At 68.4% G+C, this 56,409-nt stretch carries 54 protein-coding genes and 4 tRNA genes (2 of these 58 only partly in view); 28 read left to right on the top strand and 30 right to left on the bottom strand.

What is annotated here, in order from left to right; translation table 11 throughout:
- Both AW273_RS19010 and AW273_RS19005 read left to right on the top strand, forming a co-directional pair.
- On the top strand, positions 1 to 3,815 hold the 3' portion of the coding sequence (locus AW273_RS19010; RefSeq protein WP_062349670.1) for a hypothetical protein. The gene continues 1,642 nt to the left of window position 1, outside the view; the window shows 3,815 of its 5,457 coding nt (coding positions 1,643–5,457); its start codon lies beyond the left edge, outside the window; its stop codon occupies positions 3,813 to 3,815.
- Positions 3,808 to 5,652 (top strand): hypothetical protein, encoded by a 1,845-nt coding sequence (locus AW273_RS19005; RefSeq protein WP_062349669.1) that lies wholly within the window; start codon positions 3,808 to 3,810, stop codon positions 5,650 to 5,652. The genes AW273_RS19010 and AW273_RS19005 overlap by 8 nt, the downstream gene beginning before the upstream one ends.
- Here AW273_RS19005 and AW273_RS19000 read toward each other — a convergent pair.
- Positions 5,637 to 6,125, bottom strand: coding sequence for a hypothetical protein (locus tag AW273_RS19000; RefSeq protein WP_062349668.1), 489 nt, complete (start codon positions 6,123 to 6,125; stop codon positions 5,637 to 5,639). The genes AW273_RS19005 and AW273_RS19000 overlap by 16 nt on opposite strands.
- A gap of 172 nt (positions 6,126 to 6,297) precedes the next feature.
- Here AW273_RS19000 and AW273_RS18995 point away from each other — a divergent pair, with 172 nt between their 5' ends.
- Together AW273_RS18995 and AW273_RS18990 are read left to right on the top strand one after the other, a co-directional pair.
- Positions 6,298 to 6,777, top strand: a complete 480-nt coding sequence (locus AW273_RS18995) for a GNAT family N-acetyltransferase (RefSeq protein ID WP_062349667.1) — start codon at positions 6,298 to 6,300, stop codon at positions 6,775 to 6,777.
- Entirely contained in the window at positions 6,774 to 7,781 is a 1,008-nt protein-coding gene (locus AW273_RS18990) for a zinc-dependent alcohol dehydrogenase family protein (RefSeq protein ID WP_062349666.1), read from the top strand. The genes AW273_RS18995 and AW273_RS18990 overlap by 4 nt, the downstream gene beginning before the upstream one ends.
- On the opposite strand, the gene AW273_RS18985 is transcribed toward AW273_RS18990, so the two are convergent.
- From AW273_RS18985 to AW273_RS18970, 4 genes are read right to left on the bottom strand one after another with little or no spacing between them, the layout of a single operon-like run.
- A complete protein-coding gene (locus AW273_RS18985) occupies positions 7,771 to 9,876 on the bottom strand; it encodes a heavy metal translocating P-type ATPase (protein ID WP_062349665.1) in 2,106 nt (701 codons plus the stop codon). The genes AW273_RS18990 and AW273_RS18985 overlap by 11 nt on opposite strands.
- A gap of 1 nt (position 9,877) precedes the next feature.
- A complete protein-coding gene (locus tag AW273_RS18980; RefSeq protein ID WP_063910022.1) occupies positions 9,878 to 10,753 on the bottom strand; it encodes a DUF8832 domain-containing protein in 876 nt (291 codons plus the stop codon).
- A 5-nt stretch (positions 10,754 to 10,758) separates the two neighbouring features.
- Positions 10,759 to 10,971: a heavy-metal-associated domain-containing protein gene (locus AW273_RS18975; protein ID WP_062349663.1), complete on the bottom strand. Its 213-nt coding sequence runs from the start codon at positions 10,969 to 10,971 to the stop codon at positions 10,759 to 10,761.
- 20 nt (positions 10,972 to 10,991) lie between these two features.
- A complete protein-coding gene (locus AW273_RS18970) occupies positions 10,992 to 11,273 on the bottom strand; it encodes a metal-sensitive transcriptional regulator (protein WP_062349662.1) in 282 nt (93 codons plus the stop codon).
- Between the two features lie 102 nt (positions 11,274 to 11,375).
- Between AW273_RS18970 and AW273_RS18965 the strand changes: the two genes are divergently transcribed.
- The gene (locus tag AW273_RS18965; protein WP_062349661.1) at positions 11,376 to 13,277 is read left to right on the top strand and encodes a copper-translocating P-type ATPase; all 1,902 of its coding nucleotides are present in this window, start codon (positions 11,376 to 11,378) and stop codon (positions 13,275 to 13,277) included.
- Here AW273_RS18965 and glgA read toward each other — a convergent pair.
- Positions 13,247 to 14,428: a glycogen synthase gene (gene glgA, locus AW273_RS18960; protein WP_062349660.1), complete on the bottom strand. Its 1,182-nt coding sequence runs from the start codon at positions 14,426 to 14,428 to the stop codon at positions 13,247 to 13,249. The genes AW273_RS18965 and glgA overlap by 31 nt on opposite strands.
- 58 nt (positions 14,429 to 14,486) lie before the next feature.
- Here glgA and glgC point away from each other — a divergent pair, with 58 nt between their 5' ends.
- Entirely contained in the window at positions 14,487 to 15,704 is a 1,218-nt protein-coding gene (gene glgC, locus AW273_RS18955) for a glucose-1-phosphate adenylyltransferase (protein ID WP_232327497.1), read from the top strand.
- A gap of 45 nt (positions 15,705 to 15,749) precedes the next feature.
- Here the strand turns inward: glgC and AW273_RS18950 are convergent, their stop codons facing one another.
- From AW273_RS18950 to AW273_RS18945, 3 genes are all read right to left on the bottom strand, one after another.
- Entirely contained in the window at positions 15,750 to 17,060 is a 1,311-nt protein-coding gene (locus AW273_RS18950; protein WP_062349658.1) for a DNRLRE domain-containing protein, read from the bottom strand.
- 175 nt (positions 17,061 to 17,235) lie between these two features.
- The gene (locus tag AW273_RS37950; protein WP_198168234.1) at positions 17,236 to 17,463 is read right to left on the bottom strand and encodes a hypothetical protein; all 228 of its coding nucleotides are present in this window, start codon (positions 17,461 to 17,463) and stop codon (positions 17,236 to 17,238) included.
- 112 nt (positions 17,464 to 17,575) lie between these two features.
- Positions 17,576 to 18,163, bottom strand: coding sequence for an Rv1733c family protein (locus AW273_RS18945; RefSeq protein WP_157555927.1), 588 nt, complete (start codon positions 18,161 to 18,163; stop codon positions 17,576 to 17,578).
- 100 nt (positions 18,164 to 18,263) lie between these two features.
- On the opposite strand from AW273_RS18945, the gene AW273_RS18940 reads away from it, so the two are divergent.
- Complete coding sequence (locus AW273_RS18940; protein WP_157555925.1) at positions 18,264 to 18,890, top strand: hypothetical protein; 627 nt, start codon at positions 18,264 to 18,266, stop codon at positions 18,888 to 18,890.
- Here AW273_RS18940 and AW273_RS18935 read toward each other — a convergent pair.
- Both AW273_RS18935 and AW273_RS18930 read right to left on the bottom strand, forming a co-directional pair.
- The gene (locus tag AW273_RS18935) at positions 18,877 to 19,905 is read right to left on the bottom strand and encodes a mechanosensitive ion channel family protein (protein WP_083949867.1); all 1,029 of its coding nucleotides are present in this window, start codon (positions 19,903 to 19,905) and stop codon (positions 18,877 to 18,879) included. The two genes, AW273_RS18940 and AW273_RS18935, sit on opposite strands and share 14 nt — an antisense overlap.
- A 36-nt stretch (positions 19,906 to 19,941) precedes the next feature.
- Positions 19,942 to 20,868, bottom strand: coding sequence for a Bug family tripartite tricarboxylate transporter substrate binding protein (locus tag AW273_RS18930; RefSeq protein WP_157555923.1), 927 nt, complete (start codon positions 20,866 to 20,868; stop codon positions 19,942 to 19,944).
- 129 nt (positions 20,869 to 20,997) lie between these two features.
- On the opposite strand from AW273_RS18930, the gene AW273_RS18925 reads away from it, so the two are divergent.
- From AW273_RS18925 to AW273_RS18915, 3 genes are read left to right on the top strand one after another with little or no spacing between them, the layout of a single operon-like run.
- On the top strand, positions 20,998 to 21,384 hold the full coding sequence (locus AW273_RS18925; protein ID WP_232327496.1) for a GntR family transcriptional regulator: 387 nt from the start codon (positions 20,998 to 21,000) through the stop codon (positions 21,382 to 21,384).
- Positions 21,381 to 22,271, top strand: coding sequence for an ABC transporter ATP-binding protein (locus AW273_RS18920; RefSeq protein WP_232327495.1), 891 nt, complete (start codon positions 21,381 to 21,383; stop codon positions 22,269 to 22,271). Before AW273_RS18925 ends, AW273_RS18920 begins: the two co-directional genes overlap by 4 nt.
- Complete coding sequence (locus AW273_RS18915; protein WP_062349653.1) at positions 22,268 to 22,891, top strand: ABC-2 membrane transporter-related protein; 624 nt, start codon at positions 22,268 to 22,270, stop codon at positions 22,889 to 22,891. The genes AW273_RS18920 and AW273_RS18915 overlap by 4 nt, the downstream gene beginning before the upstream one ends.
- Here AW273_RS18915 and AW273_RS18910 read toward each other — a convergent pair.
- From AW273_RS18910 to AW273_RS18900, 3 genes are all read right to left on the bottom strand, one after another.
- The gene (locus AW273_RS18910) at positions 22,888 to 23,793 is read right to left on the bottom strand and encodes an aldo/keto reductase (protein ID WP_062349790.1); all 906 of its coding nucleotides are present in this window, start codon (positions 23,791 to 23,793) and stop codon (positions 22,888 to 22,890) included. The genes AW273_RS18915 and AW273_RS18910 overlap by 4 nt on opposite strands.
- Positions 23,794 to 23,827: 34 nt before the next feature.
- Positions 23,828 to 25,165 carry a GH12 family glycosyl hydrolase domain-containing protein gene (locus AW273_RS18905; protein ID WP_062349652.1) on the bottom strand — a complete coding sequence of 446 codons (1,338 nt, stop codon included), beginning with the start codon at positions 25,163 to 25,165 and terminating at the stop codon, positions 23,828 to 23,830.
- Between the two features lie 82 nt (positions 25,166 to 25,247).
- Complete coding sequence (locus tag AW273_RS18900; RefSeq protein WP_062349651.1) at positions 25,248 to 25,781, bottom strand: TetR/AcrR family transcriptional regulator; 534 nt, start codon at positions 25,779 to 25,781, stop codon at positions 25,248 to 25,250.
- Positions 25,782 to 25,867: 86 nt separating this feature from the next.
- Between AW273_RS18900 and AW273_RS18895 the strand changes: the two genes are divergently transcribed.
- Positions 25,868 to 27,235 carry an MFS transporter gene (locus AW273_RS18895; RefSeq protein ID WP_062349650.1) on the top strand — a complete coding sequence of 456 codons (1,368 nt, stop codon included), beginning with the start codon at positions 25,868 to 25,870 and terminating at the stop codon, positions 27,233 to 27,235.
- Positions 27,236 to 27,282: 47 nt separating this feature from the next.
- On the opposite strand, the gene glmS is transcribed toward AW273_RS18895, so the two are convergent.
- The 3 genes from glmS to AW273_RS18880 are packed head-to-tail and all read right to left on the bottom strand — an operon-like array spanning position 27,283 to position 30,818.
- Positions 27,283 to 29,100, bottom strand: a complete 1,818-nt coding sequence (gene glmS / locus AW273_RS18890; RefSeq protein ID WP_062349649.1) for a glutamine--fructose-6-phosphate transaminase (isomerizing) — start codon at positions 29,098 to 29,100, stop codon at positions 27,283 to 27,285.
- A gap of 5 nt (positions 29,101 to 29,105) precedes the next feature.
- Positions 29,106 to 29,369: a hypothetical protein gene (locus AW273_RS18885; protein ID WP_232327494.1), complete on the bottom strand. Its 264-nt coding sequence runs from the start codon at positions 29,367 to 29,369 to the stop codon at positions 29,106 to 29,108.
- Positions 29,370 to 29,429: 60 nt separating this feature from the next.
- Positions 29,430 to 30,818: an amidohydrolase gene (locus tag AW273_RS18880; protein WP_062349648.1), complete on the bottom strand. Its 1,389-nt coding sequence runs from the start codon at positions 30,816 to 30,818 to the stop codon at positions 29,430 to 29,432.
- 67 nt (positions 30,819 to 30,885) lie between these two features.
- Here AW273_RS18880 and AW273_RS18875 point away from each other — a divergent pair, with 67 nt between their 5' ends.
- The 5 genes from AW273_RS18875 to AW273_RS18855 all read left to right on the top strand — a co-directional run bounded on the left by AW273_RS18875 (position 30,886) and on the right by AW273_RS18855 (position 32,681).
- Entirely contained in the window at positions 30,886 to 32,274 is a 1,389-nt protein-coding gene (locus AW273_RS18875; protein ID WP_062349647.1) for a M14 family zinc carboxypeptidase, read from the top strand.
- A 29-nt stretch (positions 32,275 to 32,303) separates the two neighbouring features.
- A tRNA-Gly gene (locus tag AW273_RS18870) sits at positions 32,304 to 32,375 on the top strand.
- A 1-nt stretch (position 32,376) separates the two neighbouring features.
- Positions 32,377 to 32,447: transfer RNA gene (locus tag AW273_RS18865), tRNA-Cys, on the top strand.
- Positions 32,448 to 32,521: 74 nt separating this feature from the next.
- A tRNA-Gly gene (locus AW273_RS18860) sits at positions 32,522 to 32,593 on the top strand.
- Between the two features lie 13 nt (positions 32,594 to 32,606).
- Positions 32,607 to 32,681, top strand: a tRNA-Val gene (locus AW273_RS18855).
- 87 nt (positions 32,682 to 32,768) lie between these two features.
- Here AW273_RS18855 and AW273_RS18850 read toward each other — a convergent pair.
- From AW273_RS18850 to AW273_RS18825, 8 genes are all read right to left on the bottom strand, one after another.
- Positions 32,769 to 33,950, bottom strand: coding sequence for a site-specific integrase (locus tag AW273_RS18850; protein WP_062349646.1), 1,182 nt, complete (start codon positions 33,948 to 33,950; stop codon positions 32,769 to 32,771).
- Positions 33,928 to 34,104 (bottom strand): ribbon-helix-helix domain-containing protein, encoded by a 177-nt coding sequence (locus AW273_RS37300; RefSeq protein WP_157555921.1) that lies wholly within the window; start codon positions 34,102 to 34,104, stop codon positions 33,928 to 33,930. Before AW273_RS37300 ends, AW273_RS18850 begins: the two co-directional genes overlap by 23 nt.
- A gap of 159 nt (positions 34,105 to 34,263) precedes the next feature.
- Positions 34,264 to 34,428, bottom strand: a complete 165-nt coding sequence (locus AW273_RS36365) for a helix-turn-helix domain-containing protein (protein WP_083949865.1) — start codon at positions 34,426 to 34,428, stop codon at positions 34,264 to 34,266.
- Between the two features lie 169 nt (positions 34,429 to 34,597).
- Entirely contained in the window at positions 34,598 to 36,343 is a 1,746-nt protein-coding gene (locus AW273_RS18845) for a helix-turn-helix domain-containing protein (RefSeq protein WP_232327493.1), read from the bottom strand.
- 35 nt (positions 36,344 to 36,378) lie between these two features.
- Positions 36,379 to 36,726 carry a hypothetical protein gene (locus AW273_RS18840; RefSeq protein ID WP_062349644.1) on the bottom strand — a complete coding sequence of 116 codons (348 nt, stop codon included), beginning with the start codon at positions 36,724 to 36,726 and terminating at the stop codon, positions 36,379 to 36,381.
- A gap of 51 nt (positions 36,727 to 36,777) precedes the next feature.
- Complete coding sequence (locus AW273_RS18835; RefSeq protein ID WP_157555919.1) at positions 36,778 to 36,969, bottom strand: hypothetical protein; 192 nt, start codon at positions 36,967 to 36,969, stop codon at positions 36,778 to 36,780.
- Positions 36,970 to 36,978: 9 nt separating this feature from the next.
- Positions 36,979 to 37,185, bottom strand: a complete 207-nt coding sequence (locus AW273_RS18830) for a hypothetical protein (protein ID WP_062349642.1) — start codon at positions 37,183 to 37,185, stop codon at positions 36,979 to 36,981.
- A gap of 148 nt (positions 37,186 to 37,333) precedes the next feature.
- Entirely contained in the window at positions 37,334 to 37,690 is a 357-nt protein-coding gene (locus AW273_RS18825; RefSeq protein ID WP_062349641.1) for a hypothetical protein, read from the bottom strand.
- A 243-nt stretch (positions 37,691 to 37,933) separates the two neighbouring features.
- On the opposite strand from AW273_RS18825, the gene AW273_RS18820 reads away from it, so the two are divergent.
- On the top strand, positions 37,934 to 38,965 hold the full coding sequence (locus AW273_RS18820) for a P-loop nucleotide/nucleoside kinase family protein (protein ID WP_062349640.1): 1,032 nt from the start codon (positions 37,934 to 37,936) through the stop codon (positions 38,963 to 38,965).
- A complete protein-coding gene (locus AW273_RS18815; protein ID WP_062349639.1) occupies positions 38,962 to 39,525 on the top strand; it encodes an ATP-binding protein in 564 nt (187 codons plus the stop codon). The genes AW273_RS18820 and AW273_RS18815 overlap by 4 nt, the downstream gene beginning before the upstream one ends.
- Before the next feature lie 60 nt (positions 39,526 to 39,585).
- Here the strand turns inward: AW273_RS18815 and AW273_RS18810 are convergent, their stop codons facing one another.
- Positions 39,586 to 40,221: a hypothetical protein gene (locus tag AW273_RS18810; RefSeq protein ID WP_157555917.1), complete on the bottom strand. Its 636-nt coding sequence runs from the start codon at positions 40,219 to 40,221 to the stop codon at positions 39,586 to 39,588.
- A gap of 346 nt (positions 40,222 to 40,567) precedes the next feature.
- On the opposite strand from AW273_RS18810, the gene AW273_RS18805 reads away from it, so the two are divergent.
- The 6 genes from AW273_RS18805 to AW273_RS18785 all read left to right on the top strand — a co-directional run bounded on the left by AW273_RS18805 (position 40,568) and on the right by AW273_RS18785 (position 50,305).
- A complete protein-coding gene (locus AW273_RS18805; protein WP_369409048.1) occupies positions 40,568 to 40,891 on the top strand; it encodes a winged helix-turn-helix domain-containing protein in 324 nt (107 codons plus the stop codon).
- Positions 40,892 to 42,395: 1,504 nt separating this feature from the next.
- Positions 42,396 to 45,335: a DEAD/DEAH box helicase gene (locus tag AW273_RS18800; RefSeq protein ID WP_232327492.1), complete on the top strand. Its 2,940-nt coding sequence runs from the start codon at positions 42,396 to 42,398 to the stop codon at positions 45,333 to 45,335.
- A 174-nt stretch (positions 45,336 to 45,509) separates the two neighbouring features.
- Positions 45,510 to 46,448: an HNH endonuclease gene (locus AW273_RS37295; RefSeq protein WP_198168229.1), complete on the top strand. Its 939-nt coding sequence runs from the start codon at positions 45,510 to 45,512 to the stop codon at positions 46,446 to 46,448.
- Positions 46,449 to 47,547: 1,099 nt separating this feature from the next.
- Positions 47,548 to 48,723, top strand: a complete 1,176-nt coding sequence (locus AW273_RS18795) for a macrolide family glycosyltransferase (protein WP_062349636.1) — start codon at positions 47,548 to 47,550, stop codon at positions 48,721 to 48,723.
- Between the two features lie 535 nt (positions 48,724 to 49,258).
- On the top strand, positions 49,259 to 49,621 hold the full coding sequence (locus AW273_RS18790; RefSeq protein ID WP_062349783.1) for an antibiotic biosynthesis monooxygenase family protein: 363 nt from the start codon (positions 49,259 to 49,261) through the stop codon (positions 49,619 to 49,621).
- 48 nt (positions 49,622 to 49,669) lie between these two features.
- Positions 49,670 to 50,305, top strand: coding sequence for a DsbA family oxidoreductase (locus AW273_RS18785; protein ID WP_062349635.1), 636 nt, complete (start codon positions 49,670 to 49,672; stop codon positions 50,303 to 50,305).
- 34 nt (positions 50,306 to 50,339) lie between these two features.
- Here AW273_RS18785 and AW273_RS18780 read toward each other — a convergent pair whose 3' ends face one another.
- Positions 50,340 to 51,041 (bottom strand): NAD(P)-dependent oxidoreductase, encoded by a 702-nt coding sequence (locus tag AW273_RS18780; protein WP_198168228.1) that lies wholly within the window; start codon positions 51,039 to 51,041, stop codon positions 50,340 to 50,342.
- Positions 51,042 to 51,143: 102 nt separating this feature from the next.
- Between AW273_RS18780 and AW273_RS18775 the strand changes: the two genes are divergently transcribed.
- From AW273_RS18775 to AW273_RS18760, 3 genes are all read left to right on the top strand, one after another.
- A complete protein-coding gene (locus AW273_RS18775) occupies positions 51,144 to 51,737 on the top strand; it encodes a TetR/AcrR family transcriptional regulator (protein WP_062349634.1) in 594 nt (197 codons plus the stop codon).
- Between the two features lie 183 nt (positions 51,738 to 51,920).
- Positions 51,921 to 52,664 (top strand): aminoglycoside 3'-phosphotransferase, encoded by a 744-nt coding sequence (locus tag AW273_RS18770; RefSeq protein ID WP_232327491.1) that lies wholly within the window; start codon positions 51,921 to 51,923, stop codon positions 52,662 to 52,664.
- 770 nt (positions 52,665 to 53,434) lie between these two features.
- Positions 53,435 to 53,656, top strand: a complete 222-nt coding sequence (locus AW273_RS18760) for a hypothetical protein (RefSeq protein ID WP_062349631.1) — start codon at positions 53,435 to 53,437, stop codon at positions 53,654 to 53,656.
- A 76-nt stretch (positions 53,657 to 53,732) separates the two neighbouring features.
- On the opposite strand, the gene AW273_RS18755 is transcribed toward AW273_RS18760, so the two are convergent.
- Positions 53,733 to 54,662 (bottom strand): AraC family transcriptional regulator, encoded by a 930-nt coding sequence (locus AW273_RS18755; RefSeq protein WP_198168227.1) that lies wholly within the window; start codon positions 54,660 to 54,662, stop codon positions 53,733 to 53,735.
- Positions 54,663 to 54,803: 141 nt separating this feature from the next.
- Here AW273_RS18755 and AW273_RS18750 point away from each other — a divergent pair, with 141 nt between their 5' ends.
- Positions 54,804 to 55,556, top strand: coding sequence for an SDR family NAD(P)-dependent oxidoreductase (locus AW273_RS18750; protein ID WP_062349629.1), 753 nt, complete (start codon positions 54,804 to 54,806; stop codon positions 55,554 to 55,556).
- Positions 55,557 to 55,789: 233 nt separating this feature from the next.
- On the opposite strand, the gene AW273_RS18745 is transcribed toward AW273_RS18750, so the two are convergent.
- Both AW273_RS18745 and AW273_RS18740 read right to left on the bottom strand, forming a co-directional pair.
- A complete protein-coding gene (locus tag AW273_RS18745; protein ID WP_062349628.1) occupies positions 55,790 to 56,167 on the bottom strand; it encodes a MerR family transcriptional regulator in 378 nt (125 codons plus the stop codon).
- Between the two features lie 8 nt (positions 56,168 to 56,175).
- Positions 56,176 to 56,409, bottom strand: partial view of an MDR family NADP-dependent oxidoreductase gene (locus AW273_RS18740; protein WP_062349627.1) — the final stretch only. The gene runs 780 nt beyond the window's last position; only the last 234 of its 1,014 coding nucleotides appear in the window; the start codon falls outside the window, past its right edge; its stop codon occupies positions 56,176 to 56,178.

Here is a 56,409-nt window from a genome sequence, read left to right as displayed (position 1 = left end):
TCAGCGGCAGAGGGCGGATCCCGGCGCTGCGCCTGGGCCGGCAGCCCTATGGGATCGTGCCCGCCACCGCGTACGCGCGGTTGCGATTCGGCACCGGCGGCCCGGGAGATCCGCGAGACGCGGCCGACCTGGCGACGCTGACCACGCTCGGGGATCTGCTCGCCGTCCTGACCGCCGACCTGGCCAAGATCATCGACGCGGTCCCGCACGCGCACGCCGCCACCGGCGACCCGCACCAGACGCTGCTGGACGTCGTGGCGCTCCACCCGGCCTCGGTGGAGTTCCACCAACGCTACGCCGAATCGGTCAGCGACCTGTTCAACCGGTTCCGATTCGACAACCTCGGCCGGGACTTCCTCGACGTCTGGAACGCGCTCGGCCACGTCGCCACCGGCCGCCAGTTGCTGGCCGGGCTCGGGTACCGCGGCGACGACACCCCCGACATCCTTCGCAAACTCTTCCACACCGCTCAACACAGACTGAAAGGGCCGGTCATCGATGACCGGCCGCTGTCGGAGGAGGCTCCGATCCGGGCCTACTGCGACGACGGGCGCGACTACCTGCGGTGGCTCGGCGACGCCGGCCGCTCCAAGCTGGAGGAGCTGCGGCAGGAGACCGGATTCTCCGGCGGCCAGGAACCGAACGCCCTGCTCTACGTCCTGCTCCGCCACGCCGTGTTGTTGTCGTGGTGGGACGCGGCCATCCGGCTCCGGCTCGAATCCGGCGAGATCACCCCCGCGGAGCTGCTCGCGGCCCGGCGGGAACCACCGTTCGTGCACGTCGCCACCGGCCAGGGCACCGAGAGCCGGTGGAGCGCCCTCTACGACGAAGCGCCCGGCATCACCGGCGACCCGTTCCGCCCACTGCACGAGACCATCCCCGACCTGTTCGACAAAGCGGCCGTCAGCCGGCTCCGGCAGGTCATGGACGCGATCAAGGCGTTGTCCGGTCTGCCGACCGCCCGGCTCGAACGGCTCCTGGCCGAACACCTCGACTGTGCCGGTCACCGGGTCGACGCCTGGCGGCTCGGCCTGGCCACCCGCCGCCTGCTCGACATGCGCGGCCTGACCCCCGGCGACGGAATCGACGGCGTACGCCCGGAGCCGCGGCGCGGCATCCACGTCGGCGCCTACGGCTGGCTGCACGACGTACGCCCGGAACCACGGGAGCTCAAACCGGTGGAGCTCCCGGACGAGCTCAAACCCGCGTTCGACCACGGGTCCCCTCTGGTGCGGGACAGCGCCAACGGCGGGTTCGTGCACGCCCCGTCGCTGAACCACGCCGCGACCGCGGCGATCCTGCGCAGCGGCTTCATGGCCAACGCCACCCCCGACCATCCCGACACGTTGGCGCTCAATCTCAGCTCGGGGCGCATGCGGCTGGCGATGTCGGTGCTCCGGGGCCTGCGCGAAGGACAACCGCTGGGGGGCCTGCTCGGCCACCGGTTCGAGCGCGGGCTGCACGACCGGCACACGCTGGCCGAGGTGGACGTGGTCATCCATCCGCTGCGGCAGGCGTTCCCGCTGACCGGCGATCGGGACGGCCGGATGGGCGTCGACGGCCTGGAGCTGGTCCGGCACGTGCGCGAATCGGGCCTGTCCTCCTACCCGTTCGGGCGCACCGACCTCCCGGCGGCCTCGGCGGCGCAGCGGCAGGCCATCGATCTGGAGGTGGAGCGCCTGCTGGACGTGCACGACGCGATCGGCGACCTGGTGCTGGCCGAGAGCGTGCACCAGTCGGTGCTCGGCAACGCCGACCGTACGGCGTCGTCGCTGGACACGATCGGACGCGGCGGCTTCCCGTCCGACCCCGCGATCCTGGAGACCCCCGGGCGGGGCGGTACGCTGACGCACCGGGTGGCGGTGCACCTGCGGACCGGGCTCGACCACACCTCGTCCCCGGTCGGCGGGGTCGCGATGACGCCGCGGGCGATGGCGGAGCCGGGAGTCAACGAGCTGGCCGCGGCGATGTTGCCGCCACCCGCCGAGGTGGTGGCCCGGGTCCGCTGGACCGGCCACGACGGCACCGCGCGGGATCTGCTCGTCAGCCAGGCCGACCTCGGACTTCAGCCGATCGACCTGCTGTATCTCGTCCGGCTGGAGTCGCGGGCCGCGCTCGGCGAACTCGACGAGCGCATCCTCCGGCACGTGGCCGCCGCTGCGGGGCTGCGGCCCGACGTGACCCCGATCGTCCATCTGACCGAACGGGTGCCGGGGAAGGCGACCTTCTTCGAGATCGCCCCGCACGTCGCTCACCTCCGCTCTCTGGTGACCACGAGCAGGCCCCTGCGGGCCACCGACGTGCTCCGCACCGGCGAGGCCCGCGCGGCCGCGGACACACTGGTGCAGGCCGACCGGGATCGCGTCGCGGCCGTCGCGGCCGAACTCGACGGCCATCTCGACGAACTGGCGGCCCTTCGCGCCGCGATCGACGCGGCGGTGGAGAACCCGGCGCCCCCGGATGTCGACGATCTGGTGGCTCAGGCGGGCGCCGCCCTGGTCGAATCAGGCCGGTTCGGCCTGCCGAGCGGAGGAGCGGCCCAGCTCGACGCGGCCCGGGCCGGCCTCTTCGGCGACCTCCTGGGTGCCGTGGCCGCCCTGACCGGACGCTGGCGGGCCCGGCTGGCGCGCGCCGACGACGCGCTCGCCCATGACGACGCGCTGCCGCCCCCGGCCACCGACGCCGAACGCGTCGCCGTGCTGCTCCGGGCCGACCGTGAGCTCCGCGGCAGCCCGACCAAACCGGTGCCCACCGACCCCGGGCCGTTCCGCGCGGCGATCGAGACGCAGCGGGCGTCCTTCGCCGACCGGCTGGCCGGGTTCGAGGCGGTCGCCGGCGTGGCCACCGGCCTGGCCGACGCGCTGGAGATGATCTCCGCGCTGCTCCCGGTGGACGACTTCGACGCCGAGCCCTTTCCCGTCGGCGGGTTCGCCGACCGGGCGCGCGCGCTCTGCCGGGACGCGTCGGCCGCGCTCAGCCTCATGATCACGCAGGCGACGGCGCGGGGCGAGGCCGCGGCGGGCCACCTCGCCGCCCACGACCTCGCCACGACGGGCCGGTCGAAGGTCGACGCGCTGACGGCGGCCGTGACCGCGCTGCTCGGCGCCGACGCGGTCTTCGTGCCGGAGTTCGCCCTCCCCGAATCCCTGGCCGCCGAATGGGACGCGGCGTTGCAGTGGAGCCGTACGGGCGGGCTGCTGGCGGGGCTGGCGTCGCGGTCGTTCCCCGTCGACGACTGGCTGCACGGCGTCGCCCGCGTGCGCGGACCGATGCGCGCGTGGGAGGAGGCGACCCTGCTGGCGGGCGCGTTCGGCCGGCCCGAGCCGGAGCTGACTCCGGTCCAGTTCCCGCACGCCACCGAGCCCTGGCTGGCGCTCGAATGGCCCCCCGGCACCTCCGTCACCGGCGATCGCCTGCTCTACACCGCCCACTATCCGGCCGCGTTCGATCCGACGGCGCCGCAGGCAGGGCTGCTGCTGGACGAATGGGTCGAGGTCGTGCCCGACGACACGGCCACCACCGGCATCGTGTTCCACCACGACAGCCCCGACTCCGAACCCCCGCAGGCGATGTTGCTCGTCGTGCCACCCGACGCGAGCGCGGGCTGGCGCTGGGACGACCTCGTCGCCGCCCTGGAGGACACCTTCGACCTGGCACGCCAGCGCGCCCTCGAACCGGACGCCATCGCGCAGACCGCGTACGCCGCCTTCCTCCCGGCCACCCTGTCCGAGGCGACGGAGCGCGGCCTCGGCATCTCCGCCAACCTCGCCGTCAACAACGACCTCTACCGGATCATGCGAGCCGACCATGCCTAATCCCCTGCTGATCCAGAACCTGCGCGCCGTGCTCGCCGAGCGGCAGCGGCCGTCGGTGACGCTCTGGAACCGGGTCGAGGGCCGCCCGCGCTCGCCCGACTTCGATCGTGCGCTCCGCGCCGAGATCCGCGACGGGTTGTGGATGCTGACCCGCCAGTGGCAACTGGGCGAGTTCCACGGCGACGACGCCGGGTCTCCGGTGCTGGCCAAGGTGCAGGTGGCGCAGGCCGCACCGGCGACGTTCCAGGCCCGGGACGCGGCCCCGGCCGCCTACGACGCGAGCCGGCCGCTGGAGACGGTGGCCGAGCGCCGCCCGATCGACCACCTCACGGCCGGCGGGCTGGGCGCCCTCGACCTGCGAATGATGCTCGGGCGCCGTTTCCTCAAGCTGATCCCGCCGGTCTACCGGCAGGCCTTCATCTCCCGCTACGCCTTCACGGTGCCCGGCGCCGACGACGACGCCGACACCGAACGCGTCGCCCATCTGGAGGTGTACGCGCTGCTCCAGTCGCTGGCCGGCCGAGCGATGGACGGCTACCTGCTCTACCGGCATCTGGTCGCGAGCCCGTCGAACACCCCGCTTCCCGGCATCCCGGTGGCGGACGCCGACAAACCGGCCATCGTGGCGGCCGGCCTGGAACTGGTCGGCTGGTTCGAGGCGATGATCGAGCGTCCCGAATCCGAGCCCGCCTGGGACCCGGCCCATCTGGAACACCGGTTCGCGGTGACCATGAACGTCGCGGACGGCGCCAAACGCCTCGTCGCCGAGGAATACCCGGGCGGCCGGCTCGACTGGACCGCCTTCTCCGTCGACCCCGCGGGCGGCCGCGCCGCAGGCCCCCTCGCCGAAGCGTCGACCACCCTCCCGACGGCGACCCGCTTCACCGGCATGCCGGACAGACGCTGGTGGGCCTTCGAGGACGGGCAGACCAACCTCGGCGATGTCGGCGTGAAGACCACCGACGTGGCCGGCCTCCTCTACCTGGAGTTCGCGCTCGCCTACGGCGGCGACTGGTTCACGATCCCGTACGAGATGACGACCGGAACCCTGGCCACGGTGGCCGGCCTCGCCGTGACCAATGTCTTCGGCGAGCGGTTGTGGATCGAGCCGGCCGGCCGGGGCGCCGACGACGACTGGCGGCGCTGGTCGATGTTCACGCTGGACGTGGCCGGGACCGGCGCCGAACCGGCCGACCTGTCGTTGTTCCTGCCCCCGGCGCTGGCGCAGTCGATCGACGGGCCGCAACTGGAAGAGGTCGTCTTCATGCGCGACGAGGTCGCCAACCTCGTGTGGGCGGTGGAACGCGTGATACCGCTCGCCTCCGGGGCGGGCAAGCGGGGGTCGGAAGCCGCCGAGGAGAGCCTCGCCCACCGGAGACGACTCGCCGGCCTGCCCCCGGACGGCCCGATCACCGGCGACGCCGCGGCCCCGATCTCCTATCGGACCATGACCACGGTGCCGGAGAACTGGATCCCGTTCGTCGTCGTGCACGTACCCGGCGACGTACGGGAGACCCAGCTCCAACGAGGCGCGATGATCCGCACGATGGAGGGCGCACCACCCGGCGCCCGGATCCGCCCGCGCACCACGCTCCTGCGGGTCGGCCTCGACCAGGCGCCGGCCGCCCCCTACCACCTGTTCGAGGAGGAGGTGCCGAGAGCCGGCACCCGTGTGTCGCTGGCCTACCAGCGCACCCGGTGGCAGGAGGGACGGGTGCTGCTCTGGCTCGCGGCGACACGGGCGGCCGGCTCGGGCGAGGCGTCCAGCGGGCTGAGGTTCGACCACCTCCTCCCCACCCCACCGGGCCCTGGGTCAACGGGTCATATCGTGGCGTAGACGACTTTCCACACACCGCCGTAGAGGCACTGGTCGGACACCTTCGTGTGCTTGGCCTCGGAGCAGACCTTGAGCTCGACCAGGGTGGCGTTCTTGTAGGTGAAGCTGTAGGACGCCGGCGTCCGGTAGGTGCAGTCGCGGAACGTCTTGTGGGTGAAGGGCTGGTTGCCGCCCTTCTGGTAGGTGATGCGGAAGACCGCGTAACCGCAGGCCGAGCCCTTGGTCAGGTCGCCGATCTTGCCGCTGACCTTGATGTCGGCGTTCTCGATGACGGCGCCGGGGTTGGTGATCACCCCGGAGAGGGAGCCCTTGGTGTAGGCCCGCTTGCCCGAGCTGTAGCGCTCGAACTTCTTGGCGGGGGCCTGCTGGGCGAGGCCGGTCTTGGAGGCGACCGGGGGGTTGTCGGCGAAGGCGGGGGCGGAGGGGACGAGGACGATTGCGAGAGCTGCGACGAGGCCGCCAAGGAGGCGCACGGCTGGTTCCCTTCGGGGGGTTTTCGCGGTTTGTGGTATTACCATCTCCGAATCGCCTTGCACGACGCTTACGATCCGGTTATGACGGCCCTGAACGCCCGGCGAGTCGCCGGCGCCGTTGGTGGCCGACCTGACCGGGGAGACCGCCGCCCGACTTCCCTAGGCTGACCGCATGACGATCCGTCCGGTCCGCCCCGCCGACCTCCCCTCGGTCGCCGCCATCTACGAGCACTACGCGCTCACCACCGTCATCACCTTCGACGAGGCCGGGCTCGACGCCGCGGCGTGGACGGCCAAGGCCGGCGCCGGGTCGCCCTTCCTGGTGGCCGAGGTCGGCGGGGTCGTGGCGGGGTTCGGGTACGCGGGGCCGTACCGGCCGAAACCGGCCTATCGCTACACGGTGGAGGATTCCCTCTATATTTCCCCAGAGCACACCGGACGGGGGCTCGGGCGCGCCCTGCTGCGCGAGCTGATGGTCCGGTCGAGGGAAGCGGGGGCCAGACAGATGATCGCGGTGATCGCCGACGCGCAACCCGCGTCGGTGGGCCTGCACGTCGCCGAGGGGTTCGCCGAGGCCGGGCGGCTGCGGAACGTGGGGTTCAAGCTCGGCCGCTGGGTCGACACGGCCCTCTACCAGAGGGCGTTGTCATGAGGGCGGTCGTGTACGACGCCTTCCGGGCGCCGCCGTCGGTCCGCGAGGTGCCCGACCCCGTCGCCGGACCGGGCGAGGTGGTCGTGCGGGTCGAGGCCACCGGCCTGTGCCGCAGCGACTGGCACGGGTGGCAGGGGCACGACGCCGACATCCAGACCTTCCCGCACGTCCCCGGGCACGAGTTCGCCGGCGTGATCGCCGAGGTCGGGCCGGGCGTCACCGGCTGGGCGGCGGGCGACCGGGTCACCGCGCCGTTCATCCTGGCCTGCGGCGAGTGCGCCGAGTGCCGGTCGGGCGACCACCAGGTCTGCCGGGCGCAGACCCAGCCGGGCTTCTCCCACTGGGGGTCCTACGCCGAGTACGTCGTCGTGCGCGACGCGGCGGTGAACCTGATCGCGCTGCCCGGCGACCTGTCGTTCGGGGCCGCCGCCGCGCTCGGCTGCCGGTTCGCGACCGCCTTCCGCGCCGTCGTCCACCAGGGGCGGGTACGCCCCGGCGAGTGGGTGGCCGTCCACGGTTGCGGCGGGGTCGGGCTGTCGGCGGTGATGATCGCGGCGGCGGCCGGGGCGCGGGTGGTGGCGGTCGACGTCCACCCCGACGCGCTGGCGCTGGCCGCCGCGGTGGGGGCCGCCGAGACCCTGCCGCCGGGCCGCATCGACCGGCTGGTCGACCTCACCGGTGGCGTCCACCTGTCGATGGACGCCTTCGGCAGCGCCGCGACCTGCCGGAACTCGATCGCGAGCCTGCGCAGGCGGGGGCGGCACGTGCAGATCGGGCTGCTGCCCGGCGACACCGAGCTCGCGATGGGCCGGGTCATCGCGTGGGAGCTGGAGCTCCTCGGCAGCCACGGCATGCCCGCCCACGCCTATCCGGAGATGCTCGCGCTCATCGAGAGCGGCTCGCTGGCGCCGGAACTGCTGATCACCCGGACCGTCTCCCTGGACGAGGCCCCCGATGCGCTCGTCCAGGGCGGCAGGCCCGGCGTTACCCTGATCAGCCCTTGAAGCCGCGCAGCCGCAGGCTGTTGGTGACCACGAACACCGACGACAGCGCCATCGCGGCCCCGGCGATCATGGGACTGAGCAGGCCGAGCGCGGCCAGCGGCAGGGCGGCCACGTTGTAGGCGAAGGCCCAGAACAGGTTGCCCTTGATCGTGCGCAGCGTCCGGTGCGACAACCGGATCGCCGCGGCGGCCACCCGCAGGTCGCCCCGGACGAGCGTCAGGTCGGCGGCCTGGATGGCGGCGTCGGTGCCGGTGCCCATGGCCAGCCCGAGGTCGGCCTGGGCCAGCGCGGCGGCGTCGTTGACGCCGTCGCCCACCATGGCGACCACGCGGCCCTCCGCCTGGAGCCGTTTGACGGCCTCGACCTTGCCCGCCGGGAGCACCCCGGCGATGACCTCGTCGATGCCGACCTGGCCGGCGATGTCGCGGGCGACGGCCTCGTCGTCGCCGGTCAGCAGCACCGGCCGCAGCCCGAGGGCGCGGAGCTCGGTGATCGCCGCGGCCGACGACGGCTTGAGCACGTCGCTGACGGTCATGACGGCCGCCCGCCTCCCGTCGACGGTGACCGCGATGCCCGGCTCGGCCCGGCCGACGACGACCTCGTGCCCGTCGACGACGCCCCGCACGCCCTCTCCGGCCGTGGCGACGAAGTCGGTGACCGGCGGGAGGTCGGTGTGGCCCTTGACCAGGGCGCGGGCGATGGGGTGTTCGGAGGCGTGCTCGACGGCGGCGGCCAGGCGGCGCACCTCCTGCTCGTCGAAGCCCTCTTCGGTGCGGACCTCGACCAGCGTCATCCGGCCCTCGGTGACCGTGCCCGTCTTGTCGAGCACGACGGTGTCGACGCGCCGGGTCGACTCCAGTGCCTCCGGGCCCTTGATGAGGATGCCGAGCTGCGCGCCCCGGCCGGTGCCGACCAGCAGCGCGGTCGGGGTGGCCAGGCCCAGGGCGCACGGGCAGGCGATGATCAGCACCGCCACGGCGGCGGTGAAGGCCGCCACCGGGCCCGCGACCGGCAACCAGAACCCGAGCGTCGCCACCGCGAGGACGATCACGACCGGCACGAACACGCCGGAGATCCGGTCGGCGAGCCGCTGCACGCGGGCCTTGCCGGTCTGGGCCTCCTCCACCATGCGGGCCATCTGGGCCAGCGTGGTGTCGGCGCCGACGCGGGTGGCCCGCACGACCAGCCGCCCGCCGGCGTTGACGGTGGAGCCCGTGACCGCGTCGCCGGCCCGGACCTCGACCGGCATCGACTCGCCGGTCAGCATGGACGCGTCGACCGCCGAGGCGCCCTCGTGGACGACGCCGTCGGTGGCGATCTTCTCGCCGGGCCGGACCACGAACAGGTCGCCCGCCTTGAGCAGCTCGGCCGGCAGCCGGGTCTCCCTGCCGTCGCGCAGCACCGCGACGTCCTTCGCGCCGAGCTCCATCAGGCTGCGCAGCGCGTCTCCGGCGCGGCGCTTGGCGCGGGCCTCGAAGTAGCGCCCGGCCAGCAGGAACGCCGTCACGCCCGCGGCGGTCTCCAGGTAGATGTTGCCGGAGCCGTCGCTGCGCTCGATCGCGAACGAGAATGGGTGGATCATGCCGGGCTCCCCGGCCGTGCCGAGGAACAGCGCCCAGAGCGACCAGCCGAAGGCGGCCAGCGTGCCCAGCGACACCAGCGTGTCCATGGTCGCCGCGCCGTGGCGGAAGTTGGTCCAGGCGGCCTTGTGGAAGGGCCACCCGGCGTAGACGACCACCGGGGCGGCCAGGGTCAGCGAGAGCCACTGCCAGTAGGTGAACTGGAGGGCCGGGATCATGGCCATCGCGATCACGGGGACCGCGAGCACGACGGCGGTGATCAGCCGGTTCTTCAGCGGGTCGCGCTCGGCCGCCGCCGCCTTCTCCTCGGGCAGCGTCGCGCTGTATCCGGCCTTCTCCACCTCTTCGACGAGCGCGCGCACCGAGACACCGGGCGCGAAGACGACGTTGGCCTTCTCGGTGGCGTAGTTGACCGTGGCGCTCACGCCGTCGAGCCGGTTGAGCTTGCGCTCGATCCGGTTGGCGCACGACGCGCAGGTCATGCCGCCGATGGAGAGCTGGATCAGGTTCGACATGTCATCCCTCCAGCGTGAACGACGCCGTGCGGACGACGCCGCCGTGTTTGAAGTCGAAGAACAACCGGTAGGCGCCGCCCTCGCGGGGCGCCTGGGCCGTGAAGACCAGCCCAGTCATCGGGTGGACGTGGAGGTAGGCCAGGTCGCCCGCGCGCAGCATCACCAGATGGCCCTGGGCGCCCAGGTAGGGCTCCGGATCGACCGGCCGGCCGTCCTTGCTGACCGAGAGCGAGAGCGGCGAGGGCTGGCCCGGGTTCATCTCGCCCTGGAGGGTGACGGTGTAGCCGTCGACCGTGGACGTCCGGCTCGTGGCGGGGAACGGGTCGGGGTCGAAGTCGCCCGGGGCGGTCAGGTCGGCGCCGAGGGTCAGCGCCGGGCCGCCTTCGGGGGCGAAGTCGGCGTACATGCGGTAGGTGCCGGGTTCCGGCAGGGTGAGCGGGGTGGTCCAGGTGCCGTCGGGGGCCAGCTCGGGATGCAGGTGCTGGAAGCCCCCGAGGTCGCGGGGGGCCACGATGAGGTGCAGCCTCTTCTCGTGGGCGACCTGGTAGGCGGTCACCGGCTCGCCGTCGGGCCCGACCACGCGGAAGGCGAAGTCGTGGCGCTCGCCCGGTTCGAGCGTGGTGGTCACCGGCTGCAGGCGGTAGCCGTCCTGGGAGATCTGCAGGCCGCCCGGCACGCTCGCGGCGGTCTCGCCGGTTGCGCCGGTCTCGCCGGTCTCCTCGTGGGCGTGATCGTCGTGGGCGGGCGTCTCCTCGTCGCCGGTCGCCGTGTAGTCGGCGTAGCGGCGCGGGAGGTCCTCCTCCTGGGTGACGCCGACCGTGTAGGCCCCGCCGAAGACGACGGCGAGACCGGCGGCGAAGACGCCCAGCCTGGTCATGGCGTTCACGCCGGGCCCACCAAGGTGTAGCCGGCCTCCTCGACGGCGGCCTTGACGGCGCTCTCGTCGACCGGGCTCTCGCTGGTCACGGTGACCGTGCCGGTCGGCACGTCGACCTTGACGTCGTTGACCCCCGCGATGGCGCCGACCTCCTCGGAGACGGAGCTCGCGCAGTGTCCGCAGGTCATGCCGGTGACGGTGTAAGCGGTGACGGTCATAACGGTCTCTCTTTCCCTAGTCATGAGCGGACGAGCCGGGCGATCGCGTCGGAGGCTTCCTTGATCTTCGCGTCGGCCTCGGGCCCGCCCTTGGCGGTGGCCTCGGCGACGCAGTGGGCCAGGTGCTCTTCGAGGAGGGCGAGGGCGAACGACTGCAGCGCGCGGTTGGCGGCCGACACCTGGGTCAGCACGTCGATGCAGTACTTGTCTTCTTCGACCATGCGCTGCAGGCCCCTGACCTGCCCCTCGATCCGGCGGAGCCGCTTCAGATGGTCTTGCTTGTGATCGGAGTATCCGTGCATCGCGACCTCCCCGGGCCTTCGTCCTTGCTAAATAGTACCCCTAGGGGGTAGTGGTATATAAGCTAGCATACCCCCCGGGGGTTTTGAAAAGGAGATCTCGAAATGCACGAACACCACGTGGCGCAGTTCCGGCGCCTGTTCTGGTGGATGCTGGTGCTGGCCGTCCCGACGGTCCTCACCTCCGGCATGTTCGCCATGGTCGTCGGCTACGAACCGGTGGGCCCGCCGTGGGTCTCGCCGGTGCTCGGCACCGTCATGTACGTCTGGGGCGGGCGCCCCTTCCTCACCGGCGCGGTGGGCGAGCTGCGGTCCCGCGCGCCCGGGATGATGCTGCTGATCGGTCTGGCCATCACGGTCGCCTTCGTGGCGTCGCTGGGCGCGAGCCTGGGGCTGCTCGACCACGGGCTCGACTTCTGGTGGGAGCTGGCCCTGCTGATCGTGATCATGCTGCTGGGCCACTGGATCGAGATGCGCTCGCTGGCCCGCACCACCTCGGCCCTCGACTCGCTGGCCGCCCTGCTGCCCGACGAGGCCGAGCGCGCCGACGGCACACGCGTGCCGCCGTCGGAGCTGCGGGTGGGCGACGTGGTCCTGGTCCGGCCGGGCGGCCGGATCCCGGCCGACGGCCTGATCGTCTCCGGGTCGGCCGGGATGGACGAATCCATGATCACCGGCGAGTCGGCCACCGTCCGCCGCTCGGAGGGCGACCGGGTGGTCGCCGGGACCGTCGCGACCGACTCGGCCCTGCGGGTCGAGGTGCGGGCCGTCGGCGAGGACACCGCGCTGGCGGGCATCCGGCGGCTGGTCGAGGCCGCCCAGAACTCGACCTCCCGGGCCCAGCGGATCGCCGACCGGGCGGCGGCGCTGCTGTTCTGGTTCGCACTCGGCGCGGGGCTGGTCACGGCGGTGGCGTGGACGCTGCTCGGGCAGCCCGACGAGGCGGTGATCAGGACCATCACGGTCCTGGTGATCGCCTGCCCGCACGCCCTCGGGCTGGCCATCCCCCTCGTCGTGTCGATCGCGACCGAGCGGGCCGCCCGCGCGGGGGTGCTGGTCAAGGACCGGCTCGCGCTGGAGAGCATGCGGACCGTCGACACCGTGCTGTTCGACAAGACCGGCACCCTGACCAAGGGCGAACCGGCGGTCACCTGGGTCACCTCCGACGAGGTGCTGGCCCTGGCCGCGGCGGCCGAGGCCGACTCGGAGCACCCGCTCGCGAAGGCGATCGTGGCGGCGGCCAAGGAACGCGGGCTCGACGTCGCGGCGGCGTCGGGATTCGTCTCCTCCCCCGCCCTCGGGGTCTCGGCCGAGGTCGGAGGCGCGCTGGTGCGGGTCGGCGGGCCCGGACTGCTGTCCCAGGAGGGCCTGCGGCCCGTCCGGGAGGCCGAGGGCGCCACCGTCCTGCACGTCGTGGTCGACGGCGCGGTCGCCGGGGCGCTGACGCTGGCCGACGAGATCCGGCCGCAGTCGCGGCAGGCCGTCCGCGACCTCTTGGCGCGGGGCGTCGAGGTGGTGATGATCACCGGGGACGCCGAGACGGTGGCCGCCTCGGTCGCCCGCGAGCTCGGGATAACGCGCTGGTACGCCGGGGTCCGGCCCGAGGACAAGGCGGAAGCCGTAAAGGAGCTGAGAGACGAGGGACGGCGCGTCGCCATGGTCGGCGACGGGGTGAACGACGCGCCCGCGCTGGCGCGGGCGGACGTCGGGATCGCCATCGGGGCGGGCACCGACGTCGCCGTCGCGTCGGCCGGGGTCATCCTCGCCGGAGACGACCCCCGGTCCGTGTCGTCGGTCATGGACCTGTCGCGGGCCGCCTACCGGAAGATGCGGCAGAACCTCTGGTGGGCGGCCGGTTACAACCTCGTTTCGGTCCCCCTGGCGGCCGGGGTGCTGGCGCCGTGGGGGTTCGTGTTGCCGATGTCGGTCGGCGCGATCCTGATGTCGGCCTCCACGGTCGTGGTCGCCGCCAACGCTCAGTTGTTGCGGCGGCTGAGGCTCTCGTAGAGGTCTCTGGTCCGTTCGGCGATGGCCGGCCAGGAGAACTCCGCCACCGCGCGGGCCCGCCCCGCGCGGCCCATGCGGGCGGCGAGACCGGGGTCGGCGAGCAGCCGGTTCACGTCGGCGGCGATGGCGTGCGCGAAGACCTCCGGGTCGCGGGGCTCGCCGTGCTCGCCCGCCTCGATGGGCACCAGCAGGCCGGTCTCGTCGTGGGCGACCACCTCGGGGATGCCGCCGGTCGCGGTGGCCACGACGGCCGTCTCGCAGGCCATCGCCTCCAGGTTCACGATGCCCATGGGCTCGTAGACCGACGGGCAGACGAAGACGGTCGCGTGGGTGAGGATCTCGATGATCTCCGGGCGCGGGCGCATCTCGGTGATCCAGACGACCCCCTCGCGGGTGGCCTGGAGCTCCTCGACCAGGGCGGTGACCTCGGCGGCGATCTCGGGCGTGTCGGGCGCCCCGGCGCAGAGCACGAGCTGGGCGGCCGGGTCGAAGTCGCGGGCGGCCCGCAGCAGGTGGGTCAGGCCCTTCTGGCGGGTGATCCGGCCGACGAAGACGACGTAGGGCTTGTCCGGGTCGATGCCGTGCCTGGTCAGGGCCTCAGCCGACCGGGCGGGGGCGTACTCGTCGGTGTCGATGCCGTTGTGGATCACGGTGACCTTGCCCGGGTCGATCTCCGGGTAGCAGGTCAGCACGTCGCGGCGCATGCCTCCCGACACCGCGATGATCGCGTCGGCGGCGGCCAGGGCGGTGCGCTCGGCCCACGACGACAACACGTAGCCGCCGCCGAGTTGCTCGGCCTTCCAGGGGCGGAGCGGTTCGAGGCTGTGGGTGGTGGCGACGTGCGGGATGCCGTAGAGCATCTTGGCGACGTGGCCCGCGAAGTTGGCGTACCAGGTGTGGGAGTGCACCAGGTCGGCCCCGGCGCAGCCCGCCGCCATCTCCAGGTCGGTCCCGAGCACCTGGAGCGCGGCGTTCGCCGAGGTCAGGCCGGGTGGGGTGGAGTAGGCGTCGGCGCCCTCGCGGGGCGCGCCGAAGCAGCGGACCCGCGCGTCGAGGAGCCGTCGCAGCTCCCGCGAGAGGTATTCGATGTGCACGCCCGCCCCTCCGTAAACGTCGGGCGGGAACTCACGGCTCAAAAGATCGACACGCATATGCGCAGCCTAGTGTTTGCGACCGTTTTGACGGGTTAAGGTCTGCGTCATGAGGGTCATGGCAATTGTGCTCGCCGGTGGTGAGGGGAAGCGGCTGATGCCGCTGACCGCGGACCGGGCCAAACCGGCGGTGCCGTTCGGCGGCATCTACCGGCTGATCGACTTCGTCCTGTCGAACCTGGCCAACGGGCATTATCTGCAGATCGTGGTCTTGACCCAGTACAAGAACCACAGCCTCGACCGGCACATCTCCCGGACGTGGCGCCTGTCGGCGATGCTCGGCAACTACGTGACGCCGGTCCCCGCCCAGCAGCGCCTGGGCCCGCGCTGGTTCTCCGGCTCGGCCGACGCGCTCTTCCAGAATCTGAACCTGATCTACGACGAGCTGCCCGACCACGTGATCGTCTTCGGCGCCGACCACATCTACCGGATGGACCCGCGCCAGATGGTCGAGCAGCACATCGACTCGGGCGCCGACGTGACGGTGGCCGCGATCCGCCAGCCGTTGTCGTTGTCCGACCAGTTCGGCGTGATCGAGACCGACCCGACCGGCCGCCGCATCACCGCGTTCCGCGAGAAGCCGAAGGACGCCGTCGGCCTGCCCGACTCCCCCGGCGAGATCTACGCCTCGATGGGCAACTACGTCTTCCGCACCCAGGCCATGATCGAGGCCCTCCGCGAAGACGCCCTCGACCCGGGCAGCAAGCACGACCTGGGCGGCAACATCATCCCGATGATGGTCAAGGCCGGCAGCGCCGAGGTCTACGACTTCAAGGACAACGTCGTGCCCGGCTCGACCGAGCGCGACCGGGGCTACTGGCGCGACGTGGGGACGCTCGACGCCTACTACGACGCCCACATGGACCTGATCTCGGCCCACCCGGTCTTCAACCTCTACAACGACCGCTGGCCGATCTACACCGGCCACGACCCGCTGCCCCCGGCCAAGTTCGTGCACAACGACGGCGACCGGATCGGCCGCGCGGTCGACTCGCTGGTCTCGGCCGGCGTGATCGTCTCGGGCGGCCTGGCGCTGCGCTCGGTGCTCTCCCCCGGGGTGATCCTGCACAGCCACGCCCAGGTCGAGGACTCGGTGCTGATGGGCAACGTCAAGGTGGGCCGGGGTGCGATCGTGCGCCGGGCCATCGTCGACAAGAACGTCGTCATCCCCGACGGCGCCCGCATCGGCTTCGACCTCGAAGAGGACCGCGAGCGGTTCGCGGTCACCAAGGACGGCGTCGTGGTGATCGGCAAGAACGAGATCATCGACCGCTGATCCACGGCGTCGCCCGGACTTGGGCGACGCCGGGATCCGGGCCGTCTACATGTCGAGGGTGAGCTTCTGCCAGTCCGACCAGCCCGACTGGAACGGCCCGCCATAGGCGCCCACCCGCCAGCGGACCTGCAGGCCGCCCTCGACGAGGCCATCCGGAACGGTCACCACCGCCTGGCCGCCCGAGGGAACGTCCAGGACGGTCTTCTCCCAGATCAGGCCCGTTCCCTGCAACGGCGCGTCCGGGTCGTAGGCCATCTGGAACACCACCCGCGTCGAGTCGAGGAGCGGATGCGTCACCGTGGCCCGCAGTTCGGGGGTCAGGCTCATGCTGACCGTCGAGTAATCGCTCTCGTACGACGGGACGACCTGGCGGGCGGTGATCTGCGGGACGTCGGCGGCCACGGTGCCGGGGTTCCACGCCGACCAGGCGGAGACCGTGCCCGCCGTCACGTTGTGGGCGCGCACCCGCCAGCGGACCCGCCAGCCGTCCTCCAGCAGCCCCGGGGGCACGTGCACCGACGGCCTGCCGAAGCTGGACACCGGGGCGGAGGTGGCGGTCCAGATCTGCCCGCTGCCCTGACCGGGGGCGGCGGGATCGTGCTCGACCTCGAACTCGGCGGTCAGGCTGCCACCGGCGGGGTCGACCACCTGCGACTGGATGCGGGGCGTCAGCCCGGCCACCCAGGTGTCGGGGCCGTCTTCATGAGTCGCGATGGACGACGCTCGGGTGTACGGAGCGGAGGGCACGTCCATGGTCACCGTGAGAACGGGCATGAGGTCGAGCGGGCTTATCCACGAGGAGAAGGTCCAGAGACCGTCATCGGTGCTTTCGTCCGGGGACTGGAGCACCAGGCCGTGGTTCTCCGCGCCACCGGCCCAGGCGTTGACGATGTCCGTGACCGGCCACTCGACCTGGTCGGGGTAGACCGCGCACTGCTGGGTGACTCCCTTGGTGGCGATCTGGGCGTCTTCGTCGGTCGAGGCGGGCTGGTTGCCCCAGTGCAGGAAGTCGTCGGACCAGGGTTCGGTGACGCGGCGCACCTGGACGCCCTCCCCGACCTCGGGCCCGCAGGCGGGCGCGCCCAGCCCGGTGAGCCGAAGCGTGGCCGACCGGATGACGCCTTCCGGCAGATAGGACATGTCGAACCGCAGATAGCTCCGGGCCGTCACACCGTCCTTGGTGCCCGACAGGAGGGTCTCGTCGAGCCACGACGCGGGGGAATCCTCGTCGTGCGCGGAGGTGACGGGGATGGTGGTCCGCTGCAGGAGATCCTGCACGACGACGAGCGTCGGCACGTCGGCCGAGGCGGTGGACGGAACGGTGGCAAGCCCGGCCGCCGTCACGACGGCGGTCATCAGAGACAGGCCCCTCCTCCCCAGGAGGGACGGCACCGACATCATCGAATTCCCTGAGACGCGAAGATGATCACGCAAGGACGTTAACAAATCATCCGGCGAATCGAAATATTGACATTTTCGAATTGCGATTTGCGATGACCGACAAAATCTGTCTATTGCTGACATAGCCCGTCTATGAATCACCCGGCCCCGCCCTGACCGGCAGCGTCGGACGGGAAATGTGTACCGCGTCCTTGCCGATCCGGGTGGCGATGTGACGGCTGTCAGGCTCGGCGAAGCTCGCGTCGTCCGTTCCGGCGACATCGACGCGTTTCCCGCCGCGGACCACCACCCGGCGAAACAAATTGCCGAAACGGAACGCCGAACTCTTCCGGTGATGTTCTTTCGAAACGCCGTTCACAGGCGGCGCCCGCCCGGAAAAGTGATTCGTTTCGTTATATGGGCCATGAGAGCTCCTCCCGCTCGCCTCTCGTCGAGCCGGAAAGCGAGCACGCGACCGGAGGAGCAGTCTCCTAGCGGCCGTTGATGCGCCACGTGGGCTCGACGACCGTCCAGGCGTCGGCCCACTCGCGGCGGACCCGGCGCCACACCAGCAGCCGGGTCACGCCCAGCAGGCCGCAGCTCGCGACGATCATGGCCAGCGGCACCCCCGTGCCCACGGTCAGCGCGGCCACGACGGTGGTCTCCCGGTCGCGCGGACGCGGCACCGGCTCGCCCTTCGTGTCGGTATAGACCGTGATCTTCTGGCCCTTCGCCGACAACACCGGGGCCTGGACCAGCCCCTGGTGGTCTCTGCCGTCGGGGCCCTTCCACGACGCCATGACGGTCGCGGTGGCCGGGCCGTTCACGGTCGCGTGCACGCGCGCGTCACCCAGCAGGGTCGCCTCGGTGGCGTGCCGGGCACGCGCCTGTTCCTGCTCCGCGCGCACCCCCTCGCCGTAGGCCTTCATCCCCAGCATCAGCCCGCACACCACGGCGGCGAGCGTGACGAGGACGACCAGCCGGCGGACCGCCGCCTCGACGCGGTCACACGGGCGGCGCAACGGGTTCCGGTCGAATCCCAGCCAGCGCCGGAACCGGACCACATGATTTGCAGCCATCTCCCCACCTCTAGGGATCCCTACCACTTCACACCCGGTTTATGCCTATTTCCGGACATGTGACCTGGGGTTTCCGCCGCTTCGCGTTACGCTCGTGGGCGTGCGTCCAGCCCTCTTCGCGCTCACCGCCCTGCTCTTACTCGCGGCCTGCGCCAAGCCGCAGCCCAAGCCCATCCCCGGCACCGAGGTGCCCGACGGTTTCCACCGCGTCGGCGGCGTGGCCACCGGCGTCTCGATCGGCGTGCCGACCGCCTGGAAGGTCGTCGACCTGTCGAAGTCGGGCTTCGAGGAGCAACTCGCGGCCACCGGCCTCACCGGCCCGGCACTCGACCAGGCCAGGCAGGGCCTCCAGGCCCTGCAGAGCTCCAAGGCGGTGTACGCCCTCGACCCCGCCAGCCAGAAGGAGTCGAAGCAGGGTTTCGTCACCAACCTCAACGGCTTCTGCCAGCCGAGCGTGGGCGGCTCCAACGAGGCCCTCCAGCAGCAGGCCGAGCAGCAGCTCGCGAACGTCGGCGCCACGGTCTCCGACGCCGGCGTCGTCAAGATCGGCCCCGCCCAGGGGGTCCGCATCCGCTACACGCTGAAGATGCCGGCCGGGCCGGTCCAGGGCACCCAGTTCTACGCCCACTCGGGCAAGGGCACCACCTGCGTGGTGACCCTGACGACCGACCTCGCGGGCCGGGAGCCCCTGTTCGAGCAGATCGGCTCGACGATCAGGCCTCTGTGATCCGCAACCGCGGCAGGCTCTCCGGGTAGTTCTCCCTGATCCAGGTGACCAGGTGTTCCCGCACGTCACACCGCAGGTCCCAAGCGCTGGCCGAGTCGGCGGCCGACATGAGGGCGCGCACCTCGACCAGGCCGCCGGGAGTGACGTCGGTGACCTGGAGGGTCCAGTCCTTCTGGTCCCAGAGCGGGTTGTCCTTGATCGCGCGGTGCAGCTCGGCGCGCAGTTCGGGGACGGGCACCGTCCAGTCGACGCGGAGGAAGACGGTGCCGAGGATCCGGCTCTCGTGCCGGGTCCAGTTCTCGAACGGGTTGTTGGCGAAGTGGGAGACGGGCAGGATCAGCCGCCGCTCGTCCCACAACCGCAGTGACACGTAGGTGAGGGTGAGCTCCTCGACCCGCCCCCACTCGCCCTGCACCACCACGACGTCGTCGAGCCTTATGGCGTCGGAGAAGGCGAGCTGGAGCCCCGCCAGCAGGTTCCCCAGGGTCGACTGGGCGGCGATCCCGACCAGCACCCCGGCGATGCCCGCCGACGCGAGCAGCCCGGCTCCCAGCGCCCTGACCTGGGGGAAGGTGAACAACATGGCGCCCAGGGCGAGCACGATCACGACGGCGGCGCAGACCCGCCGCACCAGTTCGATCTGGGTCCTGATCCGCCGGGCCCGCCGGTTCGCGTCCCCCTCGACGCGCACCAGCCGTTCCAGCACGACGTCGGTTACCGCGTAGGCCGTCTGGATGACGAGCCAGGTGGCGCAGAAGATCAACGCGATGGTGGTCAGGTGGCCGGCCCAGCCTTCGGCGTCGGGCGGGATCAGCCCCCGGTCGTAGACGGCGGTGGCGGTGGCGAGCGCGGCGGTCACGAACCCGGGCCAGGTGCAGCGCCGGACCAGGGGCCCGGCCAGGGCCCAGCGTTCGCCGACGAGACGTGAGCGCAGGATGCGGCGTACCAGCTCGACCGCGAAGAGGGCGGCGAGCACGGCGATGGCGAGGGAGATCCAGTTCCATGCGTCCGTCACGGATTGAGATCACCACATTTATGGCTCTTTGTCAGATTATTGCTTGAGGCCGAGGTCGGTGAGGACGTCGCGGGCGCGGGTGGACTCGACCCGCAGCCAGTCGGCGAAGTCGGGGCCGTCGAGGTAGAGCTGGGTCCAGAGGTGGCGGCGGCAGGCGGCCGACCACTCGGCCGAGGCGCCGACGCCCCGGCAGATGTCGAGCAGGTGGGCGCGGTCGTCCTCCCGGAGGGAGTCGGAGGCCAGCAGGCCGCGCCAGTCGGCGTGGACGAGGCGTACCCCCGACTCCATGAGGGTCGGCGCGTCGACCTCCGGCAGGCGCTCGGGCGAGGAGACGGCCAGCGCCCGGACGCGGCCCGCGCGGATCTGCGGCGCGAACTGGGCGACCCCGCCGACGCCGGCGGCGACGCGCCCGTCGAGGAGCGCGCCGAGCAGGCCGTCCTTCCCGGGGAAGGCGGCGAAGTCGACGAGGCGCGCGTCGGCCCCGAGGCCCTTGGCGACGAGGCCGCACAGGACGTGGTCGGCCCCGCCGTAGGCCCGGCCGCCCATCAGGATCGAGCCGGTGCTCTTCCGGAGGGCGGCGGCCAGCCCGTCGAAGTCGCGGAGGCGGGAGCCCATCGGGGCGACGACGACCGACCACTCCCCGGCCATCCGGGCGAGCGGGGCGGTGCCCGCCGTGTTGACCAGCGCCGGCCCGGCGACCAGCAAGCGCCCTCGGCCGGCGCCCCGGGTGAAGTCCTTGATCGACGCCTTGTCGCCCTCACAGGCGGTGACGGCGGCGGCGCGGGCGAGGCCGCGTTCCGTGACGACCCTCCGCAGTTCCCGGGCGAAGGGGTCGTCGTGGCCACCCACGACGGCCGGCACGACCAGGGAGAGCGGCACGCCCAGTGGACGTGGGTCAGCCCCGCAGCCGGCGGCCAATGCGGCGAGACCGGCTCCCCACAGGAGGAACTCTCGACGCCGCACTCCGCCCTCCTCTCGGTCGTACACGTTGAGCATATGACCGGTTACCTGGAGTTATGTCAGCGGGGTCCGGGTTGACGCCGGCGCTCTCCATCAATTAACTAATGCATTAGTGGAATGATGGGAGCGACGTTGATCGAGTTCTCTCTCGACAAGAGGTCGGGTGTGGCGACGTACATGCAGATCGTCCAGCAGGTCGAGCAGGCCATGCGGCTCGGCCGCCTGACCTCCGGCGACCGGCTGCCGACGGCGGCCGAGGTGGTGGGCCGGCTGGCGATCAACCCCAACACGGTGCTGCGCGCCTACCGCGAACTGGAGTCCCGGGGCCTGGTCGAACCCCGTCCGGGCCTGGGCACGTTCGTGCGGCGGTCGCTGGCCCGGCCGCGCGACCCCGCGCTGGAACTGAGGCTGGCGGCGTGGGTGCGGGAGGCGCGGTCGGCGGGCCTGGGACCGGACGACATCCGGGCCCTGGTCGAGTCGGCCCTGTCCGGCGGCCTGGCCGGGGAGGCGACGGCATGAGCGACGGCATGAGCGGGGTGCCCGCTTTCGAGGCGGCCGGGGCCGGGTTGCGGTACGGCCGGACGTGGGTCCTGCGAGGGTGTTTCGCCAGTGTTCCGCAGGGACGGGTGGCGGCGCTCGTCGGGCCCAACGGGGCCGGCAAGTCGTCGTTGATGCGGCTGGCGGTCGGGCTGCGCCGGGCCGACGAGGGCGAGGTCAGGGTCTTCGGGCAGCCGCCGCGTGGCGCGAACCTGCCCCGGGTGGCCTTCGTCGCGCAGGACAAGCCGCTCTACCCCGAGCTCACCGTCGCCGAGACGATCAGGGCCGGGGCCGGGCTGAACCCCCGGTTCGACGTCCAGGGCGCGCGGAAGCGGCTCGACGACCTCGGCGTCCCGCAGCGCAAGAGGATCCGCCAGTTGTCCGGAGGGCAGCGGGCCCAGGTCGCGATCACGCTGGCCGTCGCCAAACGGGCCGACCTCGTCGTCCTGGACGAGCCGCTCGCCAACCTCGATCCGCTCGCCCGCCACGAGGTCATGGAGGGGCTGATGTCCGCCGTCGCCGAGCGGGGGCTCACCGTGCTGCTCTCCTCGCACGTCGTCGCAGAGCTCGCCGAGGTCTGCGACCACCTGATCCTGGTCTCCCGGGGACGGGTGCAGGTCGCGGGCGACATCGAGGAGCTGGTGTCCGCGCACCGGCTGCTGGTGGGACCGTCCGGCACCACCCCCGCCGGCTCCTACGACGTCATCGGCAGGAGCGACACCGAACGGCAGACGACCCTGCTGGCCCGGGTCCGGGGGCCCGTCCACGACCCCCGCTGGACCACCCGCGAACTCTCCCTGGAGGACATGGTGCTCGGCTACCTGCGTGCCCCCGAGGCCGTCCTGGCTCCCCGGCCGGTGGCGCTGTGACCTGGCTCGCGATCAGGCAGCACCGCGTCCGTGTGGTCAGCATGGCCCTCCTGGTCGTGCTGTGGGCCGGGTTCGTCACCGTCGAACGTCTCTACCCGGGCATCCGGGGCATCTCGGCCGGCCTGTTCCCCTACCTTCCCCTGGTCATGGGGGTGTTCCTGGGAGCGCCGCTGCTCTCGCGCGAGTACGAGCGCGGCACCCACCAGTTCGCCTGGACCCAGTCGATCAGCCGGAGCCGCTGGCTGGCCCCCCAGCTCGGCACCGCCGCCGTCCTGGCCCTGGTCACGACCGGGCTGGTCACCGCGCTGATCTGGTGGTCGCTCCGGGCCCTCCCCCCGGAGCTGACCGGCGCGCTCCCGTTCACCTGGACGCTCTTCGCGCTCGCCCTCGGCGCCTTCTGGAGCGCCGTCACCCGCAGGACCACCGTCGCGATGGGGTCGGCGTTCTTCGGCGTCGCCGCCTGCCAGTTGATGGCCGAGGGGCTGCGCAACCGGGCCGCCCGCGAGTTCGGCTGGTCCCCCGCCACGCTCGGCGCGGTGGAGGCCGCGATCACGGCCGGACTCGCGGGCGTCCTGATCGCGGGCGCGTGGTGGTTCGTCACGCGCCGCGATCCGGGCTAGACGTCCAGCGCGGCCAGCTCCGCCGCGCCGAGCTCCGGCAGGTCCAGCAGTTCGTCGAGCTGGGCGACCGTGGAGGGCCCGATGATCGGGCTGACCCCGTTCGCGAGCAGCCAGGCCAGCACGACCTGGTTCCGGGTCGCCCCGAGACCGTCGGCCACCCGCGCGAGCGCGGCCAGTCTCCGGGTGGTGTCCGGGTGGTCGTAGGCCTCGGGGAAGGGGCGCTCCGGACGTACGTAGGAACCCGAGATGAGCGGCGTGTAGGCCCACAGGTCGAGGCCTTCGGAGGCCACGTAGTCGAGGGTCTCGTCGGTCACCCACGCGAAGCGGTGGTTGACGCCCTCGACCGAGGTCCACGGCCGGGGGGTCAGGTACGAGTAGCGCAACTGCAGCGCCGAGTAGGGCGCGCCCAGGGCGCGGGCGCGCTCGACCCGCCACGTGGGGTGGTTGGAGACGCCGACGCGGGTGGTGAGACCGTCGGCGACCAGGCCCGCGAGCGCCCCGGCCGTCTCCTCAAGGGGGACCGACCGGTCTTCCATGTGGGTCCAGAAGAGGTCCACGTGGTCGATCCCGAGGCGGCCGAGGCTCAGCGTGAGCGCCTCCTTGAGGGCCGGCGCCGAGAGTCCCTCGCGGTTGGCGGGCCACTCCCCCGGGCCGACCGGCTCGGCCCCGGCCTTGGTGGCCAGGGTCAGCCGGTCGCGCAGGCCCGGACGGGCGGCCAGCCAGCGGCCCAGCATCAGCTCGCTCTTGCCGCCCCTGTTGCCGGGGTCGTTCCAGAAGGCGTAGCAGTTCGCGGTGTCGATCACCGTGTTGCCGGCGTCGACGAACCGGTCGAGCAACGCGAACGAGGTGCTTTCGTCAGTCAGGGTGCCGAAGTTCATGGCCCCGAGCACGAGAGAGGTCATGAACAGAACCATGAACCCTGGAGTGCACTCCAGGTCAAACCTGCGTGCACCCGGGGATCGTCGGCAGCGGGCTGCCGCTGGCCGGACGGCTGGCCTGGAAGCCGAACGTGGTGCTCTGGCCGGCGGGGACGCTGGCGTTCCAGCTCATGCCGGTCAGGGTGACGTTCGATCCGCTGACCGAGAGCTGCGAGCTCCAGTTCGACGTGATCTGGTGGCCCGAGGGCAGCGTGAACGGGATCGACCAGTTGGTCGCCGGGCCGTTCAGGGTGAAGTAGGCGACGTAGCCGGGGCCCCACTGGTCGAACCGGACCGAGCAGCCGCCGGTCTGGCCGCCCTGGGTGGTCACGGAGACCGTGTTCGACTGCCCCGACACGTTCCCGGCCGCGTCGTAGGCGGTCACGTAGAACTGGTAGGTCGTCGAGGCGGCCAGGCCCGTCGCGGCGTAGGAGGTCGACGTCGAGGTCGCGACCTGGCTGAACGAGCCGCTGGTGCCCTGGCGGCGGAAGATCCGGTAGCCCGCGACGCCCACGTTGTCGGACGAGGCGCTCCAGGTGAGGTTGGTGCCGCTCGCCGTCAGGTTCGAGGGCGCGCTCGGCGCGGTGGTGTCGGTGGGGTTCTGGTTCCCGCCGGTCGTGTACGTGAAGTTGTTCAGCGTCAGCCCGGCGCCGCCCACCCACGGCTCGAACCCGGCCTGCACGCTGGTCAGATACCACGAGCGCTGCGCGTAGCCACGGGAGACCGCGTCGCTGTAGAAGGTGTTCACGGCGAAGTCGATCGAGGAGGCGGCGGAGGTCCGGACGTACGAGATGACGTTCCAGCCGATGTTGCCGAACCAGACCTGCCAGGTCCCCCCGGCCAGGTTCACCGTCCCGACCTGGTTGCCGACCGGCTGGACGGAGCCCCGGTGGTTGAGCCAGATCATGATCTCGGCGCCGGTGTTCTGGCCGTCGGTGCGCGGGGTCGGGTCGAACCAGATGTCGTAGGCGGCGTCCCACGTCCCGGTCGACGGGTAGCTCATGCTGACGCTGCTCCGGACGTTGCCGAAGTTGCCCGAGCTGGCCTGCATCGGCAGGTTGCTGCCGGTCGAGCAGTTGGCGTAGTGGCACCCGGCGTAGATCGCCGGGTAGGAGGCCGGCGCGCCGTTGGTGGCGTTGTTGTGGTTGGCCGACTGGATGGTGAAGCCACCGGCCTGGTTGACGTCGATGCACTGGGAGGTGCTGGCGCCCCACACGTTGTTGATCACAACGTAGCGGCCCGACTGGACGGTCGTGGAACCGTACTTCTCGCAGATCACGGGTGCGGCCTGCGCGGGGGTGACGCCGAAGAGCACGAACCCGCCGAGCAGCGCCGCCACGAGGGCGATGCGTCTCATGCCTGGGACGCTAGGACGGGCCGGGGAAGCGGCCTACGAAAGCCCTTAACGTAACGCGGCGACCTGCGGAGGAGCCTGAAACTTACACCAGCACGCCTTCGAGGAACAGGTCGATCAGTCGCTCCTGGCGGACCGGGTCGCTCTCGCATGACCACGCGATGCCGTGGACCACCGTCGCCAGGTCTGCGTGGGTCAGGTCGGGCCGCACCACGCCGGCGTCCTTCGCCGCCGCGAGCAGGCCGGAGGAGGTGGAGACGAGGGCCTCGCACGATCCGTACAGGGGGGATTCGGGGTTGTTGACGGCCACGACGAGTTCGGCGGTGAGCCCCCGCGTGGCGGTGATGTGCCGGAGCTGGGCCAGCAGCCATTCACGGAGCGCGCGGCCCGGATCGTCGCACGTCAGGTCGCGGGCGACGGCCGCCATCGCCTCGAAGCGGTCGTGGAGCACGGCCACGATCAGGTCCTGCCGGGTCGGGAAGTGGCGGTAGAGGGTGCCGACGCCGACCCCCGCGGCCTTGGCGATGTCTTCGAGCGAGGCCTCGGTGCCCCTCTCCGCGAACGCCGCCCCGGCCTCGGTCAGCAGGCGCTCGTAGTTGCGACGCGCATCGGCCCTCACGACAACTCCCTTGCATAACCGGAGGCGGCCTCCGTATATTTACCGGAGTCGGCCTCCGATTATTTTATCGCCTGAAGGGCCTCCCCATGAACCCGCGCCAGCGCATCACGCTGCTCGTCATCGCCCTCGCCCAGCTCATGCTGATCCTCGACGGCACGATCGTGACGGTCGCCCTCCCCGGCATCCAGGAGGAACTCGGTTTCAGCCCCGGAGGCCTGTCATGGGTGATGAACGCCTACATGCTGGCCTTCGGCGGCCTGCTGCTGCTCGGCGGCCGGGCCGGTGACATCCTGGGCCGCCGCCGCGCCCTGACGGCCGGAGTGGCGGTCTTCACGCTCGCCTCGCTCCTGGGCGGCTTCGCCCCGGGCCCCGAGGCCATGATCGCCTCCCGGGTGCTCCAGGGCGTCGGCGGCGCCCTGGCCGGACCGGCCGGGCTGGCCCTGATCACCGGCAACTTCCCGCCGGGCCCGCCGCGCGACCGGGCCATCGCCGTGTTCACCTCGGTCGGCGCGGCGGGGGCCGCGATCGGGCTGCTCGCGGGCGGGTTGCTGACCGACCTGGTGTCGTGGCGCTGGGTCATGTTCGTGAACGTCCCCATCGGCCTGGCGATCCTGGCGCTGACCCCGGTCTTCGTCCGCGAGACCGCGCGGGTGCCCGGCCGCTTCGACCTGGCCGGGGCCGTGACCGCCACGACGGGCTCATCCGGCCTCGTGTACGGCCTGGTCCGCGCCTCCGAACGGGGCTGGGACGACGGCTGGGCGCTGGCGTCCCTGCTCGGCGGCGTGCTGCTGCTGACGCTGTTCGTCCTGGTCGAGCGGCGGGCCGCCCAGCCGGTGATGCCGCTCCGCCTGTTCGCCGAACGGTCCCGGGTGGCCGGTTACGCGGCGATGTTGCTGCTCCCGGCCGCGATGATGGGCACATTCTTCTTCCTCACCCAGTTCGTCCAGCTCGAACTCGGCTACTCCCCCCTGCAGGCCGGCCTCGCCTTCCTCCCGCTGGCCCTGACCATCCTGACGCTGTCGCAACTGGCGGGCCGGATCCTGCGTGTGGTCACCCCGCACACCGCCGCCGTCGCGGGCATGCTGCTGATCCCCGCCGGCCTGGTGTGGTTGTCACGGATCGACGCGACGACGGCGTACGTCCCGGGTGTCCTCGGGCCGCTGGTGATCATGGCTGTGGGCGCGGCGGCGGCCTTGGTCGTGATGAGCATGCGGATCATCAACGGCGTCCAGGGCGACGACGCGGGCGCGGCCTCGGGGCTGCTCCAGGCGATGCAGCAGACGGGCGGGTCGATGGGGCTGGCGGTGCTGGTGACCGTGCACGCCTCGGCGGGGTTGTCGGCGACGTTCCTGACGGCGGCGGCGTTCTCGCTGCTGTCGCTGCTGGTCGTGACGGTCCTGCGGCCCCGGCAGGCGGTGGCGGAACCGAAGGAGGGCGTGACCGTGCACCTCTGATCAAGAGTGGCCGGCCCTCGGCGCCGAGGGCCGGCGTTCTCCGGGGCCTACTCGACCGTGACGCTCTTGGCCAGGTTGCGGGGGCGGTCGACGTCGCGGCCCAGCGCCACCGCCGCGTGGTAGGCGAAGAGCTGGAGCGGGATCGACAGCAGGATCGGGTCGAGCTCGTTCTGGTTCTTCGGGACGATGACGCAGTCGTCGGCCTGGTCGGTCTCACGGTGGCCGATCATCAGGATGCGGCCGCTGCGGGCGCGGATCTCGCCCAGGGTCGTGAGGTTCTTGTCGAGCATCTCGTCGTCGGGCACGATCGCCACGGTCGGCATCTCGGGGCCGATCAGCGCCAGCGGGCCGTGCTTGAGCTCGCTCGCCGGGTAGGCCTCGGCGTGGACGTAGGAGACCTCTTTGAGCTTCTGCGCGCCCTCGCGGGCCACCGGGTAGCCGCGCACCCGGCCGATGAACATCATGCCGGGCGAGGCGGCGTACTTGTGGGCGAGCGACCGGATGTGCTCCTCCTGGGTGAGGATCTCCTTGATCTGCTCGGGCAGGGCGCGCAGGCCCTCGCAGATGCGGCGGCCGTCGGCGGGCGACAGGTCGCGGACGCGGCCGAGGTGCAGGGCCAGCAGGGCGAAGGCCGCGGCGGTGGAGGTGAAGGCCTTGGTCGAGGCGACCGACACCTCCGGGCCGGCGTGCAGGTAGACGCCGCCGTCGCACTCCCGGGCGATGGCCGAGCCGACCGTGTTCACGATGCCGAGGACCCGGCCGCCCTTGCGCTTGAGCTCCTGGACGGCCGCCAGGGTGTCGTAGGTCTCGCCCGACTGGCTGATGGCGACGTACAGGGTGTCGGCCTCGACGACCGGGCTGCGGTAGCGGAACTCCGAGGCCGGTTCGGCGTCGGCGGGGATGCGGGCGAGCTCCTCGATGAGCTGGGCGCCGATCTGGCCCGAGTAGTAGGCCGAGCCGCAGCCGATGATCTTCACACGGCGGAACGAGCGGGTCTCGCGGGCGTCCATGTTCAGGCCGCCCAGGTGGGCGACGTGGAAACGGTCGTCGAGCCGGCCGCGCAGGGTGCGGGCGATCGTGTCGGGCTGCTCGGAGATCTCCTTGAGCAGGTAGTGCTCGTAGCCGCCGGTGTCGTAGTGGCCGGTGTCCCAGTCGACGGTCAGCGGCTCCTTCGCGGTCTCGCGGGCGTCGCCGCCGAAGGTGTGGAAGCCGTCGGCCTTCAGGACGGCCAGTTCGCCGTCCTCCAGGTGGACGACCTGGCGCGTGTAGCGGACCAGCGCGGCGACGTCGGAGGCGGCGAACATCTCCTTCTCGCCGATGCCCAGCACGATCGGGCTGCCCAGCCGGGCCACCACGACCTCGCCGGGGCGCTGCGCGTCGACCACGGCGATGCCGTAGGTGCCGACGACGCTCTTCAGGGCCCGGCGCACCGCGTCCTCAAGGGTGTCGGTCTCCTCGACGGCGCGGGCGATCAGGTGGGAGAGCACCTCGGAGTCGGTCTCGCTGAGGAACTTGACGCCCTCGCCTTCGAGCCGCTGCCGCAACGCGTCGGCGTTCTCGATGATCCCGTTGTGGACGACCGCGATGCGCTCGTCGCTCGACAGGTGAGGGTGGGCGTTCACGTCGCTCGGCACGCCGTGGGTGGCCCAGCGGGTGTGCCCGATGCCGGTGGCGCCCTTGAAGCGGGCCGGCACCGCCGCCGCCAGGTCGGCCACGCGGCCCTTGACCTTGCGGGTCTTCAGCGCCCGCGACGCGACGACGGCGACGCCCGCGGAGTCGTAGCCGCGGTATTCGAGCCTCTGGAGCCCTTCCAGCAAGATGGGCGCGGCGTCCTTCGGCCCGACGTAGGCCACGATTCCGCACATAGAGTTCACCCTCCGTAGATGATCCGGCGGAGCTGGCGCTGTGACAGCTCCGGTGCCGCGACCCGGCGCACGGGCAGCTCGGCGGCCACCCGGCGGAAGATCTCGTCGTTGCCGAGCCCGCGTGCCCGCATTTCGGCATGCCTGCGCCTGACATAGGCCTCGGCCGTCTCGCCGAAGTAGCTGAGCACGTCGGCGACCACCCTCGCCGCCTCACCCGGGCCGAGCGAGGTCGTCCGCATGAGGTGGGCGATGAGGTCGTCGTACGGCACAGAGATGGACCTTACGGAGGAGGAACCGGGAATACCAAGAATCCTGCCCGGAATCGGGCATCAAACCCCGTTTTTGTACGTCCACTGCCCGGCGAGCATCGTCCCGAGGATCTCCGGATCACGCAGATCGGACATGTCGCCCACGACGACGAGATCGGCCGGGTCCCCGGCGTGGACTCCGGTCCGGCCCTGGGCGGCGGCGGCCAGCGCGGTGGCGAGCGGGATCGCCTGCTCGGGATGCCAGGCCGGCCGGTCGTCGTCGGTCCGGGTGACGGCCGAGGCGATGCCGTCCCACGGGTCCAGCGGCGACACCGGGGCGTCGGAGCCGATCTCGATGGTCGCCCCGGCGGCCAGCAGGTCGGCGAAGGCGTAGGCCCGGTCGGTCCGCCCCGGCCACTGGAGGTCGGCGACCTCCCGGTCGTCGGGCTGGTGGGCGGGCTGCACCCCCGCGACCAGGCCCTCCAGGGCGAACCGGGGGAAGTCGGCCCGGGAGACGAGCTGCGCGTGCTCGATCCGCCCCGGGCAGGCCAACTCGTGGAAGGCGTCGAGGGCGATGGTCACCGCGTCGTCGCCGATGGCGTGCACGGCCGGATGGATCCCGTTCTCACTCGCCAGCCGCATGGTGCCGAGCAGCTCCTCCGGCGGCAACTCCAGCAGCCCCCGCGAGGCGGTGCCGGGGTAGGGGTCGGCGCAGTAGGCGGTCCGGGTGTTCAGGGACCCGTCCACGAACATCTTCACCGGCCCGACCCGCAGCAGACCGCCGATCTCCATTCCGGTACGCAGCCCATCGGCCACCGCGGCGGCGAGCCGGTCACGCGGGATCGAACAGGCGACCCGCACGTCGGTCCGGCGGCGCTGCCAGTCGCTCACGTTGTCGGCGTACTCGAAGTCGATCACCCCCGTGACCCCCCGGGCCGCCGCGGCCGTCATCGCCTCGGCCACCCACTCGTCGACCAGCTCGGCCGGGGGCGGCGGCAGCGCGGCCAGCCCGCGGAAGCAGTCGCCTTCGAGGAGCACCCCGGTCGGATGGTCGCCCCGGCCGATCAGCGAGAGCGCGGCCTGGCTGAACCAGGCCGTGTGCAGATCATTGCTGACCAGGACGAAGGGATGCTCGACCGGCAGCAGGTCCTTGTGCATCTCGTCGGCCCAGAAGGCGTCGCGGAAGCCGAAGCCCATGGTGGGCTCCCCCGGTCGTGCCGCCTCCAGGATGAGGGAGGCGGCGTGCGCGGCGGAGGTGGCCGCGGACAGGTCGGCCCGGCGGCGGTTCTGCGCCCACTGCACGGAGTGCACATGGGCGTCCACGAGACCGGGCAGCACGGTCGCGCCCTGGAGGTCGACGATCTCGTCGGGGGTGACGTCGCCGGGGGCGACGACCTGTCCGGCCGAGATCGCGAATGCGGTGAGCGGCCCGCCGATCCCGGCTCGGGCGTTCCTGAACAGGAGAGACATGCCCTGAACCTTATTTGTCAGTCTTTGTGTCTTTATAGGGGGTATGGTCCGTGTGCAAACTTAAGGGATGCTTGCTCCAGACCTGACGCGTGAACTCGGCACCGTCCCCGAGTACGACCGGTTCGCCACCGTCGACGAGGTCAACGAGTACCTGACCCGCCTGGCCGCCACCCACCGCGACCTGGCCTCGATCGACCGGATCGGCACCTCACGCCTGGGCGACCCCCTGCTGTGCCTCACCATCGGCGACGGCGACCGCGACGTCGTCGTGGCCGCCGGCCCCCACCCCAACGAGCCCATCGGCGGCCTGACGGTGATGCACCTGGCCTCCCGGCTCTGCGCCGACGCGATGCTGCGCAACGGCGCCCGCTGGCACATCGTCGGCTGCCTCGACCCCGACGGGACCCGGCTCAACGAGGGCTGGTTCGCCGGGCCGTACACCAAAGCCCACTACGGCCGGCACTTCTACCGCCCCGCCGGCGACGAACAGGTCGAATGGACTTTCCCGTTCACCTACAAACGCTCCTACTTCGACCGGGTCCTGCCCGAGACCCTGGCCCTGATGCGCCTGATCGACCGCACCCGCCCCGCCTTCCTGACCACCCTCCACAACGGCGAACTCGGCGGCGTCTTCTACTACCTGTCCCGCCCCGAACCCGAACTCCAGACCGTCCTGACCGAACTCCCCGGCCTGTTCGGCCTCCCCCTCCACGTCGGCGAACCCGAACACCCGGCGATCGGCCAACTGGCCCCCGCGATCTTCCTCACCCCCCGCATGGAGGAGACCTACGACTACGTCGAAGCCCTCGGGCAGGACCCGACGGAGGTCATCACCGGCACCGCCTCCGACACCTACGCCGCCCGCTGGGGCACCCTCTGCCTGACCGCCGAACTCCCCTACTGGGTCGACCCCGCCGCCGGCGACACCTCGGAGACCGAGATCGCGTACGGGGAACTGATCCGCACCCAGGCCGCCCACCTGCGCGAGACCGCCACGATCCTGGAGGAGACCCTCACCGCCGTCACCCCCGACCTGGTCAGCTCCTCCCCCTTCCTCCGCGCCTCCCGCTTCTTCATCCCGATGCTCGCCAGCATCGCCGCCACCGACGAGAACCGCTCGGCGGCCCCCTCTGCCGTCCGCGCCGCCACGGCCGCCGAGGTGTCCTCCTGCCGCGACCTCGTGCACAGCTACCGGCTCCGCTTCGGCGGCATGCTGCTGCGCGCCCTCGAAGGCGAACTGGCCATCGGCAACGGCACCCCCGCCATCAGACGCGGCTGCCGGACCCTGTCGGAGACGTACGAAGAATGGTGCGCGGACGCCGAAAACGAGATGTCCGACCAGACGATTCCCATCGCCCACCTGGTGGCCATCCAGTACGGAGCGATCCTCGCAGGCGCGCGGCACGCGCTCGGTGCGCACGAGCACCCGGGAAACACGCTAAAGTCTTCTTCGTGAGGCCGACCCGGAAGGGAACGGCGGATCACGCGGAAGTGGCTCAGGGGTAGAGCATCACCTTGCCAAGGTGAGGGTCGCGGGTTCGAATCCCGTCTTCCGCTCGGTGGAGTGGCCGAGAGGCGAGGCAGCGGCCTGCAAAGCCGCGTACACGGGTTCAAATCCCGTCTCCACCTCGAGGTCGTCACGGAGTCTCGTGAAGTCCGCTAGAGTAAGACAGGTGTCGCGGAGGTAAATCCGAGGCGACTACGCGGAAGTGGCTCAGGGGTAGAGCATCACCTTGCCAAGGTGAGGGTCGCGGGTTCGAATCCCGTCTTCCGCTCGGAAGTTCGCTTGGACGATTAGCTCAGCGGGAGAGCGCTTCCCTGACACGGAAGAGGTCACAGGTTCAATCCCTGTATCGTCCACCAGTTGTTGCAGGTCAGGAAGGGTTTCGGAGAGCCTCCGGAGCCCTTTTTTGATCTTTGGGGTCGCGGGGAGCCAATCCGGGAGCCAACTCAGGCGGACTTACCCGCTGCTCCGAAGATCTCGTTCATTGCTTCTGCGCCTTGGGAGATCTCGGGGCTGAGCTGGAGTCGGTAAACCGACTCTGTGACGCGGGTGCCGGCGTGGCCGACGAGATCGGCGATCGTCTCGATGCGGACGCCGTGAGCGCTCATGATCGAGACGAACGAGTGCCGTAGTTCTCGTGGGGTCCACGTGCCGTCGAGGCCCGCGCTCGCGGTGATGCGCTGGAACGACTTGCGGACGTTGGCGGCGTCCTTCGGGGTTCCGGTGCGAGTGGAGAACACCACGCCGTGTTCCTGCCACGCCTCGCCCGCGCGGAGCTTCTGCTTCGCCTGTCGTGCGTGCTGGCGTCGCAACGCGGCTCCGACTTGAGCCGGTACTTCGAGGGTGCGGCGCGAGGTGGGGGTCTTGGTGTCTCCCCCGACGCGATCGGCCCGCCACACGTAGATGGCGAACCGCTGATGGTCGAACCCCGCTTTGGTGACGGGTTGCCAGCCGTCGCCCGTCACCCATGCGACGACGTGATCCCATTGCAGTGCACGGGCCTCTTCGGTGCGGACGCCGGTCATGAGGCTGAGCACGATGTAGGCGTGCAGGCCCGACGATTCCGCCGCTTCGAGGACGGCCGTCGCCTGAGCGAACGTCAGTGCCTTGCTCGGGCGGCCCGTCTTTCCCTTCGGTGCCGTGACCAGTTCGGCGACGTTCCTGCCGACCATGTCTCTGGCCTCAGCGTGCCGGATGGCGCGCTTCAGGATCGAGTGCACGCGGTGAATCGTGCTCGTCGACAAGACGGCCTTGAGTCCTTCTAACCACTTGTCGACGTCATCGGCGCGGAGCGTCTTGAGTTTGGCCTTGCCGATCTTCGGGATGACGTGCTTGTCGGCGAGTCTGCGGAGGGTGTCGACGGTTCTCTCGCTCTGGTCCTTGAGGCCGCTGGCTAACCAGTCGGTGACGGCCTCGCCTACCGTGTAGCGCTCGGGGCTCTTGATGCCAAGCTCAAGGTCCTTGACGGCCTCTATGAGCTTGTCCTTGACGTCGCTCTTCGTCTTGCCTTTGCGCTTGAGTCGCTGGCGACGGCCGTCCGCGCCGAACCCGAGGGAGACAGCTCCAGTGAAGCCGTTCCCCTCGGGATAGATGGTGCCTTCGTACTTACCGATCATGATCTTGGACATGCGATGCCTCCTCGTGGCTCGTGAGGTACTCCTCGATGGCCTTCCGGATCACCCATGACACGTCGCGTTCCTGCGATTCGGCGTAGCGGGCGAGGCGTGCTTTGAACGCGGTCTCGACCCGCACGGCCGGCAACGTGGTGCGGTCGCTCGACATGGGATGCCTCCTCTCGTGGCTTGGATGGGGTCCGTGCCGACGGAGCTACCTATGGCGTCTGACCTCGGGACTTTCCGGCCGGTCTCCGGTCGGCGCGTCAGGGGGTCTGTAGCGCAACGTAGCACAGCGGCATGTCGCTGCATACTGCTCTATACCGCTTCACTCCTCGAGTGAGGAGATGAAGTCGGAAAGGTGCTGGTCGGTGATGCGGCGGAGCTTGCCGATCTTGATGCTGTTGAGCTGCTTCGTACGGAGAAGCGCGTAGACCTTGTCGCGTCCGATGTTGAGGATCTCGGCGACCTGTTCGACCGTGTACGCCTGCATATTGATCACCTCCTCTCCCCCGGGCGTCACCCCGAGGTGTCTGGTTGTCGTCTGGCGATCACCTCTCTTGGTTACTGTGTGTGTTTGTCTCACGGGTTCGTCTCAGCGTTCGTCTCACGCCTATGTGCAGACGCACGCGAGACGATGAGACATTGAGACGTTGAGACGATTACGGGTTGTGATGACTGTCGGTCGCGCGCCAGCGTCCGCGTCTGGTCTGTCGGGCGCGTCCCTCGTCTTCGAGTTGGGCGAGACGGCGGTAGAGCGTGGCGCGGCTCATGCCGGTCGCTGACAGCAGATCCGCCAATCCGATTCCCTCGTCGGGCGCGTCGTTCAGTGCGGCCAGTAGAGCCGCGTCGGCGTCGTGAGCGCTCTTGCGGTTGGGCTGTTCGCGTGGCTCGTCGGGGTGGACGTTGTCGAGCGCCTGGCGCGATACCTCGTCGAGGGTGGGGCGTCGGTCGGCGTGACGTAGTGCGGCGCGTTGGACGGTGTCGTCTTCGAGGAGGTAGCCGCGTGCGCGTCGGGGGATGTCGTGCTCGGGTGAGCTGATGAGGAACTTGCCGGGGGCGTCGAGCTTGTCGGCGTGCCAGCCGGCCTTGTACATGCCCTGTCCCAGGATCAGGTCGACGTCGCGGCGCTCGCGGACGCGGTAGCTGACTCTGATGTCCATCTGGGACCGGACGGCGCTGTTGCCCATGGTCTTCTGTGATGGACGTTGGGTGGCGATGACGAGTTGAACGGCGGGGGCGCGGCCACGTCGGGCGATGGAGTCGGCGTGTGCCAGCGCTATGGGTGCTTCGTCGGACAGTTCGGCGTACTCGTCGGTGACGATGACGAGCGCCGGCGCGTCGGGGGTGGGCTCCCAGACCCGTAACCCCTGCATGGCGAGCATCTCGGCGCGGCCGTCGAGGATAGCGACGGCATCGCGGAACAGTGCTTCGGCTTCCCGCGGAGTGGTGGCGATGCGGTCGAGGCAGGATGCCCACGGGAGCAGCTCCATGCCGCGTTTCAGGTCGACGCCCCACACGATCGCGTCGGTACACGCGGTGAGGTTGCCGAGTAGGACGTTCTGTCCGCCGCTCTTGCCCGATCCGGAGACGCCACCGAACAGCCCGTGCCGACGAAGGAACGACACCCGTACCGGGGTGCCGTCTTCGAAGACGCCCAGTTCGATCGGGTTGCGAATCGAGGTGACGGACGGGCCGGTCCAGCCGATGGCGTCGGCGTGCGGGTCGGTCTCGATCACCCGGATTTCCATCCGGTTGGCTCGCTCGGGAATCGGCTGGACCCGCACGGCACCACGGCGGGTTCCCAGCGCTGACTCGATCTCGGGGATGCGGCCCATGGCGTGTTCCACGGTCTGACCACGGGCGAGGCCGATGCGGGCGCGGTAGCCCCACAGGTCGACGAACGCCGATTGCACCCGGGAACCAGTGAGGCCGAAGGCGTGGGAGATCTCCGGCCACGCGGCCAACGTGCGTTCAACGCGCACCCGGGTACGTCGGCGACGATGGACCCACCATGGCAACGCCAGAACCAGCGTTCCCGCCGCCAGGAGCGCGGGCATCGGCGGATTGAATGGGCCGTGCGCGGCGGCGAACGCGATCCAGCTCCCGGCGCATGCGACGGTGAGCGCCGCGTACACGCGTTCGCTGACGCGTAGACGAAGCGCCGTACCTCCGAGCATGGCGACCAGGGCGACGGCAACGCCGGTACTGACGATGATCGGTTGAGCCCATTCCGGGCGAGTGACGTGCACGATGGCACCCGTGAGCACGGTCAGTCCGGAGATCAGCAGTGGGCCCAGTTCAGACCGTCGTCGCCACAGCCACGAGACGATGACCGTGACGGCGAGAGGCCCGAACTGCATGTTCGCGTCGATCATCAACATCGGCTCGACGCCGTACCGGCGCATGCGGCGTACCTGGGAACGGGACAGGTGACGGGCCCTCATGGAATCTCGCCACGCTGAGCCGACAGTTCGTCCCGCACGTAGTAGAGCGGATCGTCTTCGCCCTCGCGGTGGGCGGCGAGGGTGGCGCGGACGGCAGCCGTCAGGTTGTGGTGGTCGAGCCGGATCGCGGTCAGTGCCTCGCGCAGTCCCTCGATCTCGTCGCACAGGTCGGGAACGGCGACGAGGACGCCGGCAAGCGCCGACCCGTGCGGGATGGTGAGGAGAGCGGAGACGAAGGGGCGAGCGGACGGTTGGTCGGCGAACCTGATGAGGTAGGCGCAGTGGTCGCGGACCTCCTGAAGGTCGGTCTGTCGGATGGGCCGTGTGGTCGACGTGATGACCACCCCCTTTCCTCCCGGGGCGCGTGGCCCCGGGAGCGTTGACGATGTGGACGTTCAGCCGATGAGGAGCCTGAAGACTCGGGCGAGCGTGCTCATGACGTTCTGGAACTCGGGCGATTCGACGGACTTGCCGAGACAGAAGCCGAACGCCACGCTCACCGCCGCGTGCCAGAGCCGCAGACGGGTGTAGCGGAGAGCGATCAGCAGGGCGACGCCGAGCAGCAGGACCAGGGAGACGGAGACCACCAAGGGGATTCACCTCCTCCTCAGGGCGGCCGGCGACGGGTTGAGGACGACCAGACCCGAGACGCGGCGCGTCATGGCGCAGGGAGCGGAGTCCGGGGCGTGGTAGATGCTGACGCGGGTGCGGTCGTCGCGGCGGATCTCGGCGGACATGCACAGCACGGCCACGACGGCGGTCACGAGGCCGACCGCGCCACCGAAGGCGATGATCAGGAACACGGGAGGTCCTCCTCTCCGGGGTAGGGAGCCTTGCGACGGCGCCAGCGGTAGCGGGCGAGGCACTTGCGGCAGACGATGGAGCCGAGATCGGCGACTCCTCCGCAGCGGCATCGGTGGCCGCGTGTTCCGGGGATGCGCATCGGGCTCGTCACCACGCGTCCGCGTCGGTGGGGTGGATCGAGCCGTCGTAGGACATGAGGGCTTCGTGTCGGGCGCGGGCTCTGGTCGAGATGGCCACGGCCGTGTAGCTGACTCCGCCGAAACTCTTGCTGGTCCGGCAGTGTCCGCTTCCGTGGTGGTCGTGGTGGACCTCGCTCCGGAGGGCGGCACCGATCCGGGTGACCTCGGCGCAGCGTGCTTCGTCGGTCTCGCCTCGCGGGAAGACGATCATGTCGACGTTGAGCGGGGAGGGGAGGGCGCGATTCCTTTCGAGGAAATACGCCAGCCGGCGCAATCCGGAGACGAATTCGCGGGCCTGGAATTCATTGGGGTCGTAGTAGGTCATTTTCTCGGATCACCTCCTGAGGTTCGCCAGCCCTTCTGTCTGGCGTGCCTCAAGTTCACCGAAATCCCGCGAAAACCCCCATCACTAATCCCTAGCCCGGTTCTTAGCCTTGGCGTCTAGCGGGTTTATACGCGAACTAGACGAGTTGGGCGTTCCTCTGGCTTGGGCCTATGTCGGGCCGTAGTATCGCGGCTGCACTTCCGATCATCCCGAGTAGCGGTGACCTACAGGAGGAACCGGCGGATGCAGGTCAAGCATGCTGGGTGGCAGCCGTCCAAGCTGCGGGAACATCGCGAGGCTGCCGGGCTGACGCTCGAAGCGGCCGGCGAGCAGTTGCGCAACATCGGTGAGCAGCACAGTTGGAACCTTGCGGGCAACTTCCAGACCATCGGGAAGCACGAGCGCGGGGAGAGTTACCCGCACGTCCACTACCGGCGCGCGTACTCGCTGCTCTACCAGAGCGACGAGTTCACGTTGGGATTCCGTGCCCAGCCCGCCGACGTGAGCGGGGCGGTTCCAGTGCTGGGCGTGCCGGGGATCGTGGCGGAGCCGGCGTTTCAGAAGGAGGCCACGCGGGCCATAACGGAAGCTCTGGAGCGCATCGCGAGCGGGGTGAGCGAGGGTGACGGGACGATGCGGGCCGTGCTCGAAGCGCGGGTTCTCGACGCCTGGGGGTCGCGGTTCGTCATCGGGGCTTCGCAGAAGAAGACGCTCACTCTGGTCGGCGGGTACGCCGGATCGGGGAAGACGGAGTTCGCGCGGTTTCTCAGCGACATCACCGGGTGGGCATTCCTAGACAAGGATTCCATGACGCGGGGAATCGCTGAACGGCTTCTGGTTTCGCTCGGCGGCGATCCGAATGACCGGCATTCGGAACTCTATTTGAGTGAGGTTCGGCCGTTGGAGTATCGGTGTCTGATGGAGACCGCTTACGACAATCTCGACTGTGGGGTGTCCACGGTTCTCTCCGCGCCGTTCATCTCCGAACTCAAGCAAGAGGCTTGGTTGAAGAGGCTGGAGAACCGGTGCGCGGCCAAGGGCGTCGAGGTAGCCGTGATCTGGGTGCGGTGCGATGTGGATTCCATGCGTGAGTACATGGAGTTCCGGTCCGCGCCGCGCGACACCTGGAAGCTTCAGAACTGGGATGACTACGCCAAGTCCATCGACACGGAGAACAGCCCGCCCGGGGTTCATGTCACGGTGGACAACCGGTATGGGATGGCGATAGCCACGGCCGACCGTACGCGCGAGACGTTGCGCCGGCTGCTCCCATGACGCTGCGGGCGATCATCCTTTACGGGCCCCCGACGAGCGGCAAGGACACGATCACGGCGGCGCTCTCCCGGATCCACAGGCGGTTCACGTACCTGAGGAAACTCAAGGTCGGTGGTGGCCGGTCGGTCGGGTATCAGCCGGTGAGCCGCGAGCAGCTCGACGAGTTGCGCCGGGAGGGGCGATTAGCCGTCGAGACTCGGCGATACGGCAACGTCTACGCCGTCGACCAGGCCGACGTCACGGCCATGCTCACGGGTGGGGCGACGCCCGTTGTCCACATGGGGAACATCCCGGACGTGCGGGCCCTCAGCGCGAGCGATCCGGAGACGTGGTTCCGGGTGCGGCTGAATGTTCCCAGGGAGGTCTGCGAACAGCGTTCCCGTCAGCGGGGGGACGTTGACACCCCTGCACGCTTACGGGCGTGGGACGAGACCCTGGCCGATCTCCAGACCCACGACGATGGGCACACGTTCCATCTCTGCGTTGAGACGCACCTGATGGATGTCGAGACTGCCGCGCAGACGATCATCACTGCGCTCAAGATCACGAATGATCATTGATGATGTGGTGCTCCGGCGGGGCTGCCTGAGCGGTGACCTCGAAGCAGCCCCGCCGGAGGACTATGCGACCCGCCAGATAGGCGTGATCTCGCTGATGGACACCACGAGTCGGTGAGCGACGGCGTACGACAGAAGATCGCTCCCCGACAGGGGAAGCTCAACGTTGTGTTCGCCGGTGAAAGCCGCGTAACCGTCTCCTGCGGGGGTGTACACGTGAGCTAGGACGCTCACCGGGGTGGCCTTCCCCACCATGTAGACCGCCGGCGCGTCACGAAGGTGAGGGCAGAGAGACAACGCCAAGGGCATGCAGTCCAGACAGGTTGGTGGCGTGGCGGTCTGACCGCAGTCGATCCCTGTGCGGCGGAAAACGTCGTCGGTGACGAGCCACGGAACCTTGCCCGATCTGTCGTCTGTGGCAGGGCAGCCACAGACTTGGCACAGCAGGTCTTCCATGCACTCCCATTGGCGGCGCGTGTTGGGTGACCCCCAGATGGGTCGGCCTTCACGCGATTGACCGGCGCGAGCGCGGAGCACTCCGAGTCGCCTGTCGTCGTCACGCGCATGCTTGTAGGCAAGCCGCAGCGCGCCAAGGTGGGTCTTGGTGAAGACGAGCGGAGACGGGTCGGTCTCGCCTGAATAAGCGGTGATGTAGGGAACGGGCATCGTCGAAGCGTCGCCGGGTTGTTGGAGCTTCATCGAGATCACCTGCTCCCGATCGCTGGGTGTAGGGCTTCCGCAAGGACTTGGGCGAGGCGGGCGAGTGTGGGGCTGTGCAGAGTGCGGCGGCACTCGCAGAACTGAGCCGGGCAAGCACCCGTCGCGTACCAGATGCCTCCCAGCTCCCAGATCGTCCACTCCGGGTAGTGCTCTCTGAGCTGGTCAGGGGTCATGCGTCACCATGCCGGGCGGCCCGCCGACCTTGGGTGACGCCAGAAGCCGACGGGCCTGATCAGGTGGAAGTGCGGACCTTCCAAGGGCTCGTCACCGCCCGCCGCAGAGCATAGACCGGCATATAGAGCGGTGTACAGCGGCATGCCGCGTCATGCACATCTATGCAGCTCAGGGGCGTTCTAGGGTGATCAGTATGAGCGCCGTGCCACCGTATGACCCCGACGCACCAGGACCCGCCATGTATGTCTATGTGAGGGTGGCCGACCATATCGCGGCCCGGATCGCGGCTGGCGAGCTGGTGCCGGGAACACGACTTCCTGGGGAGCGTGATCTCGCCGCAGAGTACGGCGTTGCTCTCGGGACGACACGGCGCGCCATCGAAGACCTTCGTGATCGCGGGCTTGTTGTGACCCTGCCAGCCAAGGGGACATATGTAGCACGTCCTGAAGACACCCTGCCGAATTCTTCACAGTAGCTAACAGTCGATGGTGTATCCGCTGAGGGTGCTGTCATAACAGAACCCTTCTATGGGGCATCACCGAGGAGACAGGCAACATGTCGTCGATCGAAGCCACAGCAACTGAGGCGGCCGAGTCGTTAGCGTCGATGCTCGCGATGACGTCAGGCCCGGATGGGTCAGCGGTCGAATTCCTCATCGGCGGTAAGTCTCTAACGGGCACTGCCCGCGAGACCGTAGCCCAGATGCTCGCCGAGGAAGCCATGCGCATTCGGTGCGGAAAATCGCCTTTATTCGCGCGATGGCGCGCTCGCCGTGATGGCGGGGCCCCTCTTACTGGAAGCCAGAAAGAGACTGTAGCGACTTATGCCGGAATCGGGTTCGGTCGACCCGACAAACCAGCGAACGAAAATCATCTGCAAGGTCACGTAGCGGAACTTTTTTGGCATCTACTCTTGGCCGAGCGCATAGAATGTCCGGATGGTCGGCGGCTTATTCGCGCACATTCTGCGAAGCCCGATCCGCTAGAACCCGGCGGGGACGGCTTGGTAATCTACCAGCAGCAAGACACTTTGGTGTTTAGGCTTTGGGAAATCAAGAAACACGATTCGGACTCAAAGCTACCCTCGGAGACCATAGGAAAAGCTAGCAAGCAGCTCTTGACCCGAGGACAAGAATATCTCGCCAAACTTGCCGGCCCTGAGACGATTGACCAAGATGGGCCAATTGGCGATCTTTATGCTAACATGGTCGAACTCTGGCTCGATCGAAGTAGGCGGGCAGGCGCAGGCATATCTATAGGCATCTCGCATGATAAAGCGACAACAAGCACTAACACCTTTCGATCCCTCGCAACTACATTTCCCGACTTCTCCAATGCGGGGCAGCTAGAGGGACTAATGGTCGCAATACCAGACTTTCCTGGCTTCGCTACTCGGGTGAGGGAGATTGTGTGGAGCGGTCTCTAGATCTTCAATTACTCCTCGACGCACTGGCAGGCAGGACGGGAATCCCGAGTGCGCAAGAGCTTCAGGAGCTAATCGCGAACGTTGAAGTCCAGCTCTTTTTGCGTCGCGCCACCGTCCCCGAAGAATTAATCCAAGCTGCATGGTATCTACACGGGGTGGCTTCCGTAAATGAGGCCCGGGAAAGATATACCCCTATACGGCAGCGCGAAGCTTTCGCAGTAAGTGCACACATATTCGACCTTGCGCTAAATCAAGAGAATACCTTGATCGACAGGCTTTCCTTCGGATTCGGTGCTGCGATTGGGTACCGGCGAGGGGGACGAGATCCAAACGCGACTGCGATTCTAAATAGGCTACAGTCGGACATAGATGCAGACGGTCCGATAGTTGAGCATATCGAGAGCCTCCCACTGGAGGCCGGCATTGCCGTATTGGGGTTCGAGCCCCGGCGGGCATTGAGATGGCTCCGCACCTGGAGGCGGCAACTCGCCCAACTCGCCGAAGCGTCGGAACTTCCTGATCTGGTATCTACGGCTTTTGGTGCCGTTCATATCTTGATTCTGGGCGCTGACGATCTCCTCGCGTTTCTTTCATATGGAAACCGGGCCCGTCTAGAGCGAGCGCGTTCGCGCTTGAGAATGGTAGCCGTCGGCGACGCCGGACCAGAAGAAGTGAACACGCGTTGGGTAGCTTCCCACCTGCTGGCTCTTGCAGATGAAGCCGAGGCAGGCTCACCATGGAGCCCAGAAATTCTGCCTCCCACTATCCCTAAATTCGTTCGTCAAGCTTTTACCATGGGTAGCCCGCCAGTGTTGGTGCTGTGGGAGCCGCAGCGGGAACTCTTGAGAAGTACCCCATCGCCTTTTGATCCATTAGTGAAACGAATGGTTCTATCCGTACCTACGAGTGGAGGAAAAACACTTCTTGCCCAGATGATCGCCATTGAACACCTTGCGCGTACCGATATGAGCGTATGCTACGTCGCACCGACTCGAAGCTTGTGTCGTGAGGTTCGGCGATCTATGGCTGTTCGCGTTCATCTTCTTCAGAAGGAAGCCGGCTCCGATCAAACGGAATTTCCCCTATTTTCTGACATTTTCGATCTTCTCCAAGAAGATGAGCCTGCCGACGTTGAAGTGATGACTCCAGAGCGGCTTTTCCACCTTCTTCGGCATAACCCTAATGAGGTGATGGACCGCTTTGGCCTTTTCATATTTGACGAGTCCCAGTTGCTCAAAGAATCGAAGCGAGGCTTTACTTTAGAGGCGGTAATTGCTCTCCTCAGCGATCTTAGTCGTGATTCAGAGCATAGAATCATCCTGATCTCAGCAGCGATGGGAAATGCCTCTTCTATTGCGACATGGCTGAATCCTGAAGGATCTGCGCTTCTATATCAATCCGAGTGGCGAGGGCCCCGACGTCTGCATGCGGCGTTCACCACGTCGGCAGAATGGCCATTAACACGTTGGGAGCGTGTGCCCAGAGGAAAGAAATGGCCTTATCGGCGATCCACACCACTTACGGGATTGATTCGGCTTCGTTTGGCCGATGGCAAGACGGCGCGACTGACTACGCGGGGCTCCACGGGCTGGACTCTTGTCCGTAAGGCTGACCAGCCTGAGGGCGGAGTAGCCGAAAAGGATAGCGTGCGCTCTACGAAACAATATGTGATTGCTAGTCAAATGATCGCTCGGCTAGGGCATGCCGGCTCCGCACTTTTAGTGACACGAACTCGTGATCAAGCACAACAACTTGCTCGGGCCCTAGCAAGAGAATTTGAGGAGAATCCGGCGATGGGTCCACTTGTGGACTTTGTTCGCCTTCAGATCGGTGACGCACATCCTCTCATTGAGACATTGAAGCGTGGCGTTGGATTCCACCATGCTGGACTCCCCGTAGAGGTACAGGAGGCGTTGGAAGATGCGCTTCGCGAAGATGTATTGCCCTATTTGACATGCACATCCACGCTCACTGAAGGCATTAATTTGCCGGTCCGCACAGTCGTGATCTATGACCAAGGTTACGAGGGACAACATACTGACGCTCAGTTACGTGGCGCGAGGCTGATCAATGCGATGGGAAGAGCGGGGCGTGCAGGAAAGGAAACTGAGGGCTGGATTGTTCTTGTACGCGCCGCTGAACCTTCCGAGGCGGATTTCTCAGATCTTGCACCAGATCCCGATAAACTGGCTGTCACGTCTTCTTTAGCAACCGAGAGCGCGCTTGAAGCGTTCGCCTCACTAGAACAGAGTCTCCGCCTCTCGGACGACTCTCTTCTTCAGCAGGCCGACACGATTACCAGCAGCTTTATAAGCTACGTCTGGTTAATGCTTTCGATAAAAGAAGGCTCAGGGGAAGATCCGGGATCTTTGAACATGCATGAGATAGTTGATCTAACTCTAGCAGCTGCACAGTCAAATCAATCACGCTCCCTCTGTCTTAGCGTAGCCGATGCAGTTCAGCGTGTTTACTTGCGTTCTCCAATTGAAGGACGCCGTCGATGGCCACGAACAGGCACATCGATTCCCTCTGCCCAGATCATAGACCGCATAGCTACCCAACTTGCTCAAGGCATATTCCGCGATATTTGGTCAGGGGACCTCTGGAATATATCGACACCTCTTGGAGCTCTGCAACTTCTCGAAGATTCAATAGCCACATTGCTGGACCTTCCTGAGGCCCCGCAATGGCGTTTTCGAGTTACATCGAGAGGCGAGCCCATCGTAGTGCAGGCAGTTGAGGTACTCAGGGACTGGGTAAGTGGAGCGTCTCTTCCCAGCCTGGCAGAGAAGCATCTACGATCCGCAAAGCAGCCAGAGTGGCGGATCGAGCAAATGGTCGATGCCGTGACGGACCATTTCGAGCATTACCTGTCATGGACATTAAGCGCCCTAGTCGAACTCGTAAATATTCGACTAGAGGAGGCGGAGGTCGATCATCGCCTCTGTCCCGAACTCGGCGGGCATATCCGTTATGGCGTTCAAAGCCCGGCTGCACTTATTCTTATGACTTCGGGAATTCGCTCACGTCGACTCGCCAATTACATTGCCTCGGACCTACCCATTGAAGTAGAGGCGGCCCGGGAGTCGCTGCGAGACTGGCTAGCGAGTATCGGAATAACCGAGTGGCGTACGCGTTATAGCGCAACTGCATCCGAGGTGCTCGATCTCCTTGAGTTCACTCGCCTTCGACGTCGGAGTCTGCTCCGAACTCTATTGGAGACCGGCAATGTCGATGTAGCAATGCCCACAGCCTACAGGGATCTGCCGTTCTGGGATGGGGAGCTTGAATTTAAGCCTAAGCTTGGCGAAGAGTATCCTGCACCTCTGGCACTTTATGGAGGAGACGAATTTATCGTTACCGTCGCAGCTGCAGATCAAGTTGACCTGTCAGCCATTATTGAGACCGGGCTTGAGATTACCATCGAGATGATTCCCTGGTCCGACCCTCCTACCGTGAGGATATCTCTTCCCTTTAGTGAAGTTTATGAGTGACAACACCCCCGGATTTGGGGATATGCAGCGGACGGCCATCTCGGGGTGTTGTTTCGAAAACAGTCGGCGCGCCCCTCGTGACATGTTGAATTGAGATCATTTGAGCCCGCAGGCAAGCTATGTCGGCCTTCAATCCGTTTGACGACGTAGAATGCCCTCGGGATGATGGGACCTGTGAACCAAAGGGCGCTGGTCAAGCGGTTGCGGTGGTTCGACGAGGGCGCACCGATGTTTCGCGTCGTCGCAGGTCGCCTGGGCATGGGTGACGTACTCCCCGCGAACGAGGAATTCTATGCCTGTCCCAGCTGTCTTATGGCCTACAACCGGGCTGCGGTGATCGCTGGAGTCCTGACAGAAGAGCATGTGCCACCGAAAGCACTCGGCGGGCGGAGCATGCTACTGACCTGCACCCAATGCAACAGCATTTCCGGATCCAGCTTTGACGCTCATGCTGCCAATAGGTTGGACGCGGAGGAATTCATGCGCGGAACGGCGAATGGTCGCGTACTTCCTGCCACCTTTCATGTTGATGGCATTCCGCTACGAGGCACAGCCCAGTGGACAGTAGACGGTCTCCAGCTTTTTGGCGTTCCGCGACAGAATGACCCGAGAGTTCAAGCTGCCCATCTGCAGGCGCTTAACGCCTACGTCGACAGCGGCCATCCGAACCCGCCTATCTCTTTCACCGTACATACGCGCTTCGATGAGGCTCGCGCCCGCCTGTCCTGGATCCGAGCCGCCTACCTCGCAGCATTCACTGCGCTGGGATGGAGCTACATCCTCCGCGAGGTGATGGAGCCGTTTAGAGATCAACTCAGGCAACCCGATGCCAAGATTATCCCGACATACATGTTGCGCAGCTCAAGTGATGCAACGGCTGAACGCCGAATACTACTAGTCGAGCATCCTGACGAGCTGCGTTGTGTCGCGGTCATCTTCGGCGAGCTGTCCGTATTCCTGCCAGGTATCTTCCGGCCGCTGAACTGCGAGCAACTCGCCGACGCCTTCGGGCGATGCCGGGATGCTAATGATCAACTGCAGGTGAGCCTTCAAGGCAAAGAGATGCCCTGGCCACAGTGGCCTACGTACTTCTTGGACGGGCCGGCAGAGTGAGCTAGGCGGGGTCAGTACGAGCACGTCAGCTAGCTGTTCAGAGCGCCAAGTTCTCCACAGCCATGGGAGCCAACTGGGGGAGCCAATGTGTTCCGGCTCCCCCAGTCCCACTACGACCTCCTCAGGCCGTTTTCACAGGTGAGATGCTCACAAATCGACTCATCACGACCTGGATCTACCCATGAAAATTCCCTGACACGGAAGAGGTCACAGGTTCAATCCCTGTATCGTCCACTCTCGAAGACGGGCGACCTGCGGTCGCGGCTTTGGCCGCTCCGCGGGTCTTCTTCGTTTTATACGGGGGGACGACCCCCCGAACCCCCCGCTGTCAGGGGGCTTCGCCCCCTCACGCTCCCCCTGGTCCGCTAACGCGTCCCGGCATCGCTTCGCTCTGGGTCGCTGCGCTCCTTGCGAAGGGCTCCGCCCCTCGTGCTCCCTGGAAGGGCCTCGCTTCGCTCGGACTGCCTCTCGCTTCGCTCGTCAAAGCCTCTCTTCCGTTACGGCTTCGCCTGGCTAACCAACCGACCGCCCTCTAGCCACTCGTTCGCTCAAGATCGAGACGGCCTGCGCAATTCTCGCCGAATGGCGAGACCGTTCTTACTGTCTTCCCCGACGCGTTCGGCCCGCCCCACATAGATGGCGAACTGCTCGTGATCAAACTCGGCCTCGGTGACGGACTGCCAGCCTCCTCCCGAGAGACCAGTGAAAGACATCACCCATAGCCCTCCGAGACTCGGTGATCGCCTTGCCTCACTCCAGAGCGGAGGCTGCTTCATCCACGCCCGATGTCGCATCACGCGCCTGAACTCGAGGCCGGCGATCGTCCGCGGCACCGTCGAAGCCCACGGGGGCGAGGCGACGTGCGCAACGTCCCGATCACCCTGCCGTCGGCGACCTGACCGCAAGGCTCCGATCCGTGCTACGCATCCAGATGGGCTCGGCCGAACCAGGGGAACCGAGCCTTCGAATTCGATCGCGTTCAGTACCGGCGAGTGGTTGGGTGGAGCGCATGATCACCAGTCCGGTCGGCCGGTAGTTCCAGGCGAGTGCCCCAGGCCCTCTGTCCGAGTCCTCGCACTTCATCAGGAGATCACCCCGAATGGCTCATATCGCCATGTTCGCCGTGCCCGCGCATGGCCATGTCAACCCGTCGCTGGCCCTCCTCGCCGAACTCGTCAAGCGTGGCCACCGGGTGACGTTCCCGACGACGTCCCATTTCGTGGACGCGATCACCACCGCCGGGGCGGAACCGCTGCTCCACGACTCGGTCTTCCCGGCGCCGGGCAAACCCTGGCCCTACGCGGACGACGACCTCCTGATGGCCTTCAAGAGCTTCTTCGACGAGGCCGTCCACGTCCTGCCGCAGATGGAGAAGCTCTACGCCGACGACCGGCCCGATCTGGTCCTGTACGACATCGGCGGCTACGCCGGCCACGCGCTGGCCCGCATGTGGGGCATCCCGGTCATCCAGCTCTCGCCGACCTATGTCGGCTGGGAAGGCTGGGCCGAGGAGGTCGCCGCCGGGGTCGAGGAACTGGTGCGCTCGGTGCCCGGGGGCGACGACTACTACGCCGACTTCACCGCCTGGCTAGCCGGGAACGGCATCGACATCCCGTACCAGGACTTCACCAGCCGCCCCGAACGTTGCATCGCGCTCATCCCGAAGGTGCTCCAGCCCAACGCCGACCGGGTGTCCCCGACGATCACCTTCGTCGGGCCGACCTTCACCGACCGTGCCCACCAGGGGACCTGGGCCTCTCCGGGCGACAAGCCGGTGGTCCTGGTATCCCTCGGCTCGGCCTTCACCGACCGGCCCACGTTCTACCGGAACTGCGTCGAGGCCTTCTCCGGGATCGGCTGGCATGTCGTGCTGCAGATCGGGGCCAAGGTCGACCCTGCGGTGCTCGGCGACATCCCGGCCGACGTCGAGGTGCACCCGTGGGTGCCCCAGCTGGCGATCCTGTCCCAGGCGTCGGCGTTCGTCACCCACGCCGGGATGGGCGGCACGATGGAGGGGCTTTACCACGGCGTCCCGATGATCGCGGTGCCTCAGGCAGCCGACCAGTTCCAGAACGCCGACCGGCTCGTGGAACTCGGCGTGGGGGTGCACATCCCGACCGAGGAGGCCACCCCGGAGCGGCTGCGGCAGGCGCTGCTCGACCTCACCTCTGACGACGCGGTCGCCGCCCGGATGGCCGCGATCAAGACGGAACTGCGCGCCGGCGGCGGCACCACCAAGGCGGCCGACATCGTGGAGGGGCTGCTCCCCGGGTGATCGTCACTTCTACGTGGCCTGCTCGAACGCCGACAGGGCCCGAGCGCGACACCTTGATTGGTGGTGCTGGGAAGCTTCCCCGGTTCGGCCCCGAGGCTTCGTATCACGCAGCACAGCCGACCGTGGAGTTGTTCGTTGACGACATGGCGACACGGCGAGAATCGCTGCCGGCTGGTCGATCAGGTACTCACGTGTCATCCGACTTGCGAAGTGGAGGAAAGGCAGCAAAGCCGCTGCGGATGCCGTGATGGCGCCGACTTTTCCTCTGCGGTGGGGAAACGCGAATGAGGATGCCCGCACCGATGGGCGTTCAATGAAGTCATCCAGTCATCGAATGAATCAGATCGGCGTGCTGGACCTTCGTTTTTCGGGCGCTGTGCGGGCGGGCGCGGCGAGCGGGATGGGCGGCTCAAAACAACCATTGGAGTTCCGTCCCGGTCGTGCCTTCGCCCGGGCGCTTGACCTCAAGTGCGGTTGAGGTTGCACGATGGCGGCCGGGGCCGTCGCCCCTCATCCGACCTTGAGGAAGGTGTTCATGAGCACCGATGCCGGTTTCTATTCGATCATCGACTACACCGTCGATGGCGTTGACACCCAACGTGAGCTGGTGGAGGCGTTCGCGGAGATCCAGGAGCGATGGGTGCGTTTCTACCCCGGCTATCGCTCGGCTCGTCTCCATGTGAGCACGGACGGCAGTCGCGTGTACAACATCGTGCACTGGGCGAGCGAGGCGGACTATCGCCATTTCGTGGAGACCTCCGACACCGATGGCCGGATGGCCGCCATCGGCAAGGCGCTGGAGGAGTTGTCCGGTACGGCCGAACCCCGCATGACCGGGGTGCCCACCTACACCGTCGTCCGTGAGGTCGGCCCCGGGCCGCAGCGCCTCGATGCCTGATCGTCCGATCCCTGCACGCCGCCGGGTGAACCGACCTACGGGACATTCATGAAGCTCGAGATATACGCCGATGTGCTGTGCCCCTGGTCCTACATCGGCAAGAGGCGCCTGACGGCCGCATTGGCCAAGCAGGCCGGCCGCGACACCATCGAGATCGTCTGGCGCGCCTACGAGCTCGCGCCGGACGAGGGCCGGACGCCCGGGCCGACCGCCGCGGAGGCCATGGCCGGTTGGCGGGGCGAGCAGGCGCCCGCCCGCATCGCCCGGATTCGGTCGCTGGGCGCGGCGGAAGGGCTGGAGCTGAACCTGCATCTGGCCCGCCCGGTGAACACCTTCGACGCGCACCGGCTGGTCAAGCTCGCCGCCGATCGCCGCCGGGCCGATCAGATGATGGAGCTGCTGCTGCACGCGTACCACACCGCCGGCCTCAACGTGGCCGACGCACAGGTCCTGCTGCGCCTGGGCGGCGAGGCCGGGCTGGACACGGGTGAGGTGCGCACTGTCCTGGACGGCGACGACTACGCCGACGAGGTACGCGCCGACCGGCGCCGAGCGGCGGAGCACGGTGTCACCGGCGTGCCCAGCCTCGTGATCGACGGCCGCCCGCCGGTCTCCGGAGTCCAGCCCGTCGCCGATCTGCAAGGGCTCCTGCGCGTTCTGATCAAGTCTGAGCGGCCAGGCTGACAGACGATCCGATCACGCCAATCGCGCCGAGCCGCTATCCCGCTTTCTTCATCAGTCTCACCAGGCTGGAGAAGCTGTCGACCGCATGTCCCGCGTCCATCCCGCGCCGGAACAGGTCGACGACGACGGACGGCAGCATGGTGTCGACGCCCGCGTCGGCGTTGGTGTGCAGGACGTGCTCGACGCTGGCCATGCCCATGGCCAGGCGGTCCACGTCCCCGCCGTGCTCGTCGGCGTCGATGCGGGCCGCGTAGAAGGCCAAGAAGTTCGGCATCGTCGCCATGGTCTCGGTGGCGTGCGGCAAGATGTCGGCCGCGGTAAGACCGTTGGCGTCGGCTTGCCCGTAACTGAGCATGGACGTCCAGAACATGACCATGCCGATCTGGTAGAAAAGCGCGGCCAGCCCAGGGTCCTCGCCCCGATAGTCGGTGCTGGTCAGGACTTCTAGAGTGGACCGGTGCGCCTCGAAAGGCTCACGGGGGCCGCTGTAGAAGGTGGATGACTCAGGCCGTCCGATGCCTGAAGGTGGCACGGTGACACCACCGGTGAGGTGCACCCCGCCATGCTCGGTGATCCACCGGGCACCCGCGCGAGTCTTGTCGGGGGTGTCGGAGCTGAGGTTGACCAGCACACGGCCCGGAAGGGCGTGCGATGCCGGTTCCAGCACGGCGTGCACGGCCTCGTAGTCGGTCAGGCTCAGGATCACCAGGTCGTTGGCCGCCAGCGCCTCCTCCACGGTGGGGGACGTGCTCAAGGGCTAAAACGAACGCTCTATCTGAAGCGCCGATAGACCGTAACACACTCCTAAAACGAACGTTCTAACTACTAAGCTGGGCGTATGGGCCAGACCAGCACACGAGATCGGATCGTCATCGCCGCCTCGCGTCTCCTGCAGCGCCAGGGGTATGTCGGTACGGGCATCAAGCAGATCGCCAAGGAGGCGCAGGCCACGTTGGGCTCGGTCTATCACTTCTTCCCCGACGGAAAGGAGGCCGTCGCGGTCGCCGCCATCAAGTACAGCGATCAGGAGTTCGCGGCCATCCTCCGCGAGGCGCTTAACAGCGAGCAGGACCCTGGCGCCGCCGTGGAAGCCTGTGCACGGCAACTCGCCGACTCATTGCGCGAGTCCGGCTGGATCGACGGCTGCCCGGTCACCGCGGCCGCGCTGGAAACGCTGGGCACCGACTCGGAGATCCAGCAGGTGTGTGCGGCAGCGCTACGCAGCTGGGAGGGATTGATGTACGACAAGCTGCTGCGCTCAGGCTTTCGCACCGAAGACGCACGGGACCTCGCTACCACGATCATCAGCACCCTGGAAGGCGCCGAAGTGTCAGCCCAGGTCAAACGCAGCGAAGAACCCCTGGAGGCGGCAGGCCGACAGTTGGCCCGCCTGGTCGGCTCATACGAAGTCGTTCCGTCCGTGGCCGAGTAAGGAATCCGGCGAGCTGCCGATCACTACGAGGCTCTCCCTCAGAAGTCCAGATCAGATCAGGCTCTCCGCCCCACCGGCGGGTGATCGCGGTGATCAACTCCGGTGCCTTCTCGATCGTCAGTGAACCATGCACTGAACATGCGCCGCGGCCACGGAAGCCCGGCGCACCGAAAGGAACGCTTGGTGAAATTTCCCGATCTGCCCGGCCTCTGGGTGCCCGTCAACCATGGCGAATCGGGCGCCCGGGTGTTCCGTTCCGCCGACGGCACCCGCTACGTCAAGGACGGCCCCGTCGCCGAGCTGACCGCCGAGCGCGACCGCGTCGCGTGGCTGACCGGCCACCTGCCGGGCCAGCGGGTGCTCGACTTCCAGTCCGACGGCGACCACGCCCGCCTGGTGACCTCGGCCGTCGAGGGCGTCCCCGCCGACCGGCTCTCCGCCGCCGAGCTGGAAAAGGCCTGGACCGAAATCGCCGCGGCGGTACGCCGTCTCCACGCCCTCCCCGGCTGCCCCTTCTCCCGCGACCTCGCCTGGATGGTCGGACGCGCCGAGGACGTCGTGGCGCGCGGCGCCGTCAATCCCGACTTCCTGCCCGAAGAACAGGTCGGAACCCCGCCGGAAGAGCTCCTGGCCCGCCTGAGGCCCCAGCTGGACCGGCGCCGGGAACAGGAGGTGGCCCTGACGGTCGTCTGCCACGGCGACCTGACCCTGCCGAACATCGTCGTCGACCCGGAGACCCTGACGGTCGAGGGCTTCATCGACCTGGGCCGGCTGGGCCGGGCCGACCCGCACGCCGACCTCGCGCTGCTCTTCACCACGGCCGCCGAGATCAACCCCGACCTGCCCCGGGAGGGGCTCTTCGGCGTCGACCCCGACCCGGAGCGGATCGGGTTCTACCTGAGCCTCGACCCGCTCACGTGGGGTTGACCGCCTTCCACGTCCGGTCGAGGACGGCGGTGCGGCCGCTCGGCTCGCGTACCGAAAGGCCGGGTCTTGGCCCGGCCGCCGAGGCGTTCCTGGCCACGATTGGCACTGTCGACACCGCCCACCCGGTCGCGGTGCGGGCTCTGGCGGCGGAGTTCGGCGAGCACACTGCCATGGCTGAGTTGAAGGGTGAGGCCGACGCCGACCGTGCCTGGCCTGAAGTTGCCCGACGGACCTCGATCGGGGTGGCGGTAAGACTCGTGCGACCAGGTACAAGCGTTTGAGTTAACCCGGGGTGCCGTGACTGATTGTGCGTCTGGTTCCGCTACCACCACGTCGTGGTGGCGAGCGGGACAGATCGCCTGGGACGGGACCGGCGAGCTCGTGGCACCGGGCAACCTGGCCGGAATCCCATCGCGGCCCCGGCGGGGATGCCCTCGTCCTTACCGGGATCAGCCTGGCGACGATCACCGTGGCCCGGCATCGGGATCTCACCACCGCTCAGGCCCAGGTCACCGGACATCTTGCCTCTGGTGACAGTGAAGCGACCTGGGCTGTTCGCCGGGACGACTTGAGTGTGCCCACAGGGCATGGTGTTCGCTCGTGGACGCAGCAAGCGATTCGACGATGAGAGGACCTTTCCCGTGGATGCACCAGGCTCCGCCGATCCCCGAGACGCGACAAGGTCTTTGACGCAGGGGCGTTTCCGGCCGGCCGTCGACAGCTCCCGGCCGTTCGGCGCGCACCTGCGCATGAGCTGATGGAAGGCGCTCGTGGTCGTCATCGTTCCGTCGCTGGCGATGCTGGTCACGCAGATCGTGCACTACCAGCTCGTCGGCCACCTTCACGCCGTTGAAGTTCCTCGCCAACGCTGGGCGCGGCGGGCGAAGTCGTCGCAGGTCCTGGCGGTGCGGTCGAAGATCGTGCTGGCGTGCGCGGACGGTTTGCACAACATCGAGATCGCCGCCGCCCACGGTTCGTCCGGCTCCGGCTGACGCGTGTCCGCGTCGCTGGTAGTGGTGGTGCTTTCGTCGCCAGTGTGAGCGGCCTGGCTGAACACAGGACGCGCCCTTAGTTTCCGTTCGCGGCCGAGCGCGGTGGCCGGCGCTCCTGATTCCTGAACTGTGCGGGCGATGAGCCGACCACGCGGCGGAACGCGGTGCTGAACGCGCTTTCGGACAGGTAGCCCGTGGCCCGTGCGAGCTCGGAGATCGACAGAGTGTCGCGGGCGAGGGCGTCGCGCGCGAGGCTCATACGCCACTGGATCAGGTACTCCAACGGCGGGACCCCGACGTGGGTCTTGAAGGCCTGGGCGAACGCGGAACGCGACATGCGGCTGATCTCGGCGAGTTCCTTGAGGCTCCAGGAGTGGGCCACGTCCGCGTGCACGGCACGCAGGGCGGCACCTATGCCGTCGTCGTTCAGGGCGCCCAACCAGCCGGTGGGGCGGTCATTCTGACCGGCGTAAGCACGCAGCATGTGCACGAGCAGGATCTGTGCGAGGTGGTTCTGTACCAGCGGGCCGCCGGCGGCGGCGGTTCCGACCTCCGTGGCCAGGAGATCGATCACCTGCGAGAGCCGCCTGCCATGAGGGTCGGCCACGGGGACGATCACGAGCGGCGGCAGAAGATCGGTCAGGAGGGCCGCGTTCCTGTCGTCGAAACTGATGTGCCCGACGCAGAGGTAGAAGTCCTCCTCCGACTCCGGGCCGATCCGCACGAACCCGTCTTCGGCGCCTGCCCACACTGGCTCCGCAGGGCGCGGGCTTGCGTCAAGCGTGCTGGCCAGCACGTAAGGCGGCGGGTTGCCCAGCATGAAGGTGTCACCCTCCTGGAGGAGCACCGGCTCGCACCCTTCGAGGATCAACCAGCACGTGCCGCGCACGAGGCCCCCGACCCGCACGTGCAAGAACGTGTCGAAGCGCAGTGCCCATTCTCCTGCGGCCCGGAGGCTGGGCCCGACCACCGTGCGGGGCCTGAGCAAGCCGATCGCGTCAGCCACTGGATCCCGATATCCGAGCACCGAACCCTCCTCCTGGACGATAGGTAAAGAATTGCGGACGGCACATGATGGAGCGTACTCAATTGCTCGTGCAGTATCGATGTCGAACGGATCGGTACAGAGAAAGTGATGGAGCCACCCATGGGACAGCTCGAAGGCAAGACGGCGGTGGTCACGGGAGGAAGCAGCGGGATCGGTCTGGCCACCGCCGTACGGCTGGCCGACGAGGGCGCGCACGTGTTCGTCACCGGACGACGCGCGACCGAGCTGGAGGCCGCCGTCAAGACCATTGGAGCAGACCGGGCCACCGCGGTCGTCGGTGACATCTCGAAGCCGGAGGACCTGGACCGGCTCTACGCCGCGGTCCGGGCGCGGGGCAAGGGTCTGGACGTGCTTGTGGCGAACGCGGCGGTCGGTGCCTTCGTGACGCTGGAGCAGACCACCGAGGAGCATTTCGACCAGACCTTCGCGGTCAACGTCCGAGGCACGCTGTTCACCGTGCGGAAGGCGTTGCCTCTGCTCAGCGACGGAGCCTCGATCATCCTGATCGGTTCGACGGCCGGCGACCGTGGAGTAGAGGCGTTCGGCGCGTACGCGGCGTCCAAGGCGGCCGTCCGGTCCTTCGCGCGGACGTGGTCCAACGAGCTCAAGGGCCGCGGCATCCGGGTCAACGTGGTCTCGCCGGCATGGATCGAGACTCCCGGGGGCACCGCCATCTTCGGTGACGAGGAGACCGCCCGGGCCGTCAAGGAGAATGTCGCCGCGACCGTGGCAAGGGGCCGCATGGGTCAGCCTGAGGAAGCCGCCGCAGTCGTGGCCTTCCTGGCCTCGGAACAGAGCAGCTACGTCGTCGGCGCGAACTTCTACGTTGACGGGGGCGCGAACCAGATCTGAGCAGGCGCCACCCGGTGGGTGGCATCTGATGCGTCCAGGTTCGATGTATGGCACAAGCAGCGTCCGACGAGGTACCCATGAAGGTCACAGCGCTGACGGGATCGCGGTGAATCGGGTCCGGTGAGCGGGATCAACCAGCCTGGGGTACATGCGACCGCACGGGAACGGAGCCGGCAGGCCTCTCCGTCTGGGGAAGGACGACACCGATCCGCATGTCCAGCTTCTCCCGAAGATCACTCGCGTACGTCGTTCCCGATCCGCGCCGCCAGACCGTCGCGGAGCCGGGCCAGTCGGGTGATCTCCTCGTCGAGGGCGGCGATCCGGCGTCGCGCGATGCCGTCGGGGTGGGCGCACACACCCGGTTCTCCGTACGGGGGCAGCGCGTCCCCTTCGAGCAGGTCCAGCCGGTCGGCGCAGTGACGCAGGTCGGCCACGGTCAGCCCGAGCGAGAGCAGTTCCCTGATGACACGGACGCGGGCGATGTCCCGCCGGTCGTATTCGCGCTGGCCGGCCGCCGTTCGGCGGGGCGGGGACAGCAGACCGCTCTGCTCGTAGAACCGCAGCGCCCGGGGGGTGGTCCCGGCCGCCGCCGCCGCGTCGCCGATCCGCATCGGTCCTCCTAGAGTGCCACCACGACCGTCCCGAGGTGGAGTCCGGTGATCGTGTCGTACAACGCCGCCGGCGCGTTCTCGATGCCTTCGACGCGTACGTACGGGAAGGTGATCAGGCCCGACCGGGACCACTCGGCGAACCGGTCGAGCCACTCCCCCTGCACTTCGGAATCCCCCGACGCACTGTAGCCGCGCAGCGTGACCTGCCTGACGAGAAGCTGGAAGGAGTCCAGTTCCACCGG

Origin of the sequence: Herbidospora yilanensis, assembly GCF_001570565.1 — a bacterium.
In the GTDB taxonomy this organism is placed as follows: Bacteria; Actinomycetota; Actinomycetes; order Streptosporangiales; family Streptosporangiaceae; genus Herbidospora; species Herbidospora yilanensis.
The sequence above is the reverse complement of the archived record's forward strand: the minus strand, read 5'-3'. Positions and strand labels throughout refer to the sequence as shown.

Bases quoted from the DNA above. Each gene is read 5' to 3' on its own strand.
- AW273_RS19005 (WP_062349669.1), top strand. From the start codon at position 3,808: ATGCCTAATCCCCTGCTGATCCAGAACCTGCGCGCCGTGCTCGCCGAG.
- AW273_RS18995 (WP_062349667.1), top strand. From the start codon at position 6,298: ATGACGATCCGTCCGGTCCGCCCCGCCGACCTCCCCTCGGTCGCCGCC.
- AW273_RS18990 (WP_062349666.1), top strand. From the start codon at position 6,774: ATGAGGGCGGTCGTGTACGACGCCTTCCGGGCGCCGCCGTCGGTCCGC.
- AW273_RS18985 (WP_062349665.1), bottom strand. From the start codon at position 9,876: ATGTCGAACCTGATCCAGCTCTCCATCGGCGGCATGACCTGCGCGTCG.
- AW273_RS18980 (WP_063910022.1), bottom strand. From the start codon at position 10,753: ATGACCAGGCTGGGCGTCTTCGCCGCCGGTCTCGCCGTCGTCTTCGGC.
- AW273_RS18975 (WP_062349663.1), bottom strand. From the start codon at position 10,971: ATGACCGTCACCGCTTACACCGTCACCGGCATGACCTGCGGACACTGC.
- AW273_RS18970 (WP_062349662.1), bottom strand. From the start codon at position 11,273: ATGCACGGATACTCCGATCACAAGCAAGACCATCTGAAGCGGCTCCGC.
- AW273_RS18965 (WP_062349661.1), top strand. From the start codon at position 11,376: ATGCACGAACACCACGTGGCGCAGTTCCGGCGCCTGTTCTGGTGGATG.
- glgA (WP_062349660.1), bottom strand. From the start codon at position 14,428: ATGCGTGTCGATCTTTTGAGCCGTGAGTTCCCGCCCGACGTTTACGGA.
- glgC (WP_232327497.1), top strand. From the start codon at position 14,487: ATGGCAATTGTGCTCGCCGGTGGTGAGGGGAAGCGGCTGATGCCGCTG.
- AW273_RS18950 (WP_062349658.1), bottom strand. From the start codon at position 17,060: ATGACCGCCGTCGTGACGGCGGCCGGGCTTGCCACCGTTCCGTCCACC.
- AW273_RS18945 (WP_157555927.1), bottom strand. From the start codon at position 18,163: ATGGCTGCAAATCATGTGGTCCGGTTCCGGCGCTGGCTGGGATTCGAC.
- AW273_RS18920 (WP_232327495.1), top strand. From the start codon at position 21,381: ATGAGCGACGGCATGAGCGGGGTGCCCGCTTTCGAGGCGGCCGGGGCC.
- AW273_RS18910 (WP_062349790.1), bottom strand. From the start codon at position 23,793: ATGACCTCTCTCGTGCTCGGGGCCATGAACTTCGGCACCCTGACTGAC.
- AW273_RS18905 (WP_062349652.1), bottom strand. From the start codon at position 25,165: ATGAGACGCATCGCCCTCGTGGCGGCGCTGCTCGGCGGGTTCGTGCTC.
- AW273_RS18895 (WP_062349650.1), top strand. From the start codon at position 25,868: ATGAACCCGCGCCAGCGCATCACGCTGCTCGTCATCGCCCTCGCCCAG.
- glmS (WP_062349649.1), bottom strand. From the start codon at position 29,100: ATGTGCGGAATCGTGGCCTACGTCGGGCCGAAGGACGCCGCGCCCATC.
- AW273_RS18880 (WP_062349648.1), bottom strand. From the start codon at position 30,818: ATGTCTCTCCTGTTCAGGAACGCCCGAGCCGGGATCGGCGGGCCGCTC.
- AW273_RS18875 (WP_062349647.1), top strand. From the start codon at position 30,886: ATGCTTGCTCCAGACCTGACGCGTGAACTCGGCACCGTCCCCGAGTAC.
- AW273_RS18850 (WP_062349646.1), bottom strand. From the start codon at position 33,950: ATGTCCAAGATCATGATCGGTAAGTACGAAGGCACCATCTATCCCGAG.
- AW273_RS37300 (WP_157555921.1), bottom strand. From the start codon at position 34,104: ATGTCGAGCGACCGCACCACGTTGCCGGCCGTGCGGGTCGAGACCGCG.
- AW273_RS36365 (WP_083949865.1), bottom strand. From the start codon at position 34,428: ATGCAGGCGTACACGGTCGAACAGGTCGCCGAGATCCTCAACATCGGA.
- AW273_RS18845 (WP_232327493.1), bottom strand. From the start codon at position 36,343: ATGCGCCGGTACGGCGTCGAGCCGATGTTGATGATCGACGCGAACATG.
- AW273_RS18825 (WP_062349641.1), bottom strand. From the start codon at position 37,690: ATGACCTACTACGACCCCAATGAATTCCAGGCCCGCGAATTCGTCTCC.
- AW273_RS18820 (WP_062349640.1), top strand. From the start codon at position 37,934: ATGCAGGTCAAGCATGCTGGGTGGCAGCCGTCCAAGCTGCGGGAACAT.
- AW273_RS18815 (WP_062349639.1), top strand. From the start codon at position 38,962: ATGACGCTGCGGGCGATCATCCTTTACGGGCCCCCGACGAGCGGCAAG.
- AW273_RS18810 (WP_157555917.1), bottom strand. From the start codon at position 40,221: ATGAAGCTCCAACAACCCGGCGACGCTTCGACGATGCCCGTTCCCTAC.
- AW273_RS18805 (WP_369409048.1), top strand. From the start codon at position 40,568: ATGCACATCTATGCAGCTCAGGGGCGTTCTAGGGTGATCAGTATGAGC.
- AW273_RS18795 (WP_062349636.1), top strand. From the start codon at position 47,548: ATGGCTCATATCGCCATGTTCGCCGTGCCCGCGCATGGCCATGTCAAC.
- AW273_RS18790 (WP_062349783.1), top strand. From the start codon at position 49,259: ATGAGCACCGATGCCGGTTTCTATTCGATCATCGACTACACCGTCGAT.
- AW273_RS18785 (WP_062349635.1), top strand. From the start codon at position 49,670: ATGAAGCTCGAGATATACGCCGATGTGCTGTGCCCCTGGTCCTACATC.
- AW273_RS18775 (WP_062349634.1), top strand. From the start codon at position 51,144: ATGGGCCAGACCAGCACACGAGATCGGATCGTCATCGCCGCCTCGCGT.
- AW273_RS18750 (WP_062349629.1), top strand. From the start codon at position 54,804: ATGGGACAGCTCGAAGGCAAGACGGCGGTGGTCACGGGAGGAAGCAGC.
- AW273_RS18745 (WP_062349628.1), bottom strand. From the start codon at position 56,167: ATGCGGATCGGCGACGCGGCGGCGGCGGCCGGGACCACCCCCCGGGCG.